The sequence below is a fragment of the Patescibacteria group bacterium genome (genome assembly GCA_041651155.1).
Taxonomy (GTDB): domain Bacteria; phylum Patescibacteriota; class Patescibacteriia; order CAIXNZ01; family CAIXNZ01; genus JAPLYF01.
On sequence record JBAZJU010000005.1, the window covers coordinates 1 to 57,671 of the forward strand.

General features: G+C 37.6%; 52 protein-coding genes and 2 tRNA genes (1 of these 54 running past the window's edge). 41 read left to right on the plus strand and 13 right to left on the minus strand.

Annotated features, from left to right (window positions below; translation table 11 throughout):
* Positions 1-790: 790 nt before the first annotated feature.
* Positions 791-1,663, plus strand: coding sequence for a hypothetical protein (locus WC460_04210; GenBank protein MFA5188538.1), 873 nt, complete (start codon positions 791-793; stop codon positions 1,661-1,663).
* Positions 1,664-3,224: 1,561 nt separating this feature from the next.
* Here the strand turns inward: WC460_04210 and WC460_04215 are convergent.
* From WC460_04215 to rny, 3 genes are all read right to left on the minus strand, one after another.
* Positions 3,225-3,506: an HU family DNA-binding protein gene (locus tag WC460_04215; protein ID MFA5188539.1), complete on the minus strand. Its 282-nt coding sequence runs from the start codon at positions 3,504-3,506 to the stop codon at positions 3,225-3,227.
* A gap of 42 nt (positions 3,507-3,548) precedes the next feature.
* Positions 3,549-4,352 (minus strand): TIGR00282 family metallophosphoesterase, encoded by an 804-nt coding sequence (locus tag WC460_04220; protein ID MFA5188540.1) that lies wholly within the window; start codon positions 4,350-4,352, stop codon positions 3,549-3,551.
* Positions 4,353-4,488: 136 nt separating this feature from the next.
* Complete coding sequence (gene rny, locus WC460_04225; protein ID MFA5188541.1) at positions 4,489-6,012, minus strand: ribonuclease Y; 1,524 nt, start codon at positions 6,010-6,012, stop codon at positions 4,489-4,491.
* Positions 6,013-6,328: 316 nt separating this feature from the next.
* Here rny and infB point away from each other — a divergent pair, with 316 nt between their 5' ends.
* Positions 6,329-8,329, plus strand: coding sequence for a translation initiation factor IF-2 (gene infB / locus WC460_04230; GenBank protein MFA5188542.1), 2,001 nt, complete (start codon positions 6,329-6,331; stop codon positions 8,327-8,329).
* Between the two features lie 16 nt (positions 8,330-8,345).
* Here infB and WC460_04235 read toward each other — a convergent pair whose 3' ends face one another.
* Positions 8,346-8,600, minus strand: coding sequence for a hypothetical protein (locus WC460_04235; protein ID MFA5188543.1), 255 nt, complete (start codon positions 8,598-8,600; stop codon positions 8,346-8,348).
* Positions 8,601-8,667: 67 nt separating this feature from the next.
* Here WC460_04235 and trxA point away from each other — a divergent pair, with 67 nt between their 5' ends.
* From trxA to WC460_04260, 5 genes are all read left to right on the plus strand, one after another.
* The gene (gene trxA, locus WC460_04240) at positions 8,668-8,991 is read left to right on the plus strand and encodes a thioredoxin (protein ID MFA5188544.1); all 324 of its coding nucleotides are present in this window, start codon (positions 8,668-8,670) and stop codon (positions 8,989-8,991) included.
* Positions 8,992-9,062: 71 nt separating this feature from the next.
* The gene (gene trxB / locus WC460_04245) at positions 9,063-10,019 is read left to right on the plus strand and encodes a thioredoxin-disulfide reductase (protein MFA5188545.1); all 957 of its coding nucleotides are present in this window, start codon (positions 9,063-9,065) and stop codon (positions 10,017-10,019) included.
* A 398-nt stretch (positions 10,020-10,417) separates the two neighbouring features.
* Positions 10,418-10,810: a CoA-binding protein gene (locus WC460_04250; protein ID MFA5188546.1), complete on the plus strand. Its 393-nt coding sequence runs from the start codon at positions 10,418-10,420 to the stop codon at positions 10,808-10,810.
* A 185-nt stretch (positions 10,811-10,995) separates the two neighbouring features.
* Positions 10,996-11,505, plus strand: a complete 510-nt coding sequence (locus tag WC460_04255) for a hypothetical protein (protein MFA5188547.1) — start codon at positions 10,996-10,998, stop codon at positions 11,503-11,505.
* A 39-nt stretch (positions 11,506-11,544) separates the two neighbouring features.
* A complete protein-coding gene (locus WC460_04260; protein MFA5188548.1) occupies positions 11,545-12,054 on the plus strand; it encodes a hypothetical protein in 510 nt (169 codons plus the stop codon).
* 89 nt (positions 12,055-12,143) lie between these two features.
* Here WC460_04260 and WC460_04265 read toward each other — a convergent pair whose 3' ends face one another.
* Positions 12,144-12,785: a hypothetical protein gene (locus WC460_04265; protein MFA5188549.1), complete on the minus strand. Its 642-nt coding sequence runs from the start codon at positions 12,783-12,785 to the stop codon at positions 12,144-12,146.
* A 205-nt stretch (positions 12,786-12,990) separates the two neighbouring features.
* Here WC460_04265 and WC460_04270 point away from each other — a divergent pair, with 205 nt between their 5' ends.
* The 6 genes from WC460_04270 to WC460_04295 all read left to right on the plus strand — a co-directional run bounded on the left by WC460_04270 (position 12,991) and on the right by WC460_04295 (position 23,454).
* On the plus strand, positions 12,991-13,668 hold the full coding sequence (locus tag WC460_04270) for a hypothetical protein (protein ID MFA5188550.1): 678 nt from the start codon (positions 12,991-12,993) through the stop codon (positions 13,666-13,668).
* Between the two features lie 307 nt (positions 13,669-13,975).
* Positions 13,976-16,459: a leucine--tRNA ligase gene (gene leuS / locus WC460_04275; protein MFA5188551.1), complete on the plus strand. Its 2,484-nt coding sequence runs from the start codon at positions 13,976-13,978 to the stop codon at positions 16,457-16,459.
* Positions 16,460-16,498: 39 nt separating this feature from the next.
* Positions 16,499-17,263 carry a polyprenol monophosphomannose synthase gene (locus WC460_04280; protein ID MFA5188552.1) on the plus strand — a complete coding sequence of 255 codons (765 nt, stop codon included), beginning with the start codon at positions 16,499-16,501 and terminating at the stop codon, positions 17,261-17,263.
* Positions 17,264-17,444: 181 nt separating this feature from the next.
* Complete coding sequence (locus WC460_04285; protein MFA5188553.1) at positions 17,445-20,768, plus strand: hypothetical protein; 3,324 nt, start codon at positions 17,445-17,447, stop codon at positions 20,766-20,768.
* A gap of 332 nt (positions 20,769-21,100) precedes the next feature.
* Entirely contained in the window at positions 21,101-22,510 is a 1,410-nt protein-coding gene (locus WC460_04290) for a ComEC/Rec2 family competence protein (protein ID MFA5188554.1), read from the plus strand.
* A 71-nt stretch (positions 22,511-22,581) separates the two neighbouring features.
* Positions 22,582-23,454 carry a ComEC/Rec2 family competence protein gene (locus tag WC460_04295; protein MFA5188555.1) on the plus strand — a complete coding sequence of 291 codons (873 nt, stop codon included), beginning with the start codon at positions 22,582-22,584 and terminating at the stop codon, positions 23,452-23,454.
* Between the two features lie 9 nt (positions 23,455-23,463).
* On the opposite strand, the gene WC460_04300 is transcribed toward WC460_04295, so the two are convergent.
* Entirely contained in the window at positions 23,464-23,799 is a 336-nt protein-coding gene (locus WC460_04300; protein ID MFA5188556.1) for a hypothetical protein, read from the minus strand.
* A gap of 119 nt (positions 23,800-23,918) precedes the next feature.
* Between WC460_04300 and WC460_04305 the strand changes: the two genes are divergently transcribed.
* The 23 genes from WC460_04305 (at position 23,919) to WC460_04415 (ending at position 49,359) form a co-directional block, all read left to right on the plus strand.
* Positions 23,919-24,503 carry a nucleoside-diphosphate kinase gene (locus WC460_04305; protein MFA5188557.1) on the plus strand — a complete coding sequence of 195 codons (585 nt, stop codon included), beginning with the start codon at positions 23,919-23,921 and terminating at the stop codon, positions 24,501-24,503.
* 114 nt (positions 24,504-24,617) lie between these two features.
* Positions 24,618-24,920, plus strand: coding sequence for a hypothetical protein (locus WC460_04310; protein MFA5188558.1), 303 nt, complete (start codon positions 24,618-24,620; stop codon positions 24,918-24,920).
* On the plus strand, positions 24,908-25,138 hold the full coding sequence (locus WC460_04315) for a type II toxin-antitoxin system HicA family toxin (protein MFA5188559.1): 231 nt from the start codon (positions 24,908-24,910) through the stop codon (positions 25,136-25,138). The genes WC460_04310 and WC460_04315 overlap by 13 nt, the downstream gene beginning before the upstream one ends.
* A 214-nt stretch (positions 25,139-25,352) precedes the next feature.
* On the plus strand, positions 25,353-25,538 hold the full coding sequence (locus WC460_04320; protein MFA5188560.1) for a hypothetical protein: 186 nt from the start codon (positions 25,353-25,355) through the stop codon (positions 25,536-25,538).
* A gap of 106 nt (positions 25,539-25,644) precedes the next feature.
* A complete protein-coding gene (locus tag WC460_04325; protein MFA5188561.1) occupies positions 25,645-25,857 on the plus strand; it encodes a hypothetical protein in 213 nt (70 codons plus the stop codon).
* Positions 25,858-25,968: 111 nt separating this feature from the next.
* A complete protein-coding gene (locus tag WC460_04330) occupies positions 25,969-34,074 on the plus strand; it encodes an FG-GAP-like repeat-containing protein (protein ID MFA5188562.1) in 8,106 nt (2,701 codons plus the stop codon).
* Positions 34,075-34,078: 4 nt separating this feature from the next.
* On the plus strand, positions 34,079-34,612 hold the full coding sequence (locus WC460_04335; protein MFA5188563.1) for a hypothetical protein: 534 nt from the start codon (positions 34,079-34,081) through the stop codon (positions 34,610-34,612).
* A 58-nt stretch (positions 34,613-34,670) separates the two neighbouring features.
* Positions 34,671-36,224, plus strand: coding sequence for an RHS repeat-associated core domain-containing protein (locus WC460_04340; GenBank protein MFA5188564.1), 1,554 nt, complete (start codon positions 34,671-34,673; stop codon positions 36,222-36,224).
* A 10-nt stretch (positions 36,225-36,234) separates the two neighbouring features.
* Positions 36,235-36,843: a hypothetical protein gene (locus WC460_04345; GenBank protein MFA5188565.1), complete on the plus strand. Its 609-nt coding sequence runs from the start codon at positions 36,235-36,237 to the stop codon at positions 36,841-36,843.
* Positions 36,833-38,125, plus strand: a complete 1,293-nt coding sequence (locus WC460_04350; protein ID MFA5188566.1) for an RHS repeat-associated core domain-containing protein — start codon at positions 36,833-36,835, stop codon at positions 38,123-38,125. The genes WC460_04345 and WC460_04350 overlap by 11 nt, the downstream gene beginning before the upstream one ends.
* Positions 38,126-38,144: 19 nt before the next feature.
* Positions 38,145-38,537, plus strand: a complete 393-nt coding sequence (locus WC460_04355; protein MFA5188567.1) for a hypothetical protein — start codon at positions 38,145-38,147, stop codon at positions 38,535-38,537.
* A 128-nt stretch (positions 38,538-38,665) separates the two neighbouring features.
* The gene (locus tag WC460_04360) at positions 38,666-40,189 is read left to right on the plus strand and encodes an RHS repeat-associated core domain-containing protein (GenBank protein ID MFA5188568.1); all 1,524 of its coding nucleotides are present in this window, start codon (positions 38,666-38,668) and stop codon (positions 40,187-40,189) included.
* Between the two features lie 15 nt (positions 40,190-40,204).
* Entirely contained in the window at positions 40,205-40,726 is a 522-nt protein-coding gene (locus WC460_04365; protein ID MFA5188569.1) for a hypothetical protein, read from the plus strand.
* A 1-nt stretch (position 40,727) separates the two neighbouring features.
* Positions 40,728-41,135 (plus strand): hypothetical protein, encoded by a 408-nt coding sequence (locus WC460_04370; GenBank protein ID MFA5188570.1) that lies wholly within the window; start codon positions 40,728-40,730, stop codon positions 41,133-41,135.
* Positions 41,136-41,239: 104 nt separating this feature from the next.
* Positions 41,240-42,910, plus strand: a complete 1,671-nt coding sequence (locus WC460_04375; protein MFA5188571.1) for an ATPase, T2SS/T4P/T4SS family — start codon at positions 41,240-41,242, stop codon at positions 42,908-42,910.
* A gap of 2 nt (positions 42,911-42,912) precedes the next feature.
* Positions 42,913-44,007: a type II secretion system F family protein gene (locus WC460_04380; GenBank protein MFA5188572.1), complete on the plus strand. Its 1,095-nt coding sequence runs from the start codon at positions 42,913-42,915 to the stop codon at positions 44,005-44,007.
* Positions 44,008-44,472, plus strand: coding sequence for a prepilin-type N-terminal cleavage/methylation domain-containing protein (locus WC460_04385; protein MFA5188573.1), 465 nt, complete (start codon positions 44,008-44,010; stop codon positions 44,470-44,472).
* 2 nt (positions 44,473-44,474) lie between these two features.
* A complete protein-coding gene (locus WC460_04390; GenBank protein ID MFA5188574.1) occupies positions 44,475-45,914 on the plus strand; it encodes a prepilin-type N-terminal cleavage/methylation domain-containing protein in 1,440 nt (479 codons plus the stop codon).
* Between the two features lie 62 nt (positions 45,915-45,976).
* Complete coding sequence (locus WC460_04395; GenBank protein MFA5188575.1) at positions 45,977-47,047, plus strand: prepilin-type N-terminal cleavage/methylation domain-containing protein; 1,071 nt, start codon at positions 45,977-45,979, stop codon at positions 47,045-47,047.
* Between the two features lie 11 nt (positions 47,048-47,058).
* The gene (locus tag WC460_04400) at positions 47,059-47,469 is read left to right on the plus strand and encodes a hypothetical protein (GenBank protein MFA5188576.1); all 411 of its coding nucleotides are present in this window, start codon (positions 47,059-47,061) and stop codon (positions 47,467-47,469) included.
* A 7-nt stretch (positions 47,470-47,476) separates the two neighbouring features.
* Entirely contained in the window at positions 47,477-48,565 is a 1,089-nt protein-coding gene (gene pilM / locus WC460_04405) for a pilus assembly protein PilM (GenBank protein ID MFA5188577.1), read from the plus strand.
* 10 nt (positions 48,566-48,575) lie between these two features.
* Positions 48,576-49,010: a prepilin-type N-terminal cleavage/methylation domain-containing protein gene (locus tag WC460_04410; protein MFA5188578.1), complete on the plus strand. Its 435-nt coding sequence runs from the start codon at positions 48,576-48,578 to the stop codon at positions 49,008-49,010.
* 100 nt (positions 49,011-49,110) lie between these two features.
* On the plus strand, positions 49,111-49,359 hold the full coding sequence (locus WC460_04415; protein ID MFA5188579.1) for a hypothetical protein: 249 nt from the start codon (positions 49,111-49,113) through the stop codon (positions 49,357-49,359).
* A 46-nt stretch (positions 49,360-49,405) separates the two neighbouring features.
* Here the strand turns inward: WC460_04415 and WC460_04420 are convergent, their stop codons facing one another.
* The 7 genes from WC460_04420 to WC460_04450 form a co-directional block, all read right to left on the minus strand.
* Positions 49,406-50,170 carry a L,D-transpeptidase gene (locus WC460_04420; GenBank protein ID MFA5188580.1) on the minus strand — a complete coding sequence of 255 codons (765 nt, stop codon included), beginning with the start codon at positions 50,168-50,170 and terminating at the stop codon, positions 49,406-49,408.
* 101 nt (positions 50,171-50,271) lie between these two features.
* A complete protein-coding gene (locus tag WC460_04425; protein MFA5188581.1) occupies positions 50,272-50,829 on the minus strand; it encodes a hypothetical protein in 558 nt (185 codons plus the stop codon).
* A 14-nt stretch (positions 50,830-50,843) separates the two neighbouring features.
* A tRNA-Pro gene (locus tag WC460_04430) sits at positions 50,844-50,917 on the minus strand.
* Between the two features lie 378 nt (positions 50,918-51,295).
* Complete coding sequence (locus WC460_04435; protein MFA5188582.1) at positions 51,296-53,410, minus strand: LssY C-terminal domain-containing protein; 2,115 nt, start codon at positions 53,408-53,410, stop codon at positions 51,296-51,298.
* 65 nt (positions 53,411-53,475) lie between these two features.
* Positions 53,476-53,550: transfer RNA gene (locus tag WC460_04440), tRNA-Pro, on the minus strand.
* 320 nt (positions 53,551-53,870) lie between these two features.
* Positions 53,871-54,023 carry a DUF5679 domain-containing protein gene (locus WC460_04445; protein ID MFA5188583.1) on the minus strand — a complete coding sequence of 51 codons (153 nt, stop codon included), beginning with the start codon at positions 54,021-54,023 and terminating at the stop codon, positions 53,871-53,873.
* 89 nt (positions 54,024-54,112) lie between these two features.
* Entirely contained in the window at positions 54,113-54,292 is a 180-nt protein-coding gene (locus WC460_04450) for a L28 family ribosomal protein (protein MFA5188584.1), read from the minus strand.
* A 125-nt stretch (positions 54,293-54,417) separates the two neighbouring features.
* Between WC460_04450 and WC460_04455 the strand changes: the two genes are divergently transcribed.
* From WC460_04455 to fusA, 5 genes are all read left to right on the plus strand, one after another.
* A complete protein-coding gene (locus tag WC460_04455; protein ID MFA5188585.1) occupies positions 54,418-55,083 on the plus strand; it encodes a site-2 protease family protein in 666 nt (221 codons plus the stop codon).
* Positions 55,084-55,210: 127 nt separating this feature from the next.
* Positions 55,211-55,639 (plus strand): 30S ribosomal protein S12, encoded by a 429-nt coding sequence (rpsL, locus tag WC460_04460; GenBank protein MFA5188586.1) that lies wholly within the window; start codon positions 55,211-55,213, stop codon positions 55,637-55,639.
* 32 nt (positions 55,640-55,671) lie between these two features.
* Complete coding sequence (gene rpsG / locus WC460_04465; protein ID MFA5188587.1) at positions 55,672-56,142, plus strand: 30S ribosomal protein S7; 471 nt, start codon at positions 55,672-55,674, stop codon at positions 56,140-56,142.
* Between the two features lie 99 nt (positions 56,143-56,241).
* Positions 56,242-56,592: a MazG nucleotide pyrophosphohydrolase domain-containing protein gene (locus tag WC460_04470; protein ID MFA5188588.1), complete on the plus strand. Its 351-nt coding sequence runs from the start codon at positions 56,242-56,244 to the stop codon at positions 56,590-56,592.
* Positions 56,593-56,614: 22 nt separating this feature from the next.
* Positions 56,615-57,671, plus strand: partial view of an elongation factor G gene (gene fusA / locus WC460_04475; GenBank protein ID MFA5188589.1) — the 5' portion only. 1,019 nt of this gene lie beyond the right edge of the window; only the first 1,057 of its 2,076 coding nucleotides appear in the window; the start codon lies at positions 56,615-56,617; its stop codon lies off the right edge, out of view.

The window sequence follows — 57,671 nt, forward strand, 5'->3', positions numbered from 1 at the left end:
GTCTCACCTGCCCACAGCCCATTACTTATTACCTCCCTTTCTTCAAGGGTTAAACGATGATATTTGTTTTTCATAGCAAAACCTTAAATGATTTTAAAGTTTTGCGCTAGTCCTTTGAACCCAGTAGTAGCATGCTTGACAAATATATAAAAATGTGCTATACTATTTAATCAAGCTGATAAAGCACTTTACAATTAGTTGGTAAAAATATGGGGGTAGTAGTTGCATTTGGCAAGCAGATGATTTCCGGCCTCGCTAGAAATTTTCTGCTCTAAGTGTAGCCTGCAGGCCTATGGCCATAAACAGGCGATCCCGTCTTACGGCGGGAAAATACCTCCATATTTTTGCTAATTAGTTAGCACTTTAAAATTTTCAAACTTCTAACAAAGGGCATTTAGAGATCCCATTTAATTAAAATGTACATTTTATACATAGCGGGAATCCTCTAGCCCTTTGTCAGGAGTTTGAAAAAATAATTTTCAAGACAAGAAAGGAGGCATACCAATGCCAAACACAGGAATATATTTTTTCACAGTTGATTCCGACGGTAACCCTGTCTTAACCCCAGTTCCTCAGGGAATTGAGATGACAGATGTTCCCGTTATTGACTAACAAAGGGAGCTTCTCCCCCCTTCATTAGAAGGAGAGAATTAGAAGGAGAGAGCTTGCTCCCTTCTTCATCTCAGGACGGGATAGTCTCAAGTAGATTATTTTGTCTTGAGATGAGGAAAAAAGAGCCTTTGGCTCTTTCAATATATTTGAAAATTTAACCAAACAAAGGAGGAGTAAAATGGAAAAGGAAGGTTTATGGCGGCCATACAGAGTGGACGCACTTTTACCCGAAGCCGAGGAGCTCAAGAACATCTTGGGGCTTAAAGGCCTATTGCACAATTGCGTCTTAACACCGGGTGACAACGAAAGAATTGTTGCGGCAGTCAACGAGCTGGAAGGGACTATGTTTAAGGTGAAACATTTCAGCTTTACGGCACCGCAGAGTTACGTCAATCCTGAAAGATGCAAAGCGTCGCTTCTTTGCACCCCGGGCGGAAACATGTTGCCTGGCCATTCCTATGAAAGGTACGGAATTCGGTACATCTGCGGTCTCCGGCACTTTGTGCTGGTGACAACCAACTGCTTTCGGAACAAGGAAGACGTGGTTACGGAATGGGAAATTTTGTTCGTGACATTCGAAGAGGAAAGCAGATGTAATCACTCAATCAACGTGGTTGAACAATCTTATTTCCTCACCATGCCGACGATTCTCCGCGCCCGCTACACTCTTGGTGAACGGTTGAAAACCCCGCTGCCCAGCTATGAGCAAGTCCTGGACGAGATCACCAAGAAGGTGGCTGGTATAAAGGACGGCAAGGCTCAGGCGATATTCCGGAAATTCGCACCCGCCATGGCTGTGACATACATCAGAGCCTTTGGCGGGGAAGCTGAAATGCCGGAGCGCAATGAAGCCCCCGAAATCATCGAAGAACACCACGCGCAGCCTGCCATTTTGGCTGACAACACGGACAATGTGTCAACGACCAAGGTCAATCCCGAGATTGCCGATATGGAGGCAAAGGCCATGTCCGAGGACAAGAAACTCAGGCGGCGCAGACACCCGAAAACGGAAAACCCCGCAATCGAAGAACGGGTCCCCGCAGCTGCCTAGCGCCCAAAACAGCGCATACAGCAAGGGCGGAACTTACAAAGTTCCGCCCATCCACTCAAAATCACAAAGCAATTTGCGGTTTTAAGTGGGACAACAAAGTCCTAATAAAGGAGGTACTCCGTGCTTAAATTTATTAGATAATAGATTATTAAAAGGCACCAAATATCTTAGGGGAGAGAAACTTCTCTCCCCGCGCCGCCCAAAATTACAAGCAATTTGCAGTTTTAGGCGGGGCTACCGAGTCCTTTAATTTTAAAAAGAAGGGAGGGAGGTAAAATGACAGGCATTGATTACTCGTCGCGTGCCTGGTGTGCCACCGCAGGCAAGAAGAGCCTGTAGGAGCATTCGCGGAAAATTTGAAAGCAAATCGGCGAACAAAGGCGACCCCTGCCTGCAATGAAGCGATGATAAGCAAATTGCTAAGGAGTGTGCAGACGGTAGCATGACCGTCCCAAAGGAACAGGGATCCTTAGGGCTAGACTATCTAGTTTAGCCCATCATACTAAGATCTTAAAATAATTTGAGATTTTAGTAGGATACTTAACGTATCTGTAACATTGAAAATTTTTGAAGAAAGGAGCGAGAAAACTGTGTTTTTTCTCATGCCTGGATCATTTGTGATAGTTTCGGTTTCCCAGAAGCCGTAAATCTCTGGGCTCTGATTTAAATCAGAGAGGTATTAATGCTGCGCCCCGATATTATCGCGTAGCTTAAACCACATATATTCCGCCACTCGACGAATCGGCGGAACACCATAAAATCACAAGTCGTGCCAAAGGAGGAGGAATGCGTCAGCTTTCTCTTTGGGGTTCGCTTTCGTTAACCCCTGCCTAAGAAATTAGGAAAACGAAGGGAGATTGCTGTTTGCTGGCGGAATTATTGCCGGACATAGAAATTTTAATTTTTTCGAGCGGCATGACTACGGCTTAGCCGTAGATAAATTCTGCCAGGCAGATGCCTGCAAAATACACTCGCAGCAATCTCGCAGGCAAACATTCATTTTGACCCGTACGCGCGCCCCGGCACCGCACCCGCAACGATTAACTTAAGCGGGTGGCAAAGCCGGGGCGCAATCGCGAATTGTGCCATCTAGCCAGGACTCAGACAATTATCGACCTGGCAAGGCGCTTTCTCAGCGAAATTCCAACCAAAATTTATATCGAACACGTCGCGAGAGGAGACCCCTCAAATGAAACGGAACAAAGATAGCCCTGCTCACACTTGTGAGCATCTCAAATCCATATGACCGCCGGCACCAACGACGCCGAGAGCCTCAAACTGGCCTAAACATTGTGTTTATGTCCAGAAAAAATAGAGGCTAACCCAGTCTGCCCTGGTTCTAGCCGCACCGTAAAAAAACGATGTTGCAAGAAAAACCGGGCGCATACAAACCTAAATTAACATAGACCCTGGATTAACTAATCCAGGGTCTAATTTATTTAATTAAAAAAAGACAAACCGTCCTTGTGTCATTCAGAGAGAAGCGTGGAATTCTTGAACTAATAGATTATTCGTTTCACTCCGAAAGACGGTTTGTCTTTTTTATTTTGGGGAAGTAGTTTTATTTACCTTTGAGAGCGTCTTTTAAAGCTTTGCCAGACTTGAATTTTGGAATAACAACTTCTGGAATGTCAATTTTTTCATTCGGCTTTTGCGGATTCACGCCTTTGCGGGCATGCCTGATTTTGGCAGAAAAAGTGCCAAAGCCGGTTAAAACAACTTCTTCTTTTCTTTTCAAACTGTCAGTAATAAGCGCCAGCATGCTTTCCAAAACTTCTTCAGCCTGTTTTTTGGTTAGGTTTGTTTTTGAGGCTAAAGCCTCAATGAGAGCGGCTTTATTCATATGGGTTTGAATTATGAATTATGAGATCTGAATTATGATTTATTAAATTGTTACTTCAGTATTAATCCTCTCTATTTTTATAGCTTTTTGGGTTTTGGGATTTATTTCCAGATAAACGCCATTAATCTGGCATAAACCTGATTCTGGAATTTCACCCGGTTCGTTTATTTGGGTTAGATAATTTTTAATAATTATTTTTTTATCCAAGCCAATGACAGAATTTTTTGCGCCTATAAAACCCAAATCAGATATGTAGGCAGCGCCATTATCTAAAATCCGTTCATCAGCAGTCTGTACATGAGTATGGCTGCCGATTAAGGCTGAAACTCTGCCATCAAGATAATAACCCAAGGCTACTTTCTCGCTGGTGGCTTCAGCATGAAAATCCACAATTATGCCTGCTAGTTTGTCCTTTTTGTGGTTCTCCAGGATTTGATTAATGGTTTTAAACGGGTCGTCAAAATCTTCCCTGAAAAATACTCTACCCACTAAGTTTACCACAAGCAGAGTATTTAGGCCAATTTTAACAATTTTTTCACCTTTGCCGGTTGTGCCTTCAGGATAATTGGCTGGCCGCAATAAAGGTGAATCTTTTTTGTTTAATATTGCATAAACATCATTTTTATCCCAGACATGATTGCCAGAGGTAAAAACATCTATGCCAATCTCCTGCATTTCTTTAATCGTTGGTTCAGTCACGCCTTTGCCATGAGCCAGATTTTCAACATTAGCCATAATTAAATCAGGCTGATATTTATCTTTTAAATCAGGCAGGGCTTTGGTTATGGCCTGGCGGCCGATTTTACCAAAAATGTCGCCGAAGAAGAGGATTTTGATGGGAGTCATATGGTTGAAATGACAAATAACCAATAACAAATAACAAATAAATCTCAAATCTCAAATCCCAAATTTTATAGTTTGATTATTGTAATTTGGTATTTGGTTATTATTTGGAGCTTGGTGCTTGTATCTTGAGATTTAATTAACGCGCGTATTCAGTCACTCTCATTTCCCTGATCACATTAACCTTAATTTCACCGGGATACTTGAGTTCCTCCTCAATTTTGTGAGCAATGTCTTGAGCTAATTTGGCAGCGCCTAAATCATCAATTTCATCCGGAGTGACAAAGACACGCACTTCGCGGCCAGCCTGGATAGCATAAGATTTTTGCACGCCAGCAAAGGAATTCGCAACTTTTTCCAGTTCTTCCAATCTTTGTAAATATCTCTCATAAGTATCTTTGCGGGCACCAGGGCGGGCGCCTGAAATAGCATCAGCCACTTTAACAATGATGCCTTCTAAAGTTTTTGGCGCATCTTCATGATGAGCAATACACATGTAGGCAATATCTTCAGGCATATTGAATTTTTTCATGATGTCATAACCAATTTCCGGATGTCCGCCTTTGACTTCCTGGTCAACGGCTTTGCCAATATCATGGAAAAGTCCGCCTTTTTTACAGACAGTGACATTAGCTTTTAATTCTTCAGCCAAAAGGCCAGAAATATGAGCCACCTCTAAAGAATGCAAAAGCACATTATGTCCATAGCTGGTTCTGAATTTTAGGCGTCCCAGAATTTGGACTAATTTAGGATCAATGCCAGTGATTCCCATTTCATATAAGGCATCTTCACCGGCTTTCTTGATTTCAATGGCAATTTCTCTTTTGGCACTTTCAATGGCTTCTTCAATTTTGGTCGGGTGAATACGTCCGTCTAAAATTAAAGCTTGTAAAGCGCGTTTGGCCACCTGGCGTCTAATCGGAGAGAAGCCTGAAATGGTAATGGCCATAGGAGTATCATCAACTACAATTTCAGTGCCGGTTAATTGTTCAATGGAACGGATGTTTCTGCCTTCACGGCCAATGATTCTGCCTTTCATTTCATCATTCGGCAGATCAACTGTGGTAGTTGTTATTTCCTGAGCATGGGAAATAGAACATCTTTGAATGACAAGAGATAAAATATCTTTGGCTTTTCTTTCTAATTCATCTTGCCCTTCAGCCTGCAGTTTTCTCATGCGAGCCAGAATATCTTCTTTAATAACTCTTTCCGTGTTTTCCAACAGCACATCTTTGGCCTGGTCTTTGGTCATTTTGGCGATCTTTTCCAGCTTTTCCATTTGTTCCTCACGAATTTTAGCGACCCTTTCCTTTATTTCTTCCACTTCTTTGGCTCTTTCTAATAACCTTTGCTGTTTGTTTTCTAAATCTAGAAGTTTTTGGTCAAAAATGCTTTCTCTTTTTTCCAATCTTTGCTGTAAATGCGACAAATCAGCGCGTCTTTGCTGTTCTTCACGCTTGGCTTCATCAATAATTTGCAAAGCCTTGTCTTTGGCCTGGAGCAAGATTTCTTTCTGTTTGTTTTTTGATTCATTGATTAAATGTTCAGCCTTGGCTTCAGCGCCTTCTATTTCTCTTTTAGCCAGAAATTTTCTGACAAAATAACCAATAACAAAACCGGCTACCACGGCAGCTGCTGAAATACTAAATGTTAAAAAATCCATATTTTTTCCTATCGGAAAACAGAGAGCGGATTTAAAGGGACATTAAATAAGAGCGATTTTTAAGGGAGAAATCGTCTTGATAGAAGTTTTGACAATAAGGTTTTGTTTATATGAGTTCATGATAATGTATAAATCTTCCTATTTAATACCAATAAATTTATGGTCGCAAATCCAAATCTCTATTTTTTTATTTATTAGTGATTTTAGTTTAGCATAAATGATTTATTTAGGCAAGTCAGAGCTTTAAATTGACTTTTTAGCCTTAAATCTGTATATTTAATGAATAAGCAAATATGAAAAATTTATTTTTTAGCCCATGAATGTTTCAGAATTAGCCAGAAAATTTAAAGTAACTTCAACTGAACTTTTGGATATATTGCCGGAATTTGGTTTTGATATCGGCAAAAGAGCGATTAAAGTTGATAATAAAGTGGCACAAAAGATTATCAAAATGGGTCAGAAAATTCAAGACAAAATATCGGAGATTAAGACCGCCAAAAAAGAAGAATTAGCCGAAATTAAAAAAATTCCCGAAACCGCAGAAGCAATACAGGAAATAAAAATACCGGCGGCTATTACGGTCAGAGATTTTGCCCAGGTCATGAATAAACCCATTAATGCTGTGATAAAGGAATTAATGAAAAATGGCGTCCTGGCTTCTTTAAATGAAAAAATTGATTATGATACAGCGGCGATTATTGCTGATGAATTTGGCTTAAAAATTTCTTTAGCCGCTGATGAAGAAGATCAAGAAGAGGCAGGTGGAAAAATTAAAAATATTTTATCTCAAGAAAAAAAATCGCAATTAAAATCCAGAGCGCCAGTTGTGGTAGTAATGGGCCACGTAGATCACGGCAAAACAAAATTATTGGACACTATTAGAAAAACAAATGTGATGGCTGGCGAAGCGGGCGGGATCACCCAGCATATAGGCGCTTATCAGGTGAAAAAAAAGGGGCATTTAATTACCTTTATAGATACGCCAGGCCATGAAGCGTTTACTGCTATGCGTTCCCGCGGAGCTAAGGTCGCAGATATTGCCATTTTAGTCGTGGCTGCCAATGATAGCGTTAAGCCGCAAACCGTTGAAGCAATTAAAATTATCTCCCAGGCAAAAATTCCCATGATTGTGGCGATTAATAAAATTGATTTGCCGGAAGCAGATATTGAAAAAGTTAAAAAAGATCTATCAACTTTGAATCTATTGCCTGAAGACTGGGGCGGACAGACTATTTGCCGGCCTATTTCTGCCAAGGAAAATATAGGCATTGATGAACTCTTAGATACTATAATTTTAATAACTGAGATGGAGAAAGACAAAATTGTGGCTAACCCAAATAAAGAAGCGGTCGGCACGATTATTGAAGCGCATATTGATCAAGGCGAGGGTCCAGTGGCAACTATTTTAATTCAAAATGGCACTTTAAAATTAGGCGATAATTTATGTATTGAGGAAGCTTTTTTCGGCAAAGCGCGCGCTTTGAAAGATTTTACTAATCAAGACATTGCCGAAGCTTTGCCTTCCACTCCCGTAAAAATAATAGGTTTGAAATTTCCGCCCAAAGTAGGAGATATATTAGAGGTGACTTGTAAGATAGAAAGAAGGCATAAAAAGGTCAGGGGCCAGGAAGCTTTTAGAAGCGAAGCAGTGCGCAAACAGATTTCTAAACGCGCTGAAGAAAGAAATGAAGAAGACCAGAAAAAGTTAAATTTAATAATTAGAGCAGATGTTTTAGGTTCATTAGAAGTTATCAGCGAATCAATTGAAAAAATTGAGTCCAAAGAAGTTAAAGCTGACATTATTTTTAAAGGCCTTGGCAGCATTACTGATGCGGATATTGATTTGGCTTCAAGCACCCAGGCAATTGTTTTGGGTTTTCATGTTAAAGCCACAAGTTTAGCAGATGAATTAGCCAGAGAAAAAAAAGTAGATATAAAATATTACACTGTTATTTATAAATTATTAGATGAAGTCAAAGAAAAATTGTCAGCCTTGCTTTCGCCTGAAATTTTGAGCAAAGAAATCGGCCAGGCAGAAGTTTTAGCAATTTTTAAAAGTGAGTCCAAGAATATGATTTTGGGAGTCAAAGTTTTGGCAGGCAAAGTCTCCAAAGATTTAAAGGCGAAAGTTTTTCGCAAAAATGAATTAATTGAAACTGGCGACATTACTGATGTGCAAATTGGCAAAGAAAGAGTGACTGATGCTATGGCTGGCCAGGAATGCGGGCTTAAATTTGTGGGCAGACCTGAGGTAAAAATTGGCGATCGCCTGGAATTATATAAAGAAGAAGAGATTATGAAAAAAATAGCGACCTAAATATTTTTTTAGATCGCTAAGCCTCGGATTTGCCGGAAATAAATTTAAAGACTGCTGTTGCCAGCCAGATGAAGAATAAACAAAGTAAGGCTAGGCCTGTGCTGATCAGAAAAATAATCAGCAGTATTAGCAGATAATACCCGATGATTGTGGAGATTATTCCAAGTTGGGTCAGAATGATGTAACTTGGAATTCCTACCAAAAGCAATGCCATAAGACAAATGGCCGCTAAGGTTAATTTCCTTAACAGATTAATGGTTTTTGCCTTCATTTAGTCGCCTCCTTTGATTTTTAGTTATAAGAAATATATCATATTTTAATAATTTTGTCAATATACTATGTCTGAAATTAAACTAACCTCAGCAAATTTTGAGGAAGAAGTATTAAAAAGCAAGGTGCCTATTTTGGTTGATTTTTGGGCTGAATGGTGCGGCCCGTGCAAAATGATGGGCCCTGTTTTAGAACAATTAGCCACAGAAATGGAAGGCAAGCCTGTTAAAATAGCCAAATGCAATGTTGATGAAAATCAGGATTTGGCGCAGAAGTATAATATTATGTCCATTCCGGCTTTTAAGATTTTTAAAAATGGGCAGGTGGTGGAAGAATGGGTGGGTGCTCAAACATTGGAGGGATTGAAATCTAAGTTAGAGAAAATAATTTGATAACGGAACCACTGATTTTATTTGTGCAATCAGTGTATAGAATCAGTGGTTCAGCTAACTTTATAAAACTTATGCCAGAACAATACGACCTAATCATCATCGGCGGCGGTCCAGCCGGTTTAACCGCTGGAATTTATGCATCCCGCCGCAATTTAAAAACCCTGATTATTACCAAAAATATAGGCGGTCAGGCCAGTAGTGCCAGCTGGGTGGAAAATTATCCTGGTTTTGACAAGGTTAATGGTTATGAATTAATGCAAAAATTTCAAAAGCAGGCAGAAAGTTTTGGCAGTGAGTTTAAATATGAAGAAATCGCCAAGGTAGAGAAAAAAAATAAGCATTTTTTGGTCAAGACAGTGACCGGCAATGAATTTGAGTCAATCAGCGTAATTTTAACTTTTGGCAAAACCCCCAGCAACTTAAATGTACCTGGCGAAAAAGAATTTACTGGCAAAGGCGTGGCTTATTGCGCGACTTGCGATGGCCCATTATTTAAAAATAAAATTGTAGCAGTAATTGGCGGTGGAAATTCGGCCTTAGAATCTGCTGATTATATGTCTAAAATTGCCCAAAAAGTATTTTTAATACATCGTCGCGAGGAATTTAGAGGCGAAGCGATTTTAATTGATCGGATAAAGAAAGACCCTAATATTGAATTAAAATTAAATAAAACCGTGGCTGAAATTAAAGGCGATAAGTTTGTTCAGTCAATTATTTTAGAAGATGCGAAGACTAAAGCCAAAGAAGAATTAAAATTGGACGGGATATTTGTGGAAATCGGGTATAGCGTTGATGCCAGCGCGATTAAGGATCTGGTTAAAACAAATGAAAAAAATGAAATTATAATTGATGAGGCCTGTCAGACAAGTTTAGAAGGCGTTTTTGCGGCCGGTGATGTGACTGATATAAAATTTAAACAAATTGTAATTTCCGCTGCTGAAGGAGCCAAGGCAGCTTTGACCGCATATAAATATATCCAGGATATTAAAGGGACCAAAGAGGCAATATTTGATTGGGGGAAGAAGTAAACCACGGATTTTTGTTCACGGATTGCACGGATATGAAAAGGTGATAATTTTAACCACGGATTTTGATCACGGATTGCACGGATATTTTGATGCATGAACTCAAAAATTCGGTGCTGGAATGATAGATTTTTTTCTGTTACTGAATTTAAGTACAACCTTTTCTGCCCCCCTCTTTTTTAAGGAGGGGAAAGCGTGGATGAGAATTTTGTAAATTTGTATTTAGATTCGTAATTTCGTAGGGCATATTGACTTTGCCCTTTTTTGTTTTTTTGATAAAATTAAAATGCGAATCTGCGAATTGCCCGAATCTACAAATATGGTTAAGCCAGGGAACTATTTGTAAATTTGTAAAAGATTCGTAATTTCGTAGGGTCTTACGTTTTTTAACCAATCTAACCATGGACGAGCAAGCCAAAGATTTCATCAACAAAGATTTTATCTACGCCATTGTGGGCGCGACAGCCAATAAAAATAAATATGGGCACAAGGTTTTAGTTGATTTAAAGAAGAAGGGTTTTAAAGTTTTGCCAGTTAATCCCAAGTATGAAGAAATTGCTGGTTTGGTTTGTTATCCTGATTTAATTTCTATTGAGGAAAGGCCTGATGTTGTGGTTATGGTTTTGGGCGAGGAAAATGCTAAAAAGATAATGAAAGATTCCATTGATTTAAATTTAAATCGCATTTGGTTTCAGCCTGGCTCTGAATATCCGCCTGCAGTCCAAATGGCCCAGAGCGCCGGGTTTAAAATCATAATAGGCGAATGCCTGATGGCAGAAACAGAAAATTTATAAAAAAAGACAAACCGTAATTTTACAGGCCACTTTAGTGGTCGTACGATGACATGGCCTCGCCAATGCGGGCTAAAGTCATCAGTAATGTAAAAGGTTTGTCTTTTTTAATTTGCACTGTTTGACATTTTCCGAAAACATGCTAAGGTAAAATGAAGTCCTTTTAAAATCACAGAAAGGAGCAGATAATGCAGTGCCCGTATTTGGACAAGCTAGACAAAAGGTTTTTAGTCTATAAGACTAAGAGCTTGTACTTAAACCATTGCACGGCGACTGAATTCAAAAAAGTTTTCGGAGATTTTACTTCTCTCACTTTTAAAAATGAGGAATTTACCCAGTTTACAATAGAAAATGATCTGGGAGAAATGTCTATAATTTTTGACAGTGTTAGCGGGTTGTTGATTTATATCAGTTTGGAATTGTATGAAGACATAGCTTTGCCCGAATTTTTGACCAGATATGGTTATGAGAAGTATGCCTATTTTGAATTCTTAGGCAACAACTATTTAGCTTTTAACCAGAATTTGGCTGTCAGGCTGAGCTTGAAAACTAAATTGGTCGTAAGTTTGTCTTTTGCCAATAGCAACTATGTCCAAAAAGCTGAAACAGAATTTTTTGAAGCAATGAAAAAAGCTTTGGAAAACATGGAGGTTGAGAACGCAGGCGCGCCAAAGGTGATCTGCTTAACTGTCCAGTAAAAGCCCTGTACCACATAGGATGCAAGGCGGGGAGGAATCATGGACTTGCCTTATGTTAAAAACGGAATACTTTTTTTGGAAGAAGAAAAAATCCCAATTGTTGATTGTACTTATCAGCAATTGGTTGCGATCCTAAATGAACCGGAAGAAGCTATTCTAATTGATAATACAAATTGGGCAACATTTTGTTTCCCCAATGATTATGGCACGCTGAAAGCCCATTTTATTCTGCACGATCACAATCTGGAACCCGGAAAAAATGGCGAACAATTACTGGAATTTACCAAAGCAACATTAGCAGAGATATATTTTGAGCTGTACTCTCCAGTGGCCTTGCCAGCATTAAGTGAAAAACATGGCCAGCCCAGATTTCTGCAAAGTAATGGCATAACCTTTGCCGCATTTAATGAGAACTTTTTGGCCAAAATGAAAAATGGCAAGGAAGTTGACTGCCTCTGGTTTTTAAACTTTGAGGCCATGAAAAAAAGCACATTGCCTGATTTTTACAAAGAGCTGCAATTACTCTTTGTTTCCCAATTAATACATTAGCCCCGCGGAGCGAGGCTTTAAACAGTCGTTTTTTTAGGAACTGATTTTCTAAAAAACAAACCCCACCATTAAGGCGGGGTTTTTTCTATTTAGGCGGCTAGGAGCTTTATGGCTCTTTGTCGTTTTTCATTATCCAGATCATATTTGTCGTCATTGACAATGGCTAGGAGTTCTTTGGGATTGCTTTTTGCAAGGCTGAAAATGCAGGAATCGATCTGTCTGATCATATCATAATATTCATAGCCACTATATCTTCCTTTATAACATGCTTCAACGAGTTTTTTCAGAAAAATGAGTTCTTTGATGGTGTTGGCTTTTTTTAGCCATTTTTCAAAGTTGCTATTTAGCTCATTTGTTACAGAAGACCTATCGTAGCCACCTTGCTTTTGCGATAATTTTTGGAGCTGTACCAATTCTTGGGGCGATTCCAGCAAATGGCAAGCACGTATAAAAAGTATTTCCCACGGCCAATCGCGGGTTCTCCTTTTTTTCATCGCTATTATTAGTGCGGCGAAGTTGAAGACATTATTAAAGATATAGTCATGCAAAAACGACTCCAGCTTTTTAGAGATTTCATAAAAACCTTTTTTTTCGGCCAGGAAATAAACTTCTATTTTCTCGCTGAGTGAAAGGTTTTTAAAAAAAGGATTGGTTTTGCCTTTCTGAAAGGCAACCAGGCCTGCCAAGATTTTGCCTTTTTGTTTTTCAAGTTTTTTTAAATCAATTGCCATGATTTACCTCCTGAATTGATTTTTTATTACCTTATCATTTTGGCTGACTTTGTCAAGAAGATAATGGTTTTTAGTGCAGTTGAAAAATTTTTATATAGGTAACAACAATTGACAAAATAATTTTGATTTGTTAATAATTAATTATTAAATCCTGATAATTAGTCAGTGAAAATGCCGGTAAGCTAAAAATACAAAAGGAGGATGTATGCCAAAAAACGAAATTGACGGCTACCCTGACGGCTTTCGTATACGTTCAAGGCAAGAGCAGGTTGAAACTCTGCTTAGTCATTTTTCAAACCTTGACCCAAACCATATTGAAGAACTGGCCAAAGGCAATTTGCCTGAAAGTGCTGAAGGCTGGGCAGTGATACCTAGTCCAGGAAAAATTGCCCCGACATACTTTGAGGCGCTGAAAAAGATACTTGAGCATATTCCGGAAATTAGCGGTTATTGGAATTGGCGCGAAGAATTAGTCAAAAATCAACAGCATTTGGAACTAGTTTGGAAGACCAAGAAAACACATGATTTTCTGATGGCTAAACAGCCTGGGGATTTTTGGGTCTTCCCATTCCAGTTCGGCAAAAATTGGCCTTGGGTGCTCACGCCATTCTGTGAGGTTAAACGTACCATGCGTTTTGCAGATAATGAATTTGGTTTCGGACCGTACGAATTGGCAATTTTGATGCTGACTCACCCCGACAGAATAACTGGTCCATATCAGCAGTATGTTTACAGCGCCGGTTGTGAACATAAAAATAAGGCTGGTTTTAATTTCAGTTTTGGCTTTAGCTGGAGTTATGGCTACGAAAAACAGACCCTGCAATATGGTATGAGCAACCGGGTTGAGGAGTGGGGAGATGTCACTGGCTTTCTCTCCCCGTGAATTTTGGCCTTGGCTTGCCTCGGCAAAGCGGGCCAACCGAAGTTGGCTTTGAATCCTAAATAATTAGCGATTCTATTGTTGGCTACGGTCAACGATGGATGGGGCTTGAGATACTAAATCTTGAGCCCCTTTTAAATTTGACCACGCCCTTCGCGAAGAGCGTGGTTGAAAAATTTTTAGTTTTAGCGTAAAATTTGGTTATGGTCAAATGGCCAATAAGCCATTAGGCATTAGCTATATGAAATAAATTTTCCAAGAACTTATGCCCAATAGCTTTATGGCTATATGGCTTTAATTTTATAAAACAATGCAACAATACAACCCCCAACAAATAGAGCCCAAATGGCAAAAATACTGGGAAGATAAAGAGTTAAATAAGGCCGAGGATTTTTCTAAAAAGCCCAAGTTTTATTGTTTGATTGAATTTCCTTATCCGTCTGGCGAGGGCTTGCATGTTGGCCATCCGCGTTCATACACGGCTTTGGATATTCTGGCGCGTAAAAAAAGAATGCAGGGCTTTAATGTGATGTATCCGATTGGCTGGGATGCTTTTGGTTTGCCAGCTGAAAATTATGCGATTAAAACCGGTACGCACCCAAAAATAACCACTGAAAAAAATATTTTTAATTTTAGACGCCAGATGAAGATGCTCGGCTTGTCTTATGACTGGTCTCGGGAAATTAATACGACTGATCCCAAATATTATAAATGGACCCAATGGATTTTTTTACAACTTTTCCATAAAAATCTGGCTTACAAAACCAAAATGGATATTAACTGGTGCACCAAATGCAATGTTGGTTTGGCAAATGAAGAAGTGGTTAATAATCTTTGTGAGCGTTGTGGTGGCGAAGTCTATCGTAGAGAAAGAGAACAGTGGATGCTGAAAATTACTGATTATGCTGATCGGCTTTTGGCCGATTTGGATACTGTTGATTATTTGGAAAAAATAAAAAAACAGCAAAGCGATTGGATTGGCAAAAGTTATGGGGCGCAGATTGTTTTCAAAGTTAAAAGCAAAACAATGTTGCCTAAGGAACATTTATATGATTTGCCGGTTTATACTACCAGGCCAGATACTCTTTTTGGCTGTACTTATATGGTCGTAGCTCCAGAACATGAATTAATTGATAAGTATAAAGACCAGATTGATAATATTAATGATGTGCTTGATTATCGCGATCAGGCCAAACATAAAACAGAATTGGAAAGAACTAATTTGGAAAAAGCTAAATCTGGCATTGAACTGCATGGTTTGAAAGCAATTAACCCAGTTAATGATGAAGAAATTCCGATTTTTGCTGCTGACTATGTTTTGGCAACTTATGGTACTGGTGCGATCATGGCTGTGCCAGCACATGATGAAAGAGATTATGAATTTGCCAAAAAATTTGATTTGCCAATTAAAGAAGTTGTTTTGGGTGGCAATATTAAAAAAGAAGCCTGGTCTGGCGAAGGTGCTTTGGTTAATTCTGATTTTCTCAATGGTTTAAATGTTGAAGAAGCGATTTTTAAAATAATTGAATGGTTAGAAAAAAAAGGTTTTGGTTTTCAGACTGTAAATTATCATTTGCGCGACTGGGTTTTTTCCCGCCAGCGCTATTGGGGTGAACCGATTCCTATTATAATTTGTCCAAAATGTGGTTATGTGCCGGTTGCGGAAAAAGATTTACCAATTGTTTTGCCAGAAGTTGAAAATTACCAGACAACTGAAAATGGGGATTCGCCTTTATCCATGATTGAGGACTGGGTTAATGTTGAATGCCCGAAATGCGGGGGCGAAGCAAAAAGAGAAACCGATACTATGCCAAATTGGGCTGGCTCGTCTTGGTATTTTTTAAGATACTGCGATCCGCATAATGACAAAGCCCTGGCTGATAAAAAGAAATTAAAATATTGGATGCCGGTTGATTGGTATAATGGCGGTATGGAACACACGACTTTGCATCTTTTGTATTCTCGCTTTTGGCATAAATTTTTATTTGATATCGGCGTAGTGCCAACCCCAGAACCATATGCCAAGCGTACTTCTCATGGCATGATTTTGGCTGAAAATAATGAAAAAATGTCCAAGTCCCGCGGCAATGTTATTAATCCTGATGATGTGGTCAAAGAATATGGCGCTGATACTTTTAGAGTTTATGAAATGTTCATGGGACCGTTTGATCAGCCAACTCCGTGGAGCACGCAGGGAGTCGTGGGCATAAAAAGGTTTTTAGAAAGAGTCTGGGCAATTGGCAATGATTTGGATAATACAAAAAGAGCCTCCTTCGCTTCCACCTACGCTAAAGCTTCGGTGGATAAAAAAGCTTCGGAGGATGAAGGGAGTGACGATGATTTGTTGCGCTTGACTCATAAGACAATTAAACAAGTGACTGAGCAGATTGAAACTCTGGATTTAAATACCTGCATTTCCGCCTTGATGATTTTGATTAATAAATTTCAAGCCGAAGGTTGCAATCAGGAAATATTTGAAATGTGTTTAAAGATTTTATCGCCCTTTGCCCCTCATCTTGGCGAAGAACTGTGGCAAAATTTGGGACATAAGAAGTCAATATTTTTGGAGAAGTGGCCAGAATATGATTCTGAATTAATCAAGGATGAAGTAAAAGAAGTGCCAGTGCAGATCAATGGTAAAATGCGTTGTAAAATTTTGGTCACAGATGATATGCCGGAAAAAGAAGTGAAAAATTTGGCGCTAGATGATGAGCATGTTAAAAAATGGCTGGAGGGGAATGAAGTGAAGAAAGTTATTTATGTGCCGGGGAAGGTAATTAATATTGTGATATAATTCCGAATGCCGAATTACGAATTCTGAAACTTAAAACATATGAATACAGCCCTAGTTATTCTCCCAACTTATAATGAAAAGGAAAATATTGAGAAATTGATTGGGGAAATTTTAGCGCAAAATTTAAATTTAGATATTTTAGTAGTTGATGATAATTCACCTGATGGCACTGGCCAAATAATTGAGGACTTGAGAAAAAACGGGCCTGGCCTCGGCTTGGCTGGGTCTTCTTTATTGAGAGACTGCTTTAAGCCTGGCCAAGACGGGCCTCAACTTTTTATTTTACATCGGGAGAAAAAAGAAGGATTGGGGCGGGCCTATATTGCTGGTTTTAAATGGGCCTTAGCTAATAATTATGAATATATTTTTGAAATGGATGCTGATTTTTCCCACCAGCCCGGATATTTAAAAGATTTTTTAAAAGCGATTAAAGATTGTGATTTGGTTATTGGTTCCAGATATATTAAAGAAGGAGGAACTGTTGGTTGGAGTAAAATCCGCGAATTGATTAGTCGCCTTGGTTGTTTGTACGCGCAAATAATTTTGGGTTTGAAAATAAAAGACTTAACCGGAGGATTCAAATGCTATCGTAAACCCGTTTTAGAAAAAATTGACCTGGATAAGATTCGGTCAAATGGCTATATGTTTCAAATTGAGATGACTTATAGCGCCTTTAAAAATGGTTTTAAAATTAAAGAAATTCCCATTATTTTTTTAGAGCGCAAACTCGGCAAAACAAAATTTAATAAAAAAATTATTTGGGAGGCAATGATAAATTGCTGGAAATTGCGATTTGACTTATAATAAAAGCAGATCTTGGTTTGCAATTTTTCAAAAAATTTGCTATAATTAAGGTATAAAAAATATTTAAAGGTAAAGCCATGCTAAATCTGAGCTGGAGTTCAAAAAACGCCAGAAATCTTAATAATATATATTAAAGAGGAAATTTTATTTTGCCTCTTTTTAATTTATTTAATTTTTTTCTATGAATTTAAAGTCAAAGAAGAAGGAACCATGGTTGAGCCAAGGACATTTAAAATTTATTGCAATTTATGCCGCCTTGGCCATTGTATTAGTAATTAATCAGGTAGTTTTTTCTTATATTTTGAAAGACAGGGAAAATGCCAATGCTTTTTCCAATACTGATATTGGAGATGTTTTCTCTGTTCTTGGAAACCGTGACGTACCGGCTGGGACAAACAATGTTTTGGTCGGCCAATTTATTCCGCCTGATCCCTGGGTACTAGGCAATCCCGGACAGACATGCAATTTTAGACTTGATGATCCTGGTAATAATTGCCTTCAATTGGTTGACGCTGATGGCACTGCCACAGAAGGAGCAGGTGCAGCGAGCGATGGTTCCAAATTAATGTTTTTTGATTGGGTTTTGCCCAGCCAGCCGTTTACAGTTGGGAATTTTTTATTTCATGTCGGTGATAATATTTGCACTGACAGTTATGCTGCGCCGACTTGCGTTTATATTGACAGTGACGGTGATTGCAATTCTTTTACCGGCACGCAATCAAATATTTTAAGTCCGGGCGGAGCTTGCGCTACTATAGCTGACAATCTTGTGGCTGGCGCTACTACACCGCTGTGGACACATACAGAGCTTATAAATAATAATAATGCTTACGACTATAGCGCTACGCTCGGCCAATCAGAGGCGATTTGGATTAGAAATTTAGATCCAGACGATGATATTGTGCAAGGCAGTAGCTGGGATTTGGCATTTGCAAATCAATGGCAAGGGGATGCGCCAGGCGCCTGGACTGCCCAAGATACTTTTTATGATGCCAATACAGACGGCATTTTTAATGGCGCTCTTACTGAGCCTGTATTTATTGATAAAGATAATGATGGCGAATATACTGATGTGGCTAATACGGTTTATGAGGCAGATGGGACCGCTACTTTAGGCGCTGGTACAAATGATGATGTCATCCCAGATGGTACGGTTTTATCACCGCTTTTGCCGGCTGACAATGTTTGCATAAGTACGCTTGGCCTGGGCGGGATTGGCAATATAATTATTTATGTTGATGGCAACGGCGACTGCATTCCGGGTAATGGTGGAACCGATGTTTTAGTCAGAGATGACACAGGGACATTACCACTGACAGTTTCGCCAATACCTGCTCCTGGTTTTGGCACATTCCCTTATGCTTTTATCAGCGCTGCCCAAATTCTCTATTATTATGATGCTGATTCCAGCGTGACATGGAGTTATGTCAATAGCGCAGCGACTACAGAAACTTTATGGGCCAGATTGCAAGGCCTTGACCAATGGCATATTAATAAGGAAGGAGCTACCGGCGTAATAGAAGCTGATGGTACGGCTACGATTGGTGCTGGCGTTGATGATGATGCGCTTACAAATGGCGCTGCTTTAACATATTTACAGCCAGCTGATAATATGTGTGTTTCCAGAAATGCGATAACAACAGCAATTGAAGATATATATATTGATACAAGCGGCGATTGCATCCCTGGCAATGGCGGACTTGATACTATTTTGCAGGATACTACCGCTGATGGGTTAAACCCTGCGACTAGCGGTGGCTTTTGGGCCTCAGGCGCAGGCACTTTTGCTTATTTTGATGGCGCAGTCGCGGCTAATGGGGTCTGGGATTGGGGCGCGAGCGCTGCTTTGACAGAATCAATTTGGATTGAAATATATGGCAATGAAGCTGCTTCTTCGGCTGATACGAATATTTATAGTTATGGTACGGCAATCGCTGGAGATCCATTAACCCAATTAAGCGCAGCAGTCGGCCCTACAAGCGGTGAGCCTTTAATTTATGCTGATGCAGATGGTTTGGCAACACTTAATTCTACAGACACTATTTTAGAAGACAATGGCAATGTCCAGACAGGGATAGCGGGCGTGCCAAACGGAGTTATTGACAGAGAGATAGATACTCTGGCTTATTTTAGTTTTCTAAACGCAGGCACTGCCGTGCCAGGCGCTGAAATAACAAATTTAGCTTTATACGCGGCAGGCGCTGATGATATTTGTGATAATCCGGCGGGTTCGGTTGACGATGTCTTTGTTAATAATTTCACCTGGACAGGCACTGAATGGTCTTTACCGATGATAGGTGAGTTTTCTTCTTTGACAACAGGCAGGTTATGCGTGTCCATGAATGTCAGTCCTGCTACTCCTCCGGGTCGTACATTTATTTTAGCAGTTCCGCAATTGGTGGATAATAATTTAAACGGACTTTTTGAGACTGGTGATAATGGCTGGTTTTTCTATTCGTCTAATGATGGCGCTATAGGCGGGAATGCTGTACTCCCAGATACATATACAATTACTGTCGCGCCTAGCTACGGAGGCCGAACTCAAGACACTACCCCGCCCGGGATTTTAACAAATGTTAATCTTAAGGCAGATTCAAGCGGTACTATTACTTTGACCTGGCAAGATCCGACTGATGCTGATCTGAATAATATAGTGATAGATATAACAACAGCAGGACAAACAGCAACTCAAACTGTAAATAAGGGAGTGCAAACTTTGATAGTGAGTGGTGGGAAAGCAGGACAAGAATACTCTTTTAGTTTTAGGTCTGAGGATACCAGCGGTAATTTAAGTCCAAAACAAGTATATTCTATTGTTATTCCTGCAACTGGCGACACAGTCATTACTCAACCGGCAGCCGGTGAAGTTTTACCAACCCCAATCCCGCCGCAAGTTATCTTGCCAACAAATATTAAAATTGGAGATCTTTTAAAAGATGCGGCGACAAAAACTGTTTATGTTGTGGGTAATGATGGTAAAAGGCATGTTTTTCCAAATGGGGCAACATTTTTTACCTGGTTTAATGATTTTTCCTTAGTTAAAACAGTAGGCGATGATATTTTAAGCCAATTGCCTTTTGGCGCAAATGTTACTGTCCGTCCAGGCACAAAACTAGTCAAAATTCAGACAGATCCAAATGTTTATGCAGTTGAACCGGGCGGAATTATCAGAGCAATAAAATCAGAGGCAATTGCCGCAGAGTTATATGGGACAGATTGGGCAGCAAAAATTATAGATGTGCCAGATGTTTTCTTTGTTAATTATGTTAAAGGTCCTGATATCGCAGAAGCAAGCTATCCCGCCGGTTCATTAATCCAGTATCTTGGTTCAAGTGAAATTTATTATATAGATAATATGCTTAAGAGATTAGTGTCTGCCGAAGTTTTTACTAACAATCTATATAATGCGGGCTTCGTGATTAAAAATGTAGCAATTACGAAAGTTTATTCTTTAGCGGAAAATCAGGCCAAATTATCAATCGCTGACATGATGATGTTTAAATAAAAATTCAGATAAAAAAAACCCTGCGCCATACGGCGCAGGGTTTTTTTGCTATAATAAATATAAATGACAAAAGACCTGCCTTCGCAAATGCTTCGGCCTTCGTCGACCATAGTCGGCTACGGCCGACTGCGGTCGGCAGGCAGGCAAAATGCAAAAAACAAATCTTCGTCCCGCCCAGCGGGACTACGGTTTGCGAAGGCAAAAAATTCAAATTATGAAATTCAATACTTAAAATTGGCAATAACATGAATTACTCAAAGATATTTTTTTATTCCTGTCTATTTTTTATTATCGGTGTCTTTGTCCACTCAGTATTGTCCATTGAGGCTTTTGTGATTTATTTAATTCTACTTGTTTCAATCTTATTTTTAATTTTAAGCTTTAAAAATAAATATTTTTTAGTGCTTGGTTTGTGGGGGCTTTTTTTGTTTTTAGGACTCTGGCGTTACCAGCTTTCTTTACCGCAAAAAAATCCAGGTCAGATTTTTTATTATAATGGCCAGGAAGTTCAGATTAGGGGTTTTATTGATAAGGAACCTGACCAGAGGGAAGACAAGGTAAAACTGGAATTAAAAAGCCAAGAAATTTTTCTCAGCAATTCTTGGCAAAAAGTATCAGGAAAAATTTTGGTCACTAATTATTTGTATCCCGAATATAGTTATGGCGACAGACTGGAGTTTACTTGTAATTTATTAAGCCCGGAGAATGTCCAGGGTTTTGCTTATGATGATTATTTAGCGCGCTATGATATTTATTCAACCTGTTATAATCCCAAGATAACTTTGCTAGCTAAAGGTCAGGGCAATTTTGCCTTGTCTGAGATTTTAAAGTTAAAGAGTTTTTTTATTGCCAGGCTGAATTATGTTTTGCCTGAGCCTCAGTCCTCATTTTTAGCCGGGCTTTTGATTGGCGCCAAAAGGGCAATTCCCGGGGATTTACAGACAGCTTTTAGTAAAACAGGAACCACGCATGTTGTGGCAGTGTCTGGCTATAATGTGACAATTATTGCTGTTTTTTTAATGCTCATCTTCCAGAATTTAGGTCTGGGCAGAAAGAAATCCTTTTGGTTGATTATTGGTTTTTTAATTTTCTTTGCTATCATGACTGGATTGCAATCCTCCTGTATTAGGGCGGCTATTATGGGAGGCGTAGTTTTACTGGCAAATTATTTGGGCAGGTTAAGTAAAATTAGAAATGTTTTAGTTTTAACTGCAGTTATAATGATTGCCTTAAATCCCAAGATTTTAGTTTTTGATCTGGGTTTTCAGCTCTCGTTTTTAGCAACGTTAGGCTTAGTTTATTTGAATCCAATATTACTACAAATATTAAAAATTAAAAATTTAAAATTATCCGCCAGAGGCGGAAAAATTGTAAAATTGATTTTCGGCGATTTTTTGTTGACAACTTTATCAGCAATTATTATGACCCAGCCCATAATTTTATATAACTATGGCAAAATTTCTTTAATTGCGCCTGTGGCAAATATTTTGATCTTGCCTTTTGTGCCTCTAGCCATGCTTTTAGGCTTTTTAACTGGAATTTTAGCCATGGTCTGGACTGGATTGGGCTGGGTGGCTGGCTGGAGCGTTTGGCTGGTTTTAACCTATATTATCTGGATTTTGGAACATTTGGCTAAATTGAATTGGGCGTATTTTGAATTGCCGAAAATTAGTGTTTGGGTCATGCTGATTTTTTACGCAATAATTATTGGTTCTATTTGGAGATTTAAAAAATCAGTTTAAGCTTTAAAATTAAGACATGTTTTTATTTAGAGAAATATTAATTCGCCCAGATTAAATGATATAATATAATCATGGAAAGATATTTAAGAAAAATAACCAAAATTTTAGGCAGCGCCTTGCTGATTGTTTTTTTATTAATTGCTTTTACTGCCCATTCGCAGAGCCAGAGGCAGAATCTGGAAATTGATTATCTGGATGTCGGCCAGGGCGATGCGATTTTAATAAAAACTCCTTATCAACAAAACATTTTAATTGATGGCGGGCCTGATAATAAAGTTTTAGCTGCTTTGGGCAAAAATTTGGCTTTTTATGATAAAGATATTGACCTGGTTATTTTAACTCACCCTCACACCGACCATGTTATTGGCTTAATTGAAATTTTACGGCGTTACAATGTTAAAAAAGTTTTACTGACTGAAATTAAAAATAATTCCCCGCCTTATTTAGCTTTTTTAGAGGAAATTAAAAAACAAAACATAATTGCAGAAAAAGCTGACAAGCCCCAGGATATTATTTTAGGCCAGGATCTGGATTTGAAAATTTTATATCCGTTTAATGATATTAGCTCAAAGAATTTTGAGGATTTAAATAATTCTTCAATCATAGTAAAATTAATTTACAAAAATAATTCCTTCTTATTTACCGGTGATGCGGGCTTTCCTGAGGAACAGGATTTATTGGCCAGTAAAGTGGATTTAACTGCCAATGTCTTGAAAGTCGGCCATCATGGCAGTAAATATTCAACGAGCCAGGAGTTTTTAGCAGCGATTCAGCCGCAAGACGCCATAATTGAAGTAGGCGCAAATAATTCTTATGGCCATCCGAATTTGGCAACTATCAATAGATTAGAAAAAAATAATATTAAAATTCTTAGAACTGATTTAAGCGGGACAATAGCAATTATTAGTGATGGGCAGAATATTAAAATAAAAGCCGAGAGATAGAACTCTCGGCTAAAGGCTGTTGTCTAAATGGTAAGTTTCCAGAAAAATTTGTTTTTTGATCTTGGAAACTTGAGACCCTGTATTTAGGGGTCTGCCATTTAAATCAATTAGCACAAAAGAAATATGATCTTTTTCCACATTTTCTATTTTGACTCTCTTGATGTAAATAGAGGGGATGCTAGGGTGCGGGAAAAAGGTGCCTTGAAAAAAACGTTCTGGCATTTTGGCTTGTTTAAATAAACCGCCATGTTCATCTGAAACATCCAGAATAACAAAGTCTTTTTCTTTGGCTTTTATTTGGGCAGTTTGGGCCCAAATATCGCCTGAAATTGGGGCTCCAAACATATTGTCCTCCTTTTTTGAGATTTAGTTGTAATTTAACAGAAAAAAATAATGGCGTCAAATACTTGAAAAGATATTATTTTTTTGCTAAAATGATTATATCTAATATTTAAAAAATTTATATGGAAAAGACTTTAGTTATTATTAAGCCAGATGGGGTGCAGAGAAATTTAATAGGGGAAATTATCAGCCGGTTTGAAAGAAGCGGCTTAAAATTAGCGGCCACGAAATTAGTGCGCGCTGATGACAAAATGGTAGAAAAACATTATACCATTGATCCTGAATGGGTAAAAAAAGTCGGGGTCAAAGCCATTGAATCTTACAAAGAAAAAGGCTTAACCCCGCCTAATGACGACCCGATCGCTGTCGGCAAAGATGTCCTAAATCGTTTAAAAGATTTTATGACTGCCGGTCCAGTTTTAGCCATGGTTTGGGAAGGCAATGAAGCAGTATCTTTGGTGCGCAAGATTTGCGGCTCAACTGAACCATTTAGCGCAGCCATTGGCACAATCAGGGGTGATTATAACCCGATTGAAACTTACCAAATGGCTGATTTGGCTAATCGCGCTATCAGAAATCTGGTTCATGCCTCGGGTACGTCTGCCGAAGCAGCCCAAGAAATAAAGATCTGGTTTAAAAAAGAAGAAATTTTGGATTATAATTTGGCTCGAGATACTATATTATACGATTATACCTGGAAAATTTGATTTGATGCGAGAGGACAAATGACTGGCTATAAAAAATTTTATCTTTTTAATTAAAATTTGCAAATTATAATAAAAATGTCTATAATCGTAGTATAAACGTTTAATTGAAATTTTATGGCTAAAATTAACTTAGAATTTAAGCTTCCAGTCTCTATTTTACGCGAAGGCAAGCAGTATATAGCCTATACGCCTGCTTTGGATTTATCTACCTCGGGGAAAACTTATAAAGAAGCTAAAAAGAGATTTGAAGAAATTGTTAATATTTTTTTTGAAGAACTTATTAAAAAAGGAACTGTAGATGAGGTTTTACAAGATTTAGGATGGAAAAGAGTTCTCTCAAAATGGAATCCGCCTATTGTAATTTCTCAAGAATCGCAATCAATAAGTATTCCCATGTCCAGTTTATGCCACGCTTAACTCCAATACATTGGAAAATTTTTGAAAAGTTTATTTTGTTTGTTGGCTGCAATTTCTCCAGGGAAAAAGGAGACCATAGGGTTTATAGCCGCGATGGATTAAAAAGGCCTGTAGTTATTCCGCGCAGCGGAGATTTGCCCGTTTTTATTATCAGGAATAATTTGCGAGTTTTAAATATTAGTCCAGATGAATATCTGGAGATATTAAAACAATTATAAGGTTTAATTATGACAACCACCAAAGCAATACAACTGCAGAAAATTGATTTAAGAACCAATTTATTAGGCTTATTGCTTTTATTAAGCTGCTTTTTGGTGGTTAGACTTTTTAGATAACAAATTTACATAGATTGTAAATTAAACTAACCGCCAAAAGGCGGTTGGTTTTTATTTAGTCCTTTAAACTAAAAAACCATAAACGAGGAGGGCAACGATGGACGTAATCAGAGTACAGGAATTTCCCCAGAAAAAGGTCTGTAAAAAATGCAAAGCAGATTGGAATGAAAAAAAGAATGCAGATGGCCAGTGCCAAATCTGCGGCTCAACTGAAAGCAAATGGGCTCATTATGACCCTGAAACCAAAGAAATAGTGGTAATGCCGAGATTAGTTGGGCTTTAAGGCTATGTCGGGCGGGTTAAGCTATTTTAACCCGCCCTAAATTTTGCTATTTTAAAAAAATAAGGTAAAATTAAAACAGGAGCAAACAAAAAGAGGAGGAATTAGCATGGCAAAAGAAGGTGATGAAGCAGAAGTATTTTTCATAAGCCAGGGCCGTAAATTAGTAGAAGGTTTTTATGCTTATAGCAAGGAGGCAAAAGCCCTGCAAAGAAAAATTGGATGTTCAGATGTCCGCAGAGGGGCAAGGATTTTTCGCTTGGAGGATATAAATGAGCGATTAATTCCCACGCTTCAGCGCAGGTTGGATGATTTAGTATAGCGATCCCTTATTATTAGACCCTCGGTCGGGGGTCTTTTTTTAACTTTCTTTTAATATTTTAATAATCGTATTTTATGCTATAATTTAAGCATAACTCTTAATTCCAAAATCATGCTTAATCTAAAATCAAAGAGCTCTGTTTTTTTATCCAAGCTAACCATGTCCGCGTTAGTTTTTTTGTTTATTTTTACTTCAAGCCCAGGTTTGGCTTTGGCAGCTGAAGAAGCTGTAAGCCCTGAAGCGCCTGCTGACACAAGTGCTTCAGCTGGATCTACTGATACTTCCACACCAACAACTGACACAACAACCCCCACACCAGCAGAAGCGCCAGCTGATCAGGCGAGTTTGGATGGAGCTAAAGCTGATACAGAATCGCAAGATCAGGGCATGGATACTTTGACTGAAGAGGAAGATCCTGAAAATAGCCCAGAAACAAAAAAAGCCGCTGAGAATAAATTTAATCTTGAGACCGATGGTTCTACTGGTGCTTTAATTTATACTTTTCCTTTAACTATTCCGCCGGGTAGAAATAATTTACAGCCTGATTTGAAATTAGTTTATAACAACCAAAATAACGATAACACTAATATTATTGGTTATGGCTGGTCTCTAAATATCCCTTATATTGAAAGACAACCTAAAATAGGCGTAAATAATCTTTATGATGAAAATTATTTTACTTCTTCTCTATCTGGTGAATTAGAAGATATTAGTTTGACCGATGGCCATCATGGCACCTATGGCTCAAAAGTTGAAAATGGCGATTTTTTAAACTACGAATTTAATGCGAATAATTATTGGGTTGTCACAGATAAAAAGGGAACATTCTATAGGTTTGGTTATAATTCAGGCGCTCGCCAAGATGATCCGAATGACAGCTCTCATGCTTTCAAGTGGATGCTGGAAGAAGTACGAGACACAAATAACAATTACATTAAATATGAATATTATAAAGATGCAGGCCAGATATATCCAGCTGATATTAAATATACTGGCTATAATACAACCGATGGCATTTTTGAAATAGATTTTTTAAGAGAATCAAGGAATGACGACCTGGCTTCTTTTAAAACAGGGTTTGAAGTGACTACCAGTTATCGCATAAATGAAATTCAAGCAAAAATTAATGGCACCTGGGTCAAGAAATATCAATTAGATTATTCTTCTGGTGATAATGGAGTTCGTTCAATGTTAAATACAATTACTGAAACTGGCCAGGATGAGCAGAGTAATACTATTACTTTGCCGACCAATGATTTTACATATCAAACTAAAACAAAAAGCTGGACAGAGGATACGAACTATATAATCCCAGAAACTTTTGTCACCAATTCCTTCCGTGATTTTGGCACACGTATACTAGACATAAATGGTGATGGACTGCCGGATATAATTCGTAGCCAATGTCTCTATAATGGAAATTCATATAAAAAAGTTTATATAAATCAAGGCGACGGCACCGGGTGGGTAGAGGATACTAATTATACTATACCTGTCTGTTTCGTTAGTTCCGGCGGTTATGATACAGGAGCACGGCTGGCTGATATTAATGGCGATGGGTTTGTAGATATTCTTTATGCCTATAGACAATATGATGGTTCAATATATAGCAAAGTTTACTTAAATCAAAACGATGGTACAGGTTGGGAAGAAGATACAAATTGGAGCATACCAGTTGATTTTTGTGGCGGGGGGCATGGCTCGGCCGCTAGATTGAGTGATGTAGATGGTGATGGTCTTGTAGATATTTTATCTTCCCAGTTGGATTATTACCAGCAAATAGTAGATCATGTATATATTAATAAAGGCGACGGTACTGGCTGGCAAGAAGACACAAATTATACAATACCAGAAAGCTTTGTTACTTATTCTTTGCACGATATGGGGACTCGTATAATTGATGTAAATGGAGATGGGTTACCTGATATCCTTCGTTCTCAGCAGGGTGTTTCAGGAAATCCAGATATTAGGCATGTGTATATAAATAAGGGGGATGGAACCGGTTGGGCAGAAGATACTAATTATACGTTACCTGAAAATTTTGTGACATATTCAGGATATGATTTTGGGGTGCGTACAGCAGATATAAATGGCGATGGCCTAGAGGATATTATACGTGCACAAGATGGTATCTCTGGATATCCAGATATTAGGCATGTATATATTAATAATGGTGATGGCACTGGCTGGACAGAAGACACAAACTATACAATTCCCGAAAATTTTGCCGTAACGTCTTGTTTTGGGAATGGTACACAAATAATCGATATAAATGGTGATGATTTAGCTGATATTATACGTGCACAAGATGGTATTCCCGGATATAGTATCCCTGATATAAAAGAGGTTTACATCTCAAATCCCCATAACGCAGATTTGTTATCACAAATTACCCAAAGCAGGGGTGGGCAGAGTAGTGTAGAATACAAAGGTTCTCCCCAATATTTAGACCTTTCTGTTAATTTATTAAATCCGCATTTACAGAAAATTATACAGACCGTCTCTCAAATAGAATATGATGATGGCCTGAATAACACATGGACTGAAAGTTATCAATACGCTGACGGCTTGTATTACTTTTCTGATTATCTTAACCGCAAGTTGGCTGGTTTTGGCAAGGTGACGAAAACTGACGGAGAGGGCAATGTAACCAAGACCTATTTTCACCAGGGCAATGACAGTGATTCAAGCCATGGCGAGTATTCTGATGATGTTTCAAAAATTGGTAAGGTTTATCGGACTGAAAGTTATGACGACAGCGATAACTTGTATTCCAAAACCATAAACAAATGGGAAAATTATGATTTGGGGAATGACCAGGATTTTGTGAAATTAACCCAGACAATTGCTTCCAGTTATGACGGTAATACCAGCCATAAAGATAAGGCAGAAACCTATACTTATGATAATGCGAATGGAAATCTAACAGAGAAAATAACCTGGGGCGAGGTTACTGGTTCTGATAACGGCACCTTTACAGACACCGGTTCTGATAAATACACAACTGATATTGATTATGCCGCCACAACAGGCAGCGCGGTTATTGGCTCACCTTCCCATGAAACAACAATTGACCAGAGCTCAAATAAAATTAAGGAAACAAAATATTATTATGATACTTTAAGTTTGGGTTCAGTTGGGGCAGGCAATTTAACCAAGCAGGAAATGTGGAAATCAGGCACAAGTTATATCAATGCCCAGAAAACTTACAATTCTTATGGCTTGGTGACTGAAGAAACAGATCCACGGGGCAAAACCACTGATTATACATATGATACTTATAACCTTTATCCTGCGAGTGTTACGAATGCTTTAAGTCAAACTAGCAGTTATGCTTATGATTATTCTTCAGGCAAGCCGACTCAGGTTACAGACCCTAATAGCCGGGTATTTCAGACTGTTTATGATGCCCTGGATAGGGTTAAGCAGGAAAAACAGCCTGATTTAACTACGCCAAGCACTTTGGTTGTGAAATCAGAATATACTTATACTGATAATACTGTGCCAACTAAAGTCCAGCAGGCAAATAATCTGGATTCCTCAACTAGTTTTGATATTTATACTTATTTAGACGGGTTTGGCAGGAAAATTCAGGAAAGAAAAGAGGCTGAGGACACAAATACTTTTAGTGTTAAAGATTTTGTTTACAATGATCTGGGCCTGATTGAAAAAGAATCATTGCCGTATTTTTCGTCTGGTTCAAGCAGAACAACTGCCACAACTGACACTTCTCTTTATACCAATTATACTTACGACCCATTGCAAAGAGTTTTAACAGCAATTAACGCGGTTGGCACAACATCCAATACTTATGATGACTGGAAACTGACAATCACTGACGCTGAAAGCAATGTTAAAGATTTATATAAAGATGCCTATGATAATTTGATCCAGGTTGACGAGCATAATGACAGCAACACCTATTCTACTTATTATGAATGGAATGGCTTGTCTAATTTGACCAAAATAACAGATTCGCAGGATAATGTCAGGAATTTTACTTATGATGGCTTGGGCAGAAGATTAACAGCTGAAGATTTGCATGACACGTCTGATTCATATTTTGGCGCTTGGACTTACAGCTATGATGATTCAGGCAATTTAACCTCTCGTTTAGACCCCAAGAGCCAGACAGTCAACTGGACTTATGATGATCTTAACCGCGTCTTGACTGAAGATTACACTGGCCAAACCGGCACAGAAATAACTTATGCTTATGACACTGGCACTGACGGGATTGGCAGATTATATACTGCGACAACTCCGGATGTTGTCACGACTTATGCTTATAATGCTTTAGGCGGGGTTAAAACAGAGAATAAGAATATTAATTCTGCTGATTATTTGACAGAATACGAATATGACCGCCAGGGGAACCAGACTTTGATAACCTATCCCAATGACATTGAAGTAAAATACAATTACAACACGGCCGGGCTTTTAGAAGAAGTTGAAGCTAAAGCATCAGGCGATCCAAGCTATACTGATTTAGTTAGCGATTATGATTATTCGCCATTGGAGCAGGTTGCTTATCAGGAAGATGCTAATGGTGTTAAAACATATAATACTTATGATGCTGCAGAATTGTATCGGTTAAAGGAAAAGATTACGGCTAGTGTTGACGAAGGTGGTTTTGAAGATCTTTATAATATAGCTATGGCTGGTGGGGCTGGAAACGGTAGTAAGTCCTACGAAATTACGAATCCGTATGAATATACGAATAGTTCCTCAGTGAGCTTGCCTGGGATAACTGATAATCCGGTTGTTCAGGGTTTGGGTTCCATTGTCAAAGCAGCCCTCGCCCCCCTTGTCATTCAGAGTGAGCCATTGAAAATGGCGAGCGAAGAATCCTTTACTTCAAATAATCCCTTTTCAGCTGCCTTTGACTTGGGTAACAATGCGAATACTGCGAATGTTGTTAAGGGTTTAGGCTTAATTGTTAAAGCAGCCCTTTCACCCACCTCTGTCATTCTGAACGGCAGTGAAGAATCTGTTACCACCCCTTCTGCTTATTCAGCTGCTTTTGATTTGGGTAATAATGCGAATGCTACGAATGATATTAAGGTTGAACCTAAACTAGACCTCTGGGGCAAGCCAGTTGATTACAAACTACCCAAAGACAAAACCATTTATCTTAAATACGACAAAGAAGCCAAGCCCGGGGAACTGCCAAAGGAAGCCATTGAATTTCTTGATAAGTCTGGCAGTAAAATTAATTCTCCGGAATTAAAATCCATTTATCCTCAAGAAGCGATTGATTATTTTAATTCAGGGCCAAAATCAATTACCGGCAGTTTGTCGGGCGCAGGCGCGTCATTAAGCAAAAATGATTTTCATATGGCTCTGACCGGCACAATGCCCAATCCTTCAACTAATTTGAATTCAGAAAGCAAATGGACAACAGAAAATATTATTTACAACCAGGGGTTTGAAGACGGGTTTAACAGCTGGACCTGGCAGAATAATTTAGACGCCACTCGCCAGGAAGATTGCACTGTTTCTTACGCAGGCGATTGTTCAGAAAAGGCGATTGTTAATACTGCCGGTTCATTTTGGCAAGTGCAATTATCCCAGATTTTACGGCTTGATCAGGATACAAATTACAAATTGCGCTTTAAAGCTAAAGCGTCAACTGCCACCACTTTTAGCTTTGACGCTGAAGAAAACCACAGCCCATATAATCTGCTTGGCTTATGGGCAAGCAATGTTGCGATTGGCACTGACTGGACAACTTATGAATATTCTTTCACTGCCTTGGCCAATGATCAAAACGCCAAAATAACATTTCACCTGGGCGCAAATTCAGCCACTTACTGGTTTGATGAAATTGAACTCATACCTGATACGTTTAACAAAATCAAAAATCCCAGTTTTGAAAACAGCGCTGCTTACTGGGGCTTTACCAGTTTTGGCGGAGGCTATGGCGCAGGCACCAACAGCATTGATTGCGGTTCTCCGGTTGAAGGCAGCTGTGATGACAATGTTGACATCACTGTCACCGGCAATTACTGGGAAGTGAGCTTGTCCCAGCCCACTGCTTTGGACAGTACCAAGACCTATGAATTATCTTTTTACGCCCGCACTGATTCCCCATACGCGCAAACGCCTCATGTTTGTTTGGCGCAAAACCACAGCCCCTGGACTGATTTGACTTCCCTGGTTGGCTTTACCCTGGATAATGGCTGGCAAAAATACGAGGTTGAACTCACCCCGTCTGCGACAGACTCAAACGGCCGTTTGCTTTTCTATCTGGGTGATAATAGTGACGGTATTTACTTTGATGATGTTAAATTAAAAGAAATCCAGCCCACTAAAATTTCCGATTCCACGCCTGAATTTAGCGCGATTTATGATGATGCTGACTCTGGCGATTATGCGACTGATTATCAGATACAGGTGATTAAATACGATGGCGATTGGGACGAGCCGTTATGGGACAGCGGCCAAACTGCGCTGACAAGTTCTGTTTTGGAAGGGGACAGGACAGAAGATATTTCTTATGGCGGCGCTGCTTTACCTCTCAATGGCATGAAATATTTTTGGCGCATTAAACTTTGGGACGACGATGACAATGAGGGCTCGTGGACAAATGGCAAGGATTATTTCGTAATGCAGGGAAAACGCATACAGGATTTGGCGTATACTTACGACAATGTGGGAAATATAGCCCAAATTATTGATGAATCGGAAACCAACACGAAAAAGAAATCAGTGTTTGAATATGATGATTTGTATCGTTTAACCTCTGCAACCATTTCAGATAGTTTCAGCGATTATACCCAGACTTATGCTTATGATTCCTTGGGTAATTTTACCAATAGGTCTGGTTTGGGAAATTATGCTTATGAAGGGAATACAGGAACTTCCTTTGCCAATCCGCATGCGGTTACCACTATAAACAGCGCTGCAAATCTGGACTATGATAATAACGGAAACTTGACCAATTTGCACCTTGGAAGTTTTGTTTTAATCGGTGCGGATTATGATTATAATAACAGGATAATTGAAACCTTGAGGCCAAATAGTCAGACCAGTACTTATAAATATGATCACTCAGGCCAGAGAATAGAGCAGAATATCAGCTCTGGCGCAAAAGTAACTGTTTATCCTAATAAGTATTATGAAAAGACGACTGAAGGGGAAACCGTAAGTGAAACATTGAATATCTATTCTCATGATCAGCTAATTGGCACAGTGCAAGCTTCTGGAAGCAGTTTTAATCTGTATTTTGTACATCCTGATCATTTAAATAGTTCATCGGTAATGACCAACTATGATGAAACGGGAAGTGTGGATCAGGTGATTGATTATACGCCTTTTGGAGGTTTGCGATTTAATGAACAGAATTCTAGTCAAGATATTGAGAGAAAATTCACAGGGCATATAGCGGACGACAGTACTACTTTGCAGTACTTTGGGGCAAGGTATTATCAAGGGGATGTGGGACGTTTTTGGAGTGAGGACCCTGTGTTTTTGGATATTGGAAATTCAGGCTCCAAGAAAGTTTGGGGCGAGAGTCTGGCTAATCCTCAAGGGTTGAATTCTTACAGCTATGTATTAAATAATCCATTAAGGTTAATAGACCCATTGGGCTTACGGCCATTATCAGAGCATGAAACAGCAGTTGCTATGCAAATGCAAAGTTTATGGAGTTCAGGGGCAAGTAGCGGTTCATCAGGAGCAGATGTTTTTAGAACCGCATATAATACATATGTTAATACTATTCAAGCTTTGCCTGAAGGCGGAGATCCTCAGAACTTTACCATTACAAATGACGCAATGTTTAAGTGGTATGATAATCAAATGGGCTATACCGATTGGTCATATGGGGCTAAGATTAAAAGTGATTATTATACTTCGATATCTAAAAATTGGAAATGTAATTATTTTGTAGCTGAGACACTTAAGGATTCAGTGGGATATAAAAATAATATGCATACCGATTGGTTAGATATTACTAGACGTCCACCTTTAGCCACTGACTGGGTTCATAATAATGTTAGCGGTTTTAGTTCGGTTCAAACTCCTGGAATGGGAGATGTGATTTCTTTTGATAATGAAGATGGCAGTTATCACGCTGGCATTTATTTTGGAAGTAATTTATACATTTCAGCCACTGCTACAGCTGAATATCAAAATGGAAATGTAGCTGATGGTGTTATTATTAAACCAATACCAACTGGTCATCCAATTAATTATAATAGATTAAATCATTAAATTTATGAAAAGAAATAAAATGACAATAATAACGATAGTAATAGTAATTTTATTCCTTGTAATTATATGGGGTGTGTTTTATACACCTAAATATAAAGGTGCAGAGCTGAAATTTAATCAACTATGTGTCCTCGCGGAAAAAGGAGATCAAGTCTCCATCTTATGTAATAAAGATAATAACTGGTTTGAGAAATTTATAAAACAAGGGGAAGTTTGGCAATTAGTTAACGACAAGGAAATTAATATTTCAGAGTACAAGTATTTAACTGGTCAGGAAATTAAAAATAAAAATTTAGACAATTTATTTGTAGGTGAAGGAGGGTATGTATTTCATGAACCATTGAAAAAAATGATAAAAGATAATAATAGATATAGATTTTCTGTCGGAATAGGTTTGGAGGGATTTTCTGAAGATTTATCTGCAAGTTATATCGTGTTAAGAATTTATAAAGATTTTAAAGAATATACTTATGGATATGAATTAAAAAATGATAAAGTAGGATCGATTATTAGCTTTTATTACAGTATCATTTATTAATTATGTCAGGTACTATTTTTGTTCATTGAAATCATTTTAATAAGAGGATTATTTTATTATGCAGGGCAAAAGAATTCAGGATTTGAGTTACACTTATGATAATGTGGGAAATATCACTCAAATAATTGATGAATCAGAAACTAACACAAAAAAGAAATCAGTGTTTGAATATGATGATCTTTACAGATTAACTTCAGCAACCATATCGGATAGTTATAATGATTATACGCGAACTTACAGTTATGACTCGTTGGGGAACTTTGATAGCACAGATTTAGGGACTTATTCTTATGAAGGAAATACCGGGACGAGTTATGCCAATCCGCATGCTGTAACTGGAATTGGTTCAGCCGCTGATTTGGAATATGACAACAACGGAAACTTGACCAATTTGCATATTGGAAGTTTTGTTTTAATCGGCGCGGATTATGATTATAACAATAGGATAACTGAAACTTTAAGGCCTAATAGTCAGACAAGTACTTATAAGTATGATCACACAGGAGAAAGGATAGGGCAAGATACGGGGACAAAGGATACAATTTATGCGAATAAGTATTTTGAAGAAACAACTGAAGGAGCGAATACGTCCGATACCATGAATATCTACGCCCAGGGTCAACTGCTTGGTACTGCAGAATCAGATGGCGAATCATTCAATCTTCATCTTGTTCATGGCGATCATTTGAATTCGTCTTCAGTTATGACTGATTTTGACACAAATGCGGCAGTGGATCAGGTGATTGATTACTATCCTTTCGGGGGAATAAGGTTCAATGAACAAAACAGTACGACTGACCAGGGACGTAAATTTACTGGCAAGATAGGAGATTCATCAACGACACTTCAATACTTTGGCGCAAGATATTATCAGGGAGATGTTGGGAGGTTTTGGTCAATTGATCCTTTATTTTTAATCGCCGGAGACAAACAGTTTAAAAATATTGCAGGATATGATTTAATCTATTATTTAAGCGAGCCTCAAAATTTAAATTCTTACAGCTATGTTACTAATAATCCTCTGAAATATGTGGATCCTTTAGGTTTGGATAAATATATTAACACCAAAGGTGAAACAGTTAAGGATACTGGTAATGGAGATAAATCTTATTACGAGCAAGACGATATTAATATGTTAAATCAAAATGCTAGTTACATGGAACAGAATAAACTTAATTTTTCTAAATTTTATGATCAAGTTAGGTCTGGGGGCGATTGGGATTATAAGCAACAAGATAGGGAATTTTTCTTTAATGGCTCATTATATAGTAGTGAAGATTTTGGTAATTTAAATTATGGCTATTGTGGCACGGCAGGTGGATTTAGTAAGGGGTTATTAAAAGATATGGCAGGCGTAGTAAGTATAAAGACCACCAAAAATTATAGTGATTTAGTGAATTATGGTATTTTAAACAATTTCGATCAGCCAATTGATGTCACTAATATTAATCTTGGAGTTAAGACGTATATGTCTACGCATAAAAATGACTCTACCTTTACGGCGAAAACACAGCAGTTAGTCTATCATACAACATTGCAACCGTTATTTTTTAGAACTGTGGGCCTTGAATATATGGCTTATAGGGCTTTTCTTAATCTAATTAAAAACTAATATATATCTTATGAAACAATTACTCTCTATATATAAAATAATAATGTTGATTCTCATTGTAGTATTTTTACCACTCGGTCTTATTTTTGGTATAAGATGGTATATATTTGGCGACACAGAGAAAAAATTAGATTTAACCCCATATGAGGCTACATTATTAAAAAATCAGAATGAGTTTTCAATGATTGCAAAAGATTTGCACGCAAATGGAATACACGAATTATGCATGAAGGGAAATGATTTTAAGATAAATGGCATTGTGATGAATTTTGTCGAAAATTATTTTTATTCTCCGTCTACTCTTGGTTCGCTGAAATTAACAAAGGAACAAGCCTTGTCAAAAATTAGTTTAACAGTAGATCAAATAGGGGATTATAAAAATTTTTTTAATTCTTATGTATTTTTAAAATGTATTAAAGAGGACTTAAATCTTAAAATCGGTAAAGAGTACTCTCTGATATTTGAGGTAAATAATTATAAGGGTTTTACTTATATTTCTGATGGTTCAATTACGCAAAATTTTAGACAAGATATTTTTGATAAAAAATATAATAAACTTGATAGGATTGATGGAACTAATTGGTACGAATTTACATACAAAAATAAATATGGGATATAGAAATGATACTGCCACTTCCTTTGCCAACCCGCATGCGGTTACCACTATAAACAGCTCTGCAAATCTGGACTATGATAATAACGGAAACTTGACCAATTTGCATATTGGAAGTCTTGTCCTGATTGGGGCTGACTATGATTATAATAACAGGATAATTGAGACATTGAGGCCAAATAGTCAGACAAGTACTTATAAGTACGATCACACAGGAGAAAGGATAGAGCAAGATACGGGGACAAAGGATACAATTTATGCGAATAAGTATTTTGAAGAAACAACTGAAGGATCAAGTACGATTGATACCATGAATATTTACGCGCAAGGGCAGCTTTTAGGTACGGCTACGTCTGATGGAAGCAGTTTTAATCTATATTTCGTAAATTCAGACCATCTAAATTCTTCAAGCGTAATGACTAACCTTGATGAAACTGGATCAATAGACCAGGTAATAGATTATTATCCGTTTGGTAGTATCAGGTTTAATGAACAAAACAGTGCGACTGACCAGGAACGTAAATTCACTGGCAAGATTGGAGATTCATCAACCACACTCCAATACTTTGGTGCACGTTATTACCAGGGGGATGTGGGGAGGTTTTGGACAGAGGATCATGTTTTCCAGGAAATTGGAGGTGAAAAATTTTACAAATTAGTGGATAATAGTTATCAGGGTGAAAAAGATAAAAAGAAAAAACTGCTTGAAAAAGTAATTTCTAACCCGCAGGGTTTGAATAGTTATTCGTACGGTAAAAATAATCCAATGAATAGGATTGATCCGACTGGAAACATGGATGTGCATACAGAAAATGCAACACCCGAACAAGTTAAACAATTTAACGAGGCTTTAGCTCAGTTACAAGTAAATGCTGCTAACAATCAGGATATGCAGAATTATTTTAAAATGTTCGGAGTTGATATTAATGAAGAATTGAAAAATAATGGTAAGGGGGTTGACGTATATATAGGTAGAGAAAATAAGACAGGCTTTGATTCCAAAAGTAATTATTCGAACTTTTGGTTCTTTAATTCTATAGATATTTTTTCTAATGCATTTACAGATACAAATAATATCCAACATGCATTAATGCACGAAATGGGACTTTGGGCCAATGATGTAGGATCTTGGTGGGGTAATTTAAATCCCGATGCGAGTTCATACAAGAATGCAAATAATAAATTAAATACTTATATAAAAGACATTCCTAGACTTGAATTGACAATTGGATTTGAAAATATTTATGGATTTATGTCCGAGATTATTACATTCGGCGATATTAGATAAATAATTAACTAAATTTTTTATGAAATTATTAAAACATAAATTAATTTTAATTAGTGCGATCATTATAATTATAATTTTGTTGACTTTTATGTTGTCTAATTTAAAACCGTATTTAGCTTTAATTTTAGCAATTATTATAGCATTCTTGATGGTTTTGGGATTTCAGTTAAAATGGAATTCTACTATAAAAGTTTTACTTATCCTATCTATGTGTGCAGCTGTAATTTTTATAATTTTTCCTATAAAGGTTGTTTTTAGTCGGACACAGTTTTCTTTAGTTACTATTATGCCGATTTTGTATGGATTGCCCACTACGGAAGGATGGCAGAAAATTGATAATGGGGAATATTTTCCAGGTGGTTCTGTAATTAGTATCCTTGATCCAAAGTATGTAATTATTGTAAGAAAGTAATTTTATATCCTAGTTATACTTATGCCTAAAAAGATGAATTAAAGTGATATAAAAAATTTGAGGGATTGGAAAAGTAAATTAATTTTTTTTGTCCTTTGAAACCATTTTAAAACGAGGATTATTTTATTGTGGTCGGGAAGAGAATCCAGGATTTAAGTTATACTTATGACAATGTAGGAAATGTAACTCAAATAATTGATGAATCAGAAACTAACACGAAAAAGAAATCAGTGTTTGAATATGATGATTTGTATCGTTTAACCTCTGCCACCATTTCAGATAGTTACAGTGATTATACCCAGACGTATGCTTATGATTCTCTGGGTAATTTTACCAATAGGTCTGGCTTAGGTAATTATGCTTATGAAGGGAATACTGGGACTTCCTTTGCCAACCCTCATGCGGTAACCACTATAAACAGCGCTGCAAATCTGGACTATGATAATAACGGAAACTTGACCAATTTGCATATTGGAAGTTTTGTTTTAATCGGCGCTGATTACGATTACAACAACAGGATAATTGAAACCTTAAGGCCTAATAATGAAACGCAAACCTACAAGTATGACCATTCTGGGCAAAGGATTGAGCAGAATATAGGTGGCGGGGGCAAAGTGATAGTATATCCAAATAAATATTACAACACGACCACTGAAGGTGAAAATGCAAAGGAAACACTTAATGTTTATGCTCATGATCAATTAGTCGGTACTGTAGAAGTTGAAGATAGCAGTATGAATTTATACTTTGTCCATCCGGATCATTTGAATTCATCTAGCGTAATGACAAATTTTGATGAGATGGGAAGTGTTGATCAAGTTATTGATTATACGCCTTTTGGAGGCCTGAGATTTAATGAACAGAATTCAGGTCAAAATATTGAAAGAAAGTTCACGGGGCACATAGCGGACGACAGCACGACCCTCCAGTATTTTGGGGCGAGATATTATCAGGGGGATGTGGGACGCTTCTGGAGTGAGGACGCAGTTTTCCAGGAAATTGGAGGGGAAAAATTCTACAAATTAGTGGATAATAGTTACCAGGGCGAAAAAGATAAAAAGAAAAAACTGCTTGAAAAAATTATATCAAATCCGCAGGGTTTGAATAGCTATTCATATGGAAAAAATAATCCAATGAATAGAATTGACCCTACTGGTAATATTGATAAGAAGTCGGATGGAGCAACCAAAGAACAAGTTGAACAATTTGATAAAGCTTTAGCTCAATTACAGGTAGACGTTGCTAATAATCCGGAAATTCAGACATATTTTAAGTTGTTCGGGGTAGATATTAATGAGACCTTAAAGGATAATGGGAAAGGCCCAGACGTTTATGTTTGTAAGCAAACAACTGAAAATTGGGATGGACATTATGACCCGTGGTTTAATGATATATATTTGCATCCTGCTGCTTATGCAAACAATTCAGTGAATTATACTCTAATACATGAATTGGGGCACTGGGCGAACGATGTCGGTAAGTGGTGGGGAAATCTTAACCCATCTTTAAACAATTTTCCGCAAGTAAATTCAAAGTTGAATCAGTATTATAAAACCGATCCTGGTCTTCAAATTGATGTTGAAATTATGGATAAAGGTCCTTATGGATTTGCCGCCCCCATTATACTGTATGGCGAATACGCTCCTTATTAATTAATTTTTATCATTATGAAAAAAATTATAAAGATCGCCTTGTTAATAATTTTTATTATCTTATTAGTCTGTTTGTTTCTCTATATATATTTTATAAATCTGAATAAAGTTGTTGTTTTCGAAAATAATCAAAAGGCAGAATATTATGTGCATGAATATTGGGTATATAAAGAGATTAAGGATAATAAATCATATATCGATATAGCATTAGGACTTCATAGGCCTTGGTCGATTAAGTATCTTCATACCCTACCCAAATATGAGAGAGTTGCAGTTTTACATTTAGTTTTTAATGGTAATATCTTAGAAGAATCTAAATATTTTTTTCTTAAGCTTTCTAGCCTAAATGATAAAGATAAAATAATAAATTTGGTAGGTGTCGCGCAGCTAAATAATACCTATTTATCGAATATAAATTTAGAGGGGAAGGAAGATAATAATTCACAAGTGGGGTACTATTTGAAAAAAATTAATTTAATCAATGCTAAAAGCATTGATGTCGATGCGGAATCATATTGGTTTGCTCAAGGAAAATAATATGAAACGAATTTTTTGCATCATTTTTATCCTTTTATTCCTATTCTCTCCATTGGCTGTTTTCGCTCAAGCAGAGAGCTTTCCTGCACCTATTGATACCCAAGTCTGTGTTATTCCAGTCTATCTTTTTGCTACCCAAGAAGGGGGTGCTTTAGCCATCACGCCAGTCGCCGAAAACCAGTATTTATATGCTTATGCTACATCTGCTGAAAAAGTGGAAACTGGCCTCATAAACCCCACAGGAACTGCGACAGCAGACCAATCCTCAACAGAACTCGGAGACCAGCCAATCATTCCCATGGGTTTGCTTTTGGTCGCTGTGGGTTCTGATCCTGATGCCGTAAACTCATTCTTGGAAACTGGAGAGGGTGTTGGCCAGCGGATTTTCACGGGGCACATAGCAAACTAATGCTAAAAAGAGATTCCTTTTCTGGGGGTCTTTTTTTGTTTTCTTAAAATCTCAAATTATGCTAAAATTAAAATAGGATTAAATATTATTAAATCCTTTATTTTATGTTATCCAGCCAGAAATTAAGAGAGATTTTAGTTAAGCCGGGCTATATTAAAGAGCTTGATTTTAGCACAGCCCAAAAAGAGGCCAAGCTCAAGAAATTAAGCCTGGAACAGGTTTTGGTTGATAATGGCTTAATCAAGGATGAGAATTTGGGGCAGTTAATTGCCGAAGCTCTGCAATTTCGCTATGTGAGTTTGGCCAAAAAGACTATTAAACCGGAAATTTTAAAGATTATTCCGGAAATTGTGGCAAAAAAACAGCTGATCATTGCTTTTGATAAAAATAAAGACGGTCTGTTTGTGGCTATGAATAATCCTGATAATTTGCAGTTCCAGCATTTTTTGGCCAAAAAAACTGGGGATAAAATAATTCTATTTTACGCCACCCAAAAAGATATTTTAAAATCTGCCAGGCTTTATCACAAAGAACTTAAGGAGGAATTTTCAGATTTGATTTTAAAGCATTTAAAACAGGTTAAAACAGGCGGTGATGAAAAATTGCCGATCATTAAAATTGTTGAGTCCCTGATAAAATACGGTTATGAAAACCGCGCCTCAGATATTCATATTGAACCGCATGACAATGACACTCTTATTCGTTTTAGAATTGACGGAGTTTTGCATGATGTCTTATCAATTCCTAAAGAATATCATGACATGATCGTGTCCAGAATAAAAATCATGTCTAATTTACGCACTGATGAACACAAAAGCAGCCAGGATGGCAAATGCAGATTTAATTTAGCTGATGAAAAATTGGATATCAGAGTTTCTGTTGTGCCAATCATTGAGGGCGAGAAAATTGTGCTGCGCTTACTCTCCAAAAAAACCAAAGAATTAAATTTAGAAAATTTGGGTTTAAGTAAAGCTGAAGCTAAAAAAGTAACAGAAGCCATCAAAAATCCTTATGGCATGATTTTGGCAACTGGCCCGACCGGATCTGGCAAAACCACGACTTTGTATGCGATTTTAAAGATTTTAAATAACCGCGATGTTAATATCTCCACAATTGAAGATCCCGTTGAATATGATGTTGAAGGCATTAACCAGATTCAGGTGGATAGCGAAACCAATCTGACTTTTGCCAAAGGCTTAAGATCTATTTTAAGGCAGGATCCTGATATTATTATGGTAGGTGAAATCAGAGATGAGGAAACAGCGAAAATTGCCATTAATTCAGCCATGACCGGGCATTTAGTATTATCAACTCTGCATACTAATGATGCCGCCACAACTTTGCCTCGTTTGCTGGATATGAAAGTTAAACCGTATTTAATTGCTTCTACCGTGTTAATTGCTATTGCCCAGCGTCTGGTCAGAAAAATTTGCCCCAATTGCATTAAAAGTTATAGCTTACCAAGCGAGGAATTTTTAAAATTAGTTCCCAAAACTATTGGTTCAAAATTTACTGATGGCAAAACAAAAATTACTCTTTATAAAGGCGAGGGCTGTAAGTTGTGCCATAAAACAGGTTATTTGGATCGGCTGGGAATTTTTGAAGTTTTAACAGTCAGTCCGGCCATTCGTGATTTAATTGTAAAAAAAGCTACAAGCCAGCAAATTAAAAAACAGGCAATTGATGAAGGCATGGTCACCATGTTAGAAAACGGGCTTGAAAAAGCTCTTTTGGGCTTAACCACTCTGGAAGAGGTTTTAAGAATAATAAAATAAATATGAATGAGGGGAAAGAATTTAAGTATTTAAACTGGCACATTAATTTCGGTTTTAATGTGGAAAAGATTTTATTTGCCAAAACTTTAGCCACGATTTTAAATTCAGGCATTAATATCGCTGATGCTTTGCGCATTGTGGAAGCCCAGTCAGTCGGCCAATTTAAGCTTATTGTGGCTAATGTCAGAAAAGGCGTGGAAAGCGGAGAAAATTTAGCCAAAGCTTTAGCTAAATATCCCAGATATTTTAATCCAGTTTATATTGGCTTGGTTAATGTGGGTGAAAAAACAGGGCGTTTAGTGGAATGTTTAAATTATGTGGCCGAGCAGCAGGAAAAAGATCTGGAATTATCGCGCAAAGTCCAGTCAGCTTCACTTTATCCCATGATTGTCTTTGCGTGCTTAATGGCTCTGGCCGCGCTTTTGAGCTATTATATTTTGCCCCAGCTGATTGTGGTTTTCAATTCATTTAATATGCCTTTGCCCTGGACCACAAAATTGCTTTTAGCCGTCGCTCAGATTATCAGGGATCATGGGATTTTAATTCTAGTTTCAATCTTGGCATTTTTAATTTTTGTCAGGTATTTAGTCAGAACCAAAACAATCAAGCCCTATTGGCAGGCAGCTGGCTTAAGCATTCCTTTTTTCGGGGAACTGATCAGAAAATTAAACTTAGCGCGTTTTTGCTTGATTATTGGCGTGCTTTTAAAAAGCGGTATCCCGCTAAATGAAGCTCTTGATATCGGCATTGAGAGTTTAAGCAATGAAGTTTACAAAATTCAGCTTAAAAAAGTTAAAGCCAGAGTAGTGGCCGGATTATCATTGGGCGAAGCAATTGAAAATTTAAATAAGCCTGATTTATTTCCCAAAGTAGTGTCGCAAATGATTAGCGTAGGTGAGCGCACAGGCACTTTGGAAAAAAATATTTTATACTTGTCTGATTTTTACCAAAAAGATGTTGATAATATCAGCAAGAATTTATCCAATGTGCTGGAGCCGATTTTATTGATTGCGGTCGGATTAGTCGTGGCCTTAATTGGCGTGGCAATAATCTCCCCAATTTACGAATTTATTTCAACACTTAGCCACTCGATATAAATGACAAATAAATTGCCAATTTCAAAATTTCAAACTTCAAATCCAGGATTTACTTTAATAGAATTATTAATTGTGATTGGAATAGTAGTTTTACTGGCTGCTATTTTTTTGCCTATTGGCCTGAATTTTTATCAGATTCAGGTTTTAAATCAAACCAATGACCAGGTCATCTGGCTTTTAAAACAAGCCAGAAGCAGTGCTTTAAGCCAAAAGAATAATTCTGCATTTGGCCTTTATTATAATAATCAGCAATTAACTTTATATCAGGGCGCAAGTTATGAGGCAAGGCAAGTAGATTTTGATGTAAATTATAAAATACCCAGTAGTGTTAAAATTGAGGGCTTAAGCGATATCAATTTTAGTTTGGCTCAAGGTTTGCCCGGCCAAACTGGCACAATAATTTTAAGCTCTAATCAAATTACCAAAACAATTACGCTTAATTCAATCGGTCTGATTGATTATTAATTATGAAAAATAAAAATGGTTTTACTCTAATTGAAATTCTGCTGGCAGCGGCTATTTTTTTAATTATTTTTTTAGGCGTTAGTTTTTTAATGCTTGATAATCTTAATTTTAGTTTTAATAATCAGGAAAGAATAAGGGCTGAATTTTTAGCTCAAGAGGGAATTGAAGCCACTAAGGCGATTGCCGATAATAATTTTAAGGATTTAACTGATGGGAGCCATGGTTTGGCTATAAATAATAATCAGTGGCAGCTGACTGATGCAGCCGAAAACCTTAATCAAACATTAAAAAATGGCCAGCGCCAGATTATTATTAGTGATCAGGACACGAATTTAAAAAAAGTTGAAAGTTTAGTGACCTGGCAGGATATTAAAAATAATTCTAAAGAAACTTCATTGCTGACTTTTTTAAGCAACTGGCAGAGAACTTTAGGCGGGGATTGGTCAGAGCCGGTTGTGGATGGCTTTTATGCCATGGTCTCAGAAGCACGTTCTGTTTTCCATGTGGGCAATTACACTTATATCGGCGCTTTGAATTTTAAAGATGAGCCTGATTTTTATGTTTTTGACACTGCTGATTTAAAAAATCCCGCCTTAGTTGCCACTTTGGATTTAGGCGCTAACACTTGGGCCACGATTAATTCTATTTATGTGGTTGGCAATTATGCGTATTTAGCCACTAATATAAATGGCCGGGAATTTGTTGTTTTAGACATTAGCGATCCGCAAAATCCAATTGATGTTGCTCATCAGACAACGCAAACCTTAACCGACGCCACAGGCATCCATGTTTCAGGCGATTATGCTTATCTGACTAATTTATGGAAAAAGAACCAAAAACAGCTTTATGTTTTTAATATTGCCAATCCATTAAACCCCGATTTTGTGTCCAGAATTGACCTGGCTGACTCAGCCTATAATTTAACTTTCCAGAATAATTACGTTTTTGTGGCTAGCGGCAAAGATGACCAGGAATTGCAGATTATTGACGTGGCTGATCCTCAAGGCTCTACTCTCTATACCAGCTTAGATTTGCCAGGCGCAAATGATGCTTATGATGTTTATGTTAAAGATAATAAAGGTTATCTGGTTAGAGCCGCAGGCACTGACAGTTCTGAATTTTACATTTTAGATTTAAGTAATTTGCAATCCCCGCAAATAATCAGTTCCTTAAAATTAGCTTCTAATTTCAGGACAGTTTATGCTTTTGGCCCGGCCTCGGCCGAGACGGGCGATAAATATATGTTTGTAGGCGGTGATCTGGATAAAGAGCAATTTCAGGTCATTGATATTTCAGATTTAAATAATCCCAGAGTAATTTCAACTTTAGATATTAATGGCATTGTTTATGATTTGGTGACTGATGATGTGGCAGCCTACCTAGCTGTGGGCGGCGGGTTAACAGGCTTTAATGGTTTAAAGATAGTGGTACCGGGGCCATAATTTTCATTCAGCCGAAGAGGCGATTTGCAAATCGCCTCTTCGGCTGTGGAATTTTTAATTATATGGATAATAAACCTAAAAAACAAAAAGGCTTTAGTTTGATTGAGCTGATTTTATATCTTGGGCTTTTGGCTTTTCTTTTTTCAGTGTTATTTGTTTTTTTCCAGCAGACGATTTATGCAAAGGCCAAAATAAATGATAAGATTGAACTGGTTGATAGCGGCCAGTTTGCCTTAAATAAAATTGTTTGGTATCTCAAGCAGGCTGAGAGTGTAAATTCACCAGCCATTGGTCAGAGCCAAAATACCTTATCTCTAAATTTGGCTGACCAAACACAAAACCCAATAGAATTTTTGCTGGAAAATAATGTTTTATTAATGAAAATTAGTTCTAATCAAACTGTGGCGCTGACAAGCAGTAGAATTAAAGTTAATCAAATTACGTTTTCAAATTTTGCTTTTTCCGCCAATAGTCCAATTATCCAAATACAAATGGAATTAGCCAGTGCAAGTCAGCTTTGGAAAAATCAGCCGATTAAGCTGCAGACAAGCGTTAATATATCCCATTTGGGCGCTGGGGATGAAGAATTGGGCGGAGAGCAATGTTCGGAAACAGAAATTATTCTGCAACCAACCGGTAATATAATCGCGCCAAAAGGCGATTTGGAATTAAAAGTAGTTGGTTCAGAAATCACTTATGGAGCTGGCGGTCCGCAAGTTGATGTTGATTCTAAGATCTGGCTAGATAACAATTTGCTGACTTTATTCGGCGGTGAGCCAGTGAATGGCGGCGAGCTATACACAGCTAGTTTATCTGCCCGGACCAATGTAGCGGTCAGAGCTCATGCGCAATACAGAACTATCTTCAGCCAATATTATGATTCAAACACAGGCTCCCCTCATGTGAAAGTTTTAAAAGATGGGGATGATTTGCCAAACACGCCTGTTTTTGGCAATCAGACTCCTTTACCCGCACTTTTGGCGCCCTTTATAGATGCAAATAGGAAAATCAGCATTTTAGATAAGCAAATTTTGATGCTTTTTGAATTTGGCGATTTAAATTCTGCTGCTGCTGATTTTCAGGATCTGGTCGTCTTATTTACTTTTACTCCTGATAATTCAATCTGCAATTAAATTATGATATTATGAATAAGCCAGGGTTAGTAGAAAAAGTGAAAAACGGCTATATTGCTCTAATTTCTTTAATTATTATTGGCGCCATTGTTTTAATCTCTGTTTTGGCTTTAACTTTTATCACCATAAGCCAGACCCAGAATATGATCAGCCAGAATCAAAGTTTAAAAAGTTATTATCTGGCCAATGCTTGCGCTCATTATGCGATTTTGCAATTACAAGACAATGTTAGTTATGGCGGAAATGAAACAATTGAAGTTGATAGCTACAATTGCCAGGTTGAGCAGATTTTAGACAGTGGCAATGCCAATCGGATCATTAATACAAGCAGCAACGTAGCTAGCAGCAATGCAAAAATTCAGGTAATTATTTCCCAGCTTAAGCCCAGGACAATCATAAGTTCCTGGCAGCAAATTTATTAAAAATAGTATGTCAATTTTCCAGCAAATCAAAACCAAATTCCAAGCTAAATTTCCCATGGTGGCTGTTGATATTTCTGATAATTCCATGGAGTTAATGCAGTTAAAATCAGGGCCGGCAAAACCGCAGATTAGATCATCTTATCGCCAGGTGCTGAAAGCCAATTTAGTAAAAAATGGGGAAATTATTGAGATTGACAAAGCAGCTGAAATTTTAAAACAGGCTTTTAATTCAGCTTTGCCAAAATTTAGCACAAAGTTTTGCCTTCTATCTTTGCCTGATAAGCAGTCATATTTTTTATCCCTGCATCTTAAAAGCCGGGCTGGAAATCTGGGAGATAAAATCAAGAAGTTGGCTCAGGAAAAATTGCCAGTTGATTTGGCAACTTGTTATTTTGATTATTCGCTGACTCGTTCTGATAAAGAAGGCCAGGAAGTTTTTTTCGCAGCTGCAAGCAAAGATTTGGTTGAGCAATACCAGGAATTATTTACCAAGGCAGGCCTTTATCTGGCAGCCATGGAATTTGAATCAGCTTCATTAGCCCGTGCCTTGTTGTCTGAAGAAGATTTGGTTAAGCCAATTTTGATTGTTGATTTGGGGGCAGTGGCAACTGATATAATTCTGCGCGATCAGCATGGTTTTCGCGATCAGCTTAATTTGGTTTTTGGCGGTTATTATTTGACCAAAAAAATAGAAGAAAATTTAAATCTGGAATTTAAAGAAGCAGAACAGCTTAAGAAAAAAGAAGGCTTGAATCTGCGCCAAAACAATCTGGATAAAATTTTAGCTTTGAGTTTTAACGACTTATGCTCGGAAATTACCAATATAAAATCAGCTTATGAAAAACGGACAGGCCAGAAAATTGAAAAACTAATTTTAGCAGGGGGCACGAGCTTGCTTGCGGGCTTGCCGGAATTGTTGCATCAAAAATTACCCGGCTTACAGGTTGAAATGGGAGATCCAACCAAGCAATTAGATTTTTATGCAAAGAACCTAAAAAATGATAAAATATTATATAGCAATGTCATTGGCCTGGCTTTAAGGGGGCTCAATAAAGAAAGTCTGAACCAGGGCATTAACTTAATTAAAATTAATTAATAAAAACCCTATGAAAAAACAAAAAGGTTTTACGCTGATTGAACTTTTGGTGGTGATTGGCATTATTGCGATTTTGGCAGCGATTGTGATTATCGCTATTAACCCCGCCCGCCAGTTTGCCTTGGCCAGAAACGCGCAACGCTGGAGCAATGTCAACACGATTATTAACGGTGTCTGGCAATATGGCGTTGACAATCAAGGCACTTTGCCTGCAACGATTACTGCAACGTCAACCGAAATTTGCAGAACAGGAGCAGCTAGCTGTACTGGGTTAGTGGATTTGTCGGTTTTGACTGAGAATGGCACTTACGTGGTGGCTATTCCTAATGATCCCAAAGGAGCATCAACCAACGGCACTGGTTATTTTATCAGCACAACCAATGGCCGCGTGACTGTGACAGCGCCGAGCGCAGAATTAGATGAAACAATTGAAGCTACTCGATAAAACTAAATTTAAGAACCGCTTCCCGCATTGCGGGAGGCGGTTTTTAGTTGACTTTCATATTCAAATATGGTTAAATATTTAACAAGAAAAGGAGGCAATAATGATTATTGAAATAACTCAGGGTAATTGGCATGAAGAATTGTCAAACATTAAGGGAATGGATAAATATCTGCAAACAACCTTACTGGCAGTTGTCGCGTCACATTTGCATAGGGTTTTACCTCCCTCGTGCGATGAAAAGACTTTTGCCGCAAGCTTTAAAGAGATTGAAATAGTAAAAATTGATGGCAAAAGTTACAGAATAATTTTAAAAAACGAGCGTTTAAGACTTGAAGAAGTAAGCAGCTAATTTTGGATGCAATAAACCCTGCACGCGGATGTGCAGGGTCTTTAAATTATTCATGATAGGGATTGATTATTACGCTAGTGCCGATTTTGACAAAATTTTTATTTAGCCATTCGGCGTCGCTGGTGAAAATCCTGACACAGCCATGGCTCGCATTCATCCCAGGCACGTTCGGACTGCCGTGGAAAGCATAACCAGCTCTGTGAAAAAACATTGCCCAGGGCATGGGGGCATTATGGAATTTACGGGAACGTGTTTTGGCATTGCCTTTTTTAATAATAGTGAAATTGCCGGTGACTGTGTGGCATTGCCTGCCAATATCTGAGCAATAATCCTTACCTCCAACGCCAGGTCCCCAACTCACAAGATTGCCTGTCTCATCATAGGCTGCCCAGGCCAAAAGCTCCGGATCCCAAATTAGGATTTTTTCATCCATGACGCCTATATTTTGGGGGAAAGGAGAAAAATCCATGAAAGTTTTGTTAGCCATATTATTGGGCACGGCAATGACCATTTCTTTTTCCAGCTTGATATTAAGACGGTTGACTTTCATGACTATCTCCCGTTCTCGCTCGTCCGGCCAGAGTTCTGCCCATGTCTGCGGCACTTGGCTCTCAATTTTTTTAAGGCCATTTTTTGTTCTGATTTCTTTGATCACCGTCTTTTCAGCGATGGCGATACAATGGAAATCAGGGTTGTTGTTGCAAAGAGTTTCACCGAACGGTTTATTTTTTTCCAGGCTCCTGGCCGATGCGGTAAAGAGTAAAGAGGCCAGAAAAATTAAAGCGAACACGTAAAACTTCTTTACAAACATAAGCTTTTCCTCCTTTGTTGCGTACATTTTTCGTTAAGTTGAAAAGGGACAGGGTTGATTAAAATGTTAGCTTAAAATAAGGCTAAAGTCAAGCCTGATGTTTAGATTTTGAAATAAGTATTTATTGAACACAATATTTTAAAAAACACAGGATAAATAAGAGTCAGGATTATTAAAAATATAATGATGAGAAAAAACCCTTGGCTGGCTTTTATTGCCTGCTTTTTTATTTGGGAATTAATTAGCGCCAGGATTTGGAAAATAATAGCTAATAAAATACTGCCGATAAAAATGCCCATTAATAATTTATCAAAGCCGCAGATTTGGTTAGGAGACAAGGATATTAATTTTGAGAAATAGAGGGTAGCTATTACGAAAAAATAAATTAAAAAAGAAATAATCAGCCAGGCATATTTGAAATAATAGTTTTTTTTCTTCAGCCAATAAATTAACCATTTGCTTAATAAAATGATTAAGCCCCCCGTATAAAGGCCGATTAAAAGCCGATCTATGCCCAGCCACAAAGCTAAGCCGGCGGCTGCTGGCAAAGCCAATAAACAGACAGGACAGGCAGCATTTATTGGAGAAACCAGAATAAAGCAAAAAAATAGGATAGTGATTAAGCAAAAAAAAGAAAATTTTAACCAATGATTTTTCATAGTCTAAAATTATATCGGGCTGGCGGGACTTGAACCCGCGACCTCATCGTCCCGAACGATGCGCGCTAGCCAACTGCGCTACAGCCCGTAATTATTAAATTTTTAACTAACTATCCGCAGTTGGCTGTTGTCATTTATTTTTGTATCTTTTCCGACTGCCTGCCCGCCAAAGCTTTCCTGTCTGCCGTAGCTTCAGCGAAGGCAGAAGCGGCGGTGGGCGCTACAGCCCGCTGGAATAACTTTACAACTCTACGACTCTACGACCCTACAATAATACAACTCTACGAACTTTACAATTATAGTATTGATTTCAAAAAGCCGCCGAGCTGATTGATTATTTTATCAATTGAAATATAGATTTTTTTAAAAAGTTCTGGGGAAATAGAATTTTGTTCTGACAAGGTATCGGCACAGGCTAATAATTCATAACATGAGTCAGCCCTTTATCAAAATTTTGGGTCATAAATTATTTTAGATTAATGATATAAATTTTACCATCTGTGAAAAACTGATCACCGGTAAAATTTTTACCCAAAAACGGATCAACGAATTGTTCTTTGTAATAATTTTTGATTAAATCTGATTTTTGCAGATCTGTAAAAAAAACTTCTCTTTCAGTATCAATATCAGGGTTAATTGTATGAACAACCAGCCATTTTATGCCAACATCCAAACTTGCCGTACCAACGTAGATAATTTTTCCGTCAGTAGTCTTATAATCAGTTCGCCAGAATCTGGCATGGTGTCTTTGCCTCACCGTGTTATCGCTAGTCGGTTTTTCAAAACCAAAGTCATTGATATTGGCATTCCAAAATGAAGGTGTCATGGGCGCGCTGTCATAACTTTGATTTAAAATTGCTGACTTGGCTATTTTTGTTAAGGTGTTTAAATTAGCAGGTTCTGCCAGGATCCAGCCCGATTTTTTAAAAGCACTAATAAGTTCATCGTCATTTTGGGCAATTAATATAAAGCTGAGCGGTTCTTGTTTGGTGCCGTCTAGAGTTTCAGTATATTTTGAAAGATTAAAATCACTGAAAATTTTTATTGGTTCAGACTTGATTGTCTGAATTGCCATTATTTTTTCTGGAAAAATTACTTCAGGCTTAAAGTAATAGGCAAAACCAATATAATAAAATATGGAAACAACAATTAAAGCAATGGTTATTATTTTAAGGGTTTTTGCGGTTTTTATTTTGTCTGATTTCTCTTTTTTAAAGCTTGGCCATTCAATCAGATTAATGCCAATTATTAACCACAGCAAAGCCAGTAAATATCCGCCTAAAACATCGCTTAGATAATGCAGGCCTAGATAAAGCCGGCTAAAACCTACGGCAATTATTACCAAAGCGCCGGCAAATAAAATATTTAACTTGTTTTTCCAATTCTTTAAATTACGCCAGCTAAAATATATCAAAAATCCAAAAAGAGCCATGGCCAGGGCTGCATGTCCGCTGGGAAAGGAGGCGGATTTTTCCAAATAAATTGCTACTTCTTCAGGCCTTGGCCGTCTGATGATTATTTTGCCAAGATAGACGAAAATTTCCGTGCCAGCGAGTATCAGCCAGAAAGGTAAAATGTAATTTTTTTTATGCCAGAGCCATAAGAGTCCTGAAATAAGGGCTATTATTCCTAATTCAAATTCCCATTCCCCCAAAATAGTTATCCAGGTGAAAATTTTTACTAAACTTGCCTGGCGAAAAACAAAAAGCAGATTTTCCAGGCGAATATCTGCCAGGGCAATTGGCATGGCGATTAAAATTGATCTTATAATGCCCAAAAAAAGTGAGAGAAGATAAATAAAAGCTAGCGCAAAAAGTGTTAAGGGTAAGCCTGTGAATTTTGTCCTGTCCAGGCGGCGTTTGATGATCCTAAAAATTAAGGGATGATTTTTAATCAAATTTATTACCTCAGGGTTTTTTGTAATCGCCTGGATAATAGAAATTAAAATTGATTTAAAAAATAAAAGGAACCTTTTTCCTTCTTTTAAAATTAATTCTTTGAGCAGATAATAAAGCACAAGAAAAATAGCTATCACGAGCAGAAAAATGCTGGCTCTGGTAGAATAAGCTGCAATCACTTGCCAGGCCTGGCCGAAAAAGTAACCTAAAAAAAGATAAAACATGGCCCAGGCAAAGGCGCTCAAGACATTCCAAAAAATAAATTTTTTAGTCTCCATTTTAAAAATACCTGCTACAAAAGGGATGATCGGTCGGATTGGGCCGATAAATCTGCCCAGAAAAATACTTTTATGCCCATGCTTTTTGAAAAATTCTTCGCCCCTGGATAAATAAGAAGATTTAAATATTTTATTTTCAGGCTTGAAAAATTTTTTTGCTTTTTTGCCCAAATAAAAACTCAAGCCATCACCCAAAATTGCACCAAGGACTGCGAACCAGATTAAATCGCTTATCTCAAACATCCCTTTGCCAGCCAAAAAGCCAATAAAGACAGTAAGGATTGTGCCAGGAATAAAAAGTCCGACAAAGGCCAGAGATTCTACAAAGGAAATTAAAAAAACCAGCAAATAGCTGAAATTTTGCAGTTTTTGTAAAATGGTAATTAAAACATCAATATAATTCATATTTCTTAAATTTTAGCATTTTCTAAGCAATTTTAAAAGCCCAAAAAATGGGCTTTTAATATTATTCGGGGCGGCGGGATTTGAACCCACGATCTTCGGACCCCCAGCCCGACGCTCTAGACCAGCTGAGCCACACCCCGCAGTGAAAAATAACAAATGTCAAAATCCAAACCTTTGTTTGCCAAAGCCCCGCACTGCGGGGCGAAGGCAAATATCAAAAAAATAACAAAATATAAAATTTAAATAATCAAACGTTTTGGCATTAAGTATTTGAGTTTTGAATTTATTTTGTTATTGAGCATTTGTTATTTGTCATTAAAGCGGTTTAATTTTAACCCCTTTTTACTCCTTTTACTCCTCTTGCCCTTTTTACCCTTCTACCTCATATCTTATTCCATCTTCAAACTTTCTTCAACTAAAAACCCCCGGGTTTTAGGCCAGGGGTTTTTAATGAGTACATTTATTTAGCTGCGCCAATTTTGAACATTTTGGTGCCGCACACAGGACAAATACCTGTGACTGCTGGTCTGCCATTTTTCATTTTAATTTCTTTAGCATCTTTCATTGTCTGTTTGGCTTTGCATTTAACACAGTAAGCTTGAACATCGGCCATAGATATGAAGTTAATAATTATTAATTTATAAGGATTTCTCTTAATAGTTGCTTGGATTTTATTTAGAGTTAAAGGAATTTCTTAACAATTTAAACCCTGGCAGCCTTAACTCTGGTTTTTAAGCAGCTGGTACAAATTTTTGTTTTTTTGCCATCTATAGTTTTCGCCTGCAAATTAATATACTTCTTCTTTAGGGTTTTAATGTTGGAATGGCTGCGGCTGGCAGAAGTTTTAGGACCGCGTCCGCATATTTCACAAGTTCGCGACATAATGATAAGATTAATTTGAGTAAGACTTTGTAAGACGATGGTAAGACAATTGTATTACAATGTTTTACTATCGTTTTACCCATTATTCCCAGTTTAGCAGATAAATATAATTTAATCAAGACCATATGCTATTATTAAATTTTTTTAGCCAACCTTTAATCGGTGTAGCTTTTATTTTAGCTTTATTGATTGTTTTAACATTTCATGAATTTTTTCATGCCCTGGTGGCTGTTTGGCAGGGAGATAATACTGCCAAAGATGCTGGCAGGCTGACTTTAAACCCCTTAGCTCATTTGGATCTAACAGGCACAATTTTGTTATTGCTTATAGGTTTTGGCTGGGGCAAACCAGTGCCGGTTAATTATTATAATTTGAAAAATCAAAAATGGGGTCCGGCCATTGTTTCAGCTGCCGGGCCTTTTGCCAATTTAATTATGGCAATTATTTTTTCTGTGGTTTTTAAACTAATTGCTCCGAGTAATCTCAATCCAGTAGCAGTTTTGAGCGGCGCTTCAGGAAATCTACTTTTGATTTTTCTTTCATTTTTGATTATTTATAGCTTGATTTTGATGGTTTTTAATCTTATACCCATTCCTCCTCTTGATGGCTCAAAGATTTTTTTTGCTTTTTTACCGCCAAAATATGACTATATCCAGGCCTATTTAGAAAAAAACGGGCCGCTTATTTTGTTAATTTTAATAATTGCTGATAATTTTTTAGGCATTGGCATTATTAGCGCGTTTTTTAATTTAATTATCAATTTATTTCTCCGGCTTTACAGCATATTGTGAAATTCTTGACTTTTTTAGAGTAAGAGTGTAGAATAAAATCACAATAAAACACAGAGTTTTATTTTTTCAGCCAAAGGCTGATCAGCCACTGGCTGATATTTTTAATTTAAATTTTAAATTTTTTAAAATGCCAACAATCAACCAGTTAGTTAAAAAAGGACGCAAACAATCCAGCCATAAATCCAAGACGCCTGCTTTGGAAAGTGTTTTTAATACGATTAAAAGAAAGAGAAAAACATTGGATAAAGGCAATCCTTATAAAAGAGGCGTGTGCTTAAAAGTAACAACTACTACCCCTAAAAAACCTAATTCAGCCTTAAGAAAGATTGCCAGAGTCAGGCTTTCTAATGGCATGGAAGTGACTGCTTATATTCCTGGCGAAGGCCATAATTTGCAGGAGCACTCAATTGTGATGATTCGCGGCGGCCGTGTCAAAGATTTGCCTGGCGTGCGTTATCATATTGTCCGCGGCCGTTATGATACCCAGGGAGTTGAAGGCAGACAAAAAGGCCGTTCAATTTATGGCGTTAAAAAGCCTAAAAAAGCTAAAGCTTAATTAACTTATTCATTTAATACTGTTTAAAAAATATGAGAGGCAAACCAGCACCTAAAAGAAATATTCAGCCAGATCCTAAATTTAAAAATGCGCAGATTGCTAAATTTATCAATTATTTAATGAGAAGAGGCAAGAGATCTACAGCCCAAAGGATCGTTTATAATGCTTTTGAAATTGTTTCTGATAAAACCAAGCAAGATGCATTGGAGATTTTTGAAAAAGCTTTGAAAAATGTCAGCCCATCTTTAGAAGTGCGCGGCCGCAGAATTGGCGGCGCTAATTACCAGATACCTTTTCCTGTCAGAACAGAAAGAAAATTTGCCTTAGCCAGCCGCTGGCTGATTGAGGCCAGCCAAAAAAGAAAAGGCAAAGCCATGGCAGAAAAATTAGCCATGGAAATCATGGATGCAGCCAATGAAACAGGGGATGCATTTAAGAAAAAACAGGATGTTCATAGAATGGCTGAAGCCAATCGCGCTTTTGCTCACTTTGCTCGATATTAATCTACAGATTACAGATATGTACTGATGTACAAATATTTAATTTGTGGAGTTCAAATCTGTAAAATCTGTATGTATCTGTAATCTGTAGTAAAAAAGCTTATGGATCTAAAACAAATAATAGAACAGCAGAAAGATTTTGATAGAAAGCATTTTGGAGAGATTAAATTAACACCAGAAAGATTGCTTTATTTAATGACTTGTTTAGCTGGAGAAACTGGTGAACTCGCAAATTTAGTTAAAAAATATTATCGTGAAAAAGTAAGAAATTATCGGTTACCTACTGATGGTCAAGAGGATTTCTTAAGCTTAATGAAAGAAGAATTAACCGATGTATTTATTTACACAATAATTCTTTCTTATATGCTGGATGTTGATTTAGAGAAAGAATTTTTTAATAAGCTGAAAAAAAATGAAGAACGGTTTAAAAATGTAAATTTAAACAATTTATAATTCGTAATTCAGAATTAAATTTATGCCTAGAGAATATTCATTAGAAAATACCAGAAACATCGGGATTATGGCCCATATTGACGCCGGCAAGACAACTATGACCGAGCGTGTTTTGTTTTACACTGGTAAAAAACATAAGATTGGCGAAGTTCATTATGGCGAAGCTGAAATGGACTGGATGGAACAAGAAAAGGAAAGAGGCATTACAATTACTGCCGCCGCAACTACTTGTTTTTGGAAAGATCATCGCATTAACATAATTGATACCCCGGGCCATGTTGATTTTACTGTTGAAGTAGAAAGATCACTCCGCGTCTTGGATGGCGCAGTGGCAGTTTTTGATGGCTCGCAAGGCGTAGAACCGCAGTCAGAAACAGTCTGGCACCAGGCAGCAAAATATAGCGTGCCGAGAATTGCTTTTGTAAATAAGATGGATAAAATTGGCGCTGATTTTTATATGAGCTTACAATCAATTCAGGAACGCCTGTCTCAACACGCAGTCGCTGTCCAAATTCCAATTGGCGCTGAAGACACTTTTGCAGGCTTAGTTGATTTATTAGAAAGAAAAGCCTACAAATTTGCTGGCGAATATGGCCAGAATGTTGAGGAAATACCAATTCCTGAAGATTTAAAAACTAAAGTTGAGGAATTGAGGAAGGTATTACTGGAAAAAGTTGCTGAAAATGATGATGACTTAATGAATAAATATCTGGCCGGTGAAGAATTAGATTTAAACCAGGTCAAACAGGTGATTCGCGCAGCAACTATTAAAAACGATTTTCATCCTGTTTATTGCGGCTCTGCTTTAAAAAATATTGGCGTGCAATTTGTTTTGGATGGGGTTGTTGCTTATCTGCCTTCGCCAAATGATATACCTCCCTTTAAAGGAAAAAATCCTGAAACTGGCGTTGCAGAACTTAGGGAAGCTAAAGATGATGCGCCATTCTGCGCTTTGGCTTTTAAAATTGCCACTGATCCTTTTGTGGGCAAATTAGCCTTTTTCCGGGTTTATTCTGGCAGTTTAAAGGCTGGTTCATATGTTTTAAATACTGCCACAGGCGATAAAGAAAGAATCGGCC

Coding starts and splice junctions, on each gene's coding strand:
- WC460_04210 (MFA5188538.1), top strand. CDS start 791: ATGGAAAAGGAAGGTTTATGGCGGCCATACAGAGTGGACGCACTTTTA.
- WC460_04215 (MFA5188539.1), bottom strand. CDS start 3,506: ATGAATAAAGCCGCTCTCATTGAGGCTTTAGCCTCAAAAACAAACCTA.
- WC460_04220 (MFA5188540.1), bottom strand. CDS start 4,352: ATGACTCCCATCAAAATCCTCTTCTTCGGCGACATTTTTGGTAAAATC.
- rny (MFA5188541.1), bottom strand. CDS start 6,012: ATGGATTTTTTAACATTTAGTATTTCAGCAGCTGCCGTGGTAGCCGGT.
- infB (MFA5188542.1), top strand. CDS start 6,329: ATGAATGTTTCAGAATTAGCCAGAAAATTTAAAGTAACTTCAACTGAA.
- WC460_04235 (MFA5188543.1), bottom strand. CDS start 8,600: ATGAAGGCAAAAACCATTAATCTGTTAAGGAAATTAACCTTAGCGGCC.
- trxA (MFA5188544.1), top strand. CDS start 8,668: ATGTCTGAAATTAAACTAACCTCAGCAAATTTTGAGGAAGAAGTATTA.
- trxB (MFA5188545.1), top strand. CDS start 9,063: ATGCCAGAACAATACGACCTAATCATCATCGGCGGCGGTCCAGCCGGT.
- WC460_04250 (MFA5188546.1), top strand. CDS start 10,418: ATGGACGAGCAAGCCAAAGATTTCATCAACAAAGATTTTATCTACGCC.
- WC460_04255 (MFA5188547.1), top strand. CDS start 10,996: ATGCAGTGCCCGTATTTGGACAAGCTAGACAAAAGGTTTTTAGTCTAT.
- WC460_04260 (MFA5188548.1), top strand. CDS start 11,545: ATGGACTTGCCTTATGTTAAAAACGGAATACTTTTTTTGGAAGAAGAA.
- WC460_04265 (MFA5188549.1), bottom strand. CDS start 12,785: ATGGCAATTGATTTAAAAAAACTTGAAAAACAAAAAGGCAAAATCTTG.
- WC460_04270 (MFA5188550.1), top strand. CDS start 12,991: ATGCCAAAAAACGAAATTGACGGCTACCCTGACGGCTTTCGTATACGT.
- leuS (MFA5188551.1), top strand. CDS start 13,976: ATGCAACAATACAACCCCCAACAAATAGAGCCCAAATGGCAAAAATAC.
- WC460_04280 (MFA5188552.1), top strand. CDS start 16,499: ATGAATACAGCCCTAGTTATTCTCCCAACTTATAATGAAAAGGAAAAT.
- WC460_04285 (MFA5188553.1), top strand. CDS start 17,445: ATGAATTTAAAGTCAAAGAAGAAGGAACCATGGTTGAGCCAAGGACAT.
- WC460_04295 (MFA5188555.1), top strand. CDS start 22,582: ATGGAAAGATATTTAAGAAAAATAACCAAAATTTTAGGCAGCGCCTTG.
- WC460_04300 (MFA5188556.1), bottom strand. CDS start 23,799: ATGTTTGGAGCCCCAATTTCAGGCGATATTTGGGCCCAAACTGCCCAA.
- WC460_04305 (MFA5188557.1), top strand. CDS start 23,919: ATGGAAAAGACTTTAGTTATTATTAAGCCAGATGGGGTGCAGAGAAAT.
- WC460_04310 (MFA5188558.1), top strand. CDS start 24,618: ATGGCTAAAATTAACTTAGAATTTAAGCTTCCAGTCTCTATTTTACGC.
- WC460_04315 (MFA5188559.1), top strand. CDS start 24,908: ATGCCACGCTTAACTCCAATACATTGGAAAATTTTTGAAAAGTTTATT.
- WC460_04320 (MFA5188560.1), top strand. CDS start 25,353: ATGGACGTAATCAGAGTACAGGAATTTCCCCAGAAAAAGGTCTGTAAA.
- WC460_04325 (MFA5188561.1), top strand. CDS start 25,645: ATGGCAAAAGAAGGTGATGAAGCAGAAGTATTTTTCATAAGCCAGGGC.
- WC460_04330 (MFA5188562.1), top strand. CDS start 25,969: ATGCTTAATCTAAAATCAAAGAGCTCTGTTTTTTTATCCAAGCTAACC.
- WC460_04335 (MFA5188563.1), top strand. CDS start 34,079: ATGAAAAGAAATAAAATGACAATAATAACGATAGTAATAGTAATTTTA.
- WC460_04340 (MFA5188564.1), top strand. CDS start 34,671: ATGCAGGGCAAAAGAATTCAGGATTTGAGTTACACTTATGATAATGTG.
- WC460_04345 (MFA5188565.1), top strand. CDS start 36,235: ATGAAACAATTACTCTCTATATATAAAATAATAATGTTGATTCTCATT.
- WC460_04350 (MFA5188566.1), top strand. CDS start 36,833: ATGGGATATAGAAATGATACTGCCACTTCCTTTGCCAACCCGCATGCG.
- WC460_04355 (MFA5188567.1), top strand. CDS start 38,145: ATGAAATTATTAAAACATAAATTAATTTTAATTAGTGCGATCATTATA.
- WC460_04365 (MFA5188569.1), top strand. CDS start 40,205: ATGAAAAAAATTATAAAGATCGCCTTGTTAATAATTTTTATTATCTTA.
- WC460_04370 (MFA5188570.1), top strand. CDS start 40,728: ATGAAACGAATTTTTTGCATCATTTTTATCCTTTTATTCCTATTCTCT.
- WC460_04375 (MFA5188571.1), top strand. CDS start 41,240: ATGTTATCCAGCCAGAAATTAAGAGAGATTTTAGTTAAGCCGGGCTAT.
- WC460_04380 (MFA5188572.1), top strand. CDS start 42,913: ATGAATGAGGGGAAAGAATTTAAGTATTTAAACTGGCACATTAATTTC.
- WC460_04385 (MFA5188573.1), top strand. CDS start 44,008: ATGACAAATAAATTGCCAATTTCAAAATTTCAAACTTCAAATCCAGGA.
- WC460_04390 (MFA5188574.1), top strand. CDS start 44,475: ATGAAAAATAAAAATGGTTTTACTCTAATTGAAATTCTGCTGGCAGCG.
- WC460_04395 (MFA5188575.1), top strand. CDS start 45,977: ATGGATAATAAACCTAAAAAACAAAAAGGCTTTAGTTTGATTGAGCTG.
- WC460_04400 (MFA5188576.1), top strand. CDS start 47,059: ATGAATAAGCCAGGGTTAGTAGAAAAAGTGAAAAACGGCTATATTGCT.
- pilM (MFA5188577.1), top strand. CDS start 47,477: ATGTCAATTTTCCAGCAAATCAAAACCAAATTCCAAGCTAAATTTCCC.
- WC460_04410 (MFA5188578.1), top strand. CDS start 48,576: ATGAAAAAACAAAAAGGTTTTACGCTGATTGAACTTTTGGTGGTGATT.
- WC460_04415 (MFA5188579.1), top strand. CDS start 49,111: ATGATTATTGAAATAACTCAGGGTAATTGGCATGAAGAATTGTCAAAC.
- WC460_04420 (MFA5188580.1), bottom strand. CDS start 50,170: ATGTTTGTAAAGAAGTTTTACGTGTTCGCTTTAATTTTTCTGGCCTCT.
- WC460_04425 (MFA5188581.1), bottom strand. CDS start 50,829: ATGAAAAATCATTGGTTAAAATTTTCTTTTTTTTGCTTAATCACTATC.
- WC460_04435 (MFA5188582.1), bottom strand. CDS start 53,410: ATGAATTATATTGATGTTTTAATTACCATTTTACAAAAACTGCAAAAT.
- WC460_04445 (MFA5188583.1), bottom strand. CDS start 54,023: ATGGCCGATGTTCAAGCTTACTGTGTTAAATGCAAAGCCAAACAGACA.
- WC460_04450 (MFA5188584.1), bottom strand. CDS start 54,292: ATGTCGCGAACTTGTGAAATATGCGGACGCGGTCCTAAAACTTCTGCC.
- WC460_04455 (MFA5188585.1), top strand. CDS start 54,418: ATGCTATTATTAAATTTTTTTAGCCAACCTTTAATCGGTGTAGCTTTT.
- rpsL (MFA5188586.1), top strand. CDS start 55,211: ATGCCAACAATCAACCAGTTAGTTAAAAAAGGACGCAAACAATCCAGC.
- rpsG (MFA5188587.1), top strand. CDS start 55,672: ATGAGAGGCAAACCAGCACCTAAAAGAAATATTCAGCCAGATCCTAAA.
- WC460_04470 (MFA5188588.1), top strand. CDS start 56,242: ATGGATCTAAAACAAATAATAGAACAGCAGAAAGATTTTGATAGAAAG.